Here is a 56,994-nt window from a genome sequence, read left to right as displayed (position 1 = left end):
CGGTGGCGCTGATCTGCTGGCCCTTGGCGACCGGCAGGTCACCGATGGTGCCGGAAGCGACCTGGGCATTCTGCTGCGAGATCGCGGCGGTGACGTCGGCCGGCGACAGGTTCAGGCCAACCAGCTTGGTCGGGTCGATCCAGACGCGCATCGCCTTCTCGGTGCCGAACAGCTGGGCCTGGCCAACGCCGGTGATGCGCTGGATTTCAGGCAGCACGTTGCGCGAGGCATAGTCGCCCAGCTCGATGTTGCCGATGTTCGGGTCGTCCGACGACAGGATGGTAAACAGCAGGAAGTTCGAGCGCGCCTGGTCGACGCGCACACCCTGCTGGGTCACCGCCGGCGGCAGGCGCGGGGTGGCGCGCGACAGGCGGTTCTGGACGTCGACCTGGGCCAGGTTCGGGTCGGTGCCGGTCTCGAACGAGACGGTGATCGAACCGGTGCCGTTGGCCTGGCTGGTCGATTCCATGTAAATCATGCCTTGGGCGCCGTTCATCTCGCGTTCGATGATCGAGATGACGGAGTCTTCAAGCGTCTGCGCCGATGCGCCCGGATAGGCGACGTTGATGACGATCGAGGGTGGCGCCACGGTCGGGTATTGCGCGATCGGCAGCTGCTTGATGGCGACGCCACCGAGCACCATGATGAACAGCGCGATCACCCATGCAAAAATCGGGCGGTCAATAAAAAAACGTGCCATTGGAAAGTCCTATTCCTTTGTTCTTAGCGGCTGCTGTCGGCCGGCGTGGTCGCGCCCGCGACCGGCGAACCGGCATCCGGGGTGCGGGTATCGCCGGCACCGGCGGTGGCAGCCGCCTTGGCGCCGGCCGCGTTCGGCTGGGCCGCCGTTGCGCCTGCCTGGGCCGGCGCCTGCTGGGCGCCTGCCGGCGTCCACTGCACGGGCTTGACCGGGGTACCCGGCGGCAGCATCTGCAGCTTCTGGAAGCCGTCGACCATCACTTTTTCGCCTTCCTTCAGGCCGCCGGTGACGACCCAGTTCTCATCCTGCTGCGAAGCGATCTGGATCTGGCGCGGGACCGGCTTGTTGTCGGCGCCGATGACGGTCACGGTGTCGCCGTTCTGGCCGCCGCGGGTGACCGCCTGCTGGGGAATCAGGATGCCGTTCGGCAGCGAAGCCTGGGCAATGCGCACTCGCACGTACTGGCCCGGGAGCAGGGCGTTGTTCGGGTTCGCCACGGTGGCGCGCAGCGTGACCTGGCCGGTGCCCTGGTCGACGGTCACGTCCGAGAACAGCAGCTTGCCGCGCTGCGGCAGGACCGAGCCGTCTTCCAGCAGCACGGTGACCGGCACGTCGTTGGCGCCGCCGCCCTGCTTGCGCAGGCGCTGCAGCTCGGTGGCCGACTGGGTGATGTTGAGGTACATGGTGTCGGTCTGCTGGATCAGGGCCAGCTCGGTCGACTGGGTGCTTGACACCAGCGCGCCTTCGGTCACCAGCGCGCGGCCGATGCGGCCCGTGATGGGAGCGTTCACATTGGTGTAACCAACATTGATCTGGGCAACGCGCAGCTGGGCCTTGGCTGCGGCGACTTCGGCCTCACCTTGCTTCTGGGCGGCGACGGCGTTGTCGAATTCCTGTTTGCTGACGGCATTGGCTTCGACCAGCGGCTTGTAGCGCTCGGCGATGGCGCGCGAGGCTACCAGGTTGGCTTCGGCGCGCGCGACGTCGGCGCGCGCTGCGGCGAGCTGGGCCTGGTAAGGCGCCGGGTCGATGGTGAACAGCGACTGGCCCTGCTTGACGATGCTGCCCTCGGTGAAGGAACGCTTGAGCACCACGCCGTCGACGCGGGCGCGAACCTGGGCGGTGCGGATCGGTTCCACGCGCGCCGGCAGTTCGTTCTGCAGCGCGACGGTCTGGAAGGCGGCGGTGACGACGCCGACTTCGGGCGCCGGCATCTGCTGGCCGGCGGGGGCGCCGGCCTTGGCCGGATCGTCTTTCTTGCCGCAGGCAGACAGCAGGACCACCGCAGCCATGGTGGCCGCCGCGACCCGGGTGAGGGACATGGATGAGGAGTTGGCAGAGCGCATTACGTGTGCATCCTTCTAGTTAGAAATACTTGCCGATGTCACACCCCAGTCACTAACATATGCACGGGATGTGAGATCAACGCTGGCTTTTGCAAATAGTTTTATATACTATCACGACTGTATGTAAAATGTTTAAGCACCTTTAATTCGAGGGTTACTCAAAAGAAATGGTTCGCAGGACGAAGGAAGAAGCAGCGGCGACCCGCGACAGCATTCTTGATGCAGCAGAGATCTTGTTCGCTAAACAAGGCGTTTCGCGAACGACATTACAGCACATCGCGACTGCGGCGGGTGTAACGCGCGGGGCGATTTATTGGCATTTTGTCGACAAGGGCGCGCTGTTCAGCGCGATGATGGATCGCGCCACGATGCCGATGGACACCGCCATCCAGCAGCTGGGCGAGCGCGAGGTCGCCGACCCGCTGCAGCGCTTGCGCGACGAGCTGATGGCGGTGCTGCACATCGTCGTCAGCGACGAGAAGGCGCGCCGGGTGTTCGAGATCGCCACCCTCAAGACCGAGTTCACCGACGAGGTCGATTCGGCCCGCGTGCGCAAGCGCGAAGCGGTGGCCGAGTGGCGCGCGCGCATGGAAGCGCAGCTGACCGAGGCGCGCGCGAATGGCCAGTTGCCGGCCAGCGTCGACCCGCACAATGCGGCGACCTGCATGTGGATCATGCTCGACGGCCTGCTGCGCAACTGGCTGTTCGACCTGGAATCGTTCGACCTGATGGCGCTGGGCGGGGAGGTGATCGATACCTTCCTGGCGGGGTTGAAGGCGCGCTGAACGCGCATTCCCAATAAAAAACCCGGCCGCGGCCGGGTTCGTCGTTAACGCCGCAGCGTTTAACGCATGCCTTCGATCATCTGCTTGAGCTTGAGCGAATCGGCGACGAAGGCGCGGATGCCTTCGGCCAGCTTCTCGGTGCCCATTGCGTCTTCGTTCAGCATGAAGCGGAAGGTCTTTTCGTCCATCGCGATCTTCTCGATATCGGCGCTGTCGTCTTTGACCAGCTTGCGCTCGACCGGCGCGTCGCTGTCGGCCAGCTTTTGCAGCAGGTCCGGGGAGATCGTCAGCAGGTCGCAACCGGCCAGTTCCAGGATCTGTGAGGTATTGCGGAAGCTCGCGCCCATCACTTCGGTGTCGTAGCCGAACTTGCGGTAGTACTGGTAGATGCGCTTGACCGACTGCACGCCCGGATCGTCGGCGCCCTGGTACTCAAGGCCGGTCGATTTCTTGTACCAGTCGTAGATGCGGCCGACGAACGGCGAGATCAGCTTGACGCCGGCTTCGGCGCAAGCCACCGCCTGGCACAGCGAGAACAGCAGGGTCAGGTTGCAGTGGATGCCGTCTTTCTCCAGGATCTCGGCGGCGCGGATGCCTTCCCAGGTCGACGCGATCTTGATCAGGACGCGTTCGCGCGACACGCCGTTCTTTTCATACAGGGCGATCAGCTCGCGGCCCTTGGCCACCGTCGCTTCGGTATCGAACGACAGCGCGGCATCGATCTCGGTCGAGACGCGGCCCGGCACGTACTTCAGGATCTCGACGCCGAAAGCGATCAGGAGGCTGTCGACGATCGCTTCGGTCGACGCGTCCGGCGCATCGGCGATCGCCTTTTCCAGCAGCGGACGGTATTCCGGCTTTTGCACGGCCTTCAGGATCAGGGAAGGATTGGTGGTCGCGTCCTGTGGGGCATAGGCCTTGATCGACTGGAAGTCGCCGGTGTCGGCGACCACGGTGGTGTACTGCTTGAGCTGTTCGAGTTGGTTCATGTGGGTCTCTGGATGGTGTGGCGCAATTAGAAATCGGTGGCGGCAATGAATGCCGCGAGCATGGCTTCGAGGCCGGCGCGATCTTCTTCCGAGAAACGGTCCGGCTTCGGGCTGTCGATATCGAACACCCCAATGAGCTTGTCATCCTTGATCACCGGAATGACGATTTCCGAGGCGGACGCCGAATCGCAGGCGATGTGGCCCGGGAAGGCATGCACGTCCGGCACCACGATGGTCTCGCGCTTGACGGCGGTCGTGCCGCAGACGCCGCGCCCGAACGGGATGCGGGCGCAGGCGGGTTTACCCTGGAACGGGCCGACCAGCAGGTCCTGGCCTTCGCCTTTTTTCGAGGGAACCGTGAAGTAGAAGCCGGCCCAGTTCAGGCTTGATAACGTGTCGTAGACCAGGGCCGAGAACTGGGAAGCATTGGCGGTCAGGTCGCGCTCGCCCTCGAGGACGCTGGTCACTTGACGCACCAGCAGGTCATAGTCGGGACGGTCGCTGCGTTCGGGATTGATATGCATGTCAGGCGAAAATGCTGGTCGAAAACCGCTATTTTACAGCCACCGCTGCCGCAGGCGCTCCGGGCTCCGGCGGTGTCATCGAAATAACCATCCTGAACCGCTGGCGCAGCCTCGGCTTGCCGTCGGGGAGCTTGCCAGGGTGATAATGCACGTCGGTCTGCAGGCGCTCGCCGTTCACCCGCAGGCGTTGCACCGTCGCGCCGGCGCGCGCGTCGAGCGGCATCGCGACCTCGGTCTGGAACAGGTGTTTGCCGGTCGGGTCCAGCAGGTCGAGCAGCAGGCGCGCGCCGTCGCCCGACGCCACCAGGATGAAGTTGCCGGTGCAGGCAAAGCTGTCGACGTCGGACCAGGGCCGGAACGACCACGCGCCGGCATCGAACTGCCGGTGCGACGCCACCGTCGCGATCCGGTAGGAAGGCGGACAGCCATCGCCTCCTTGAATGGGAGGATCTTCGCGGCCGGCCCGGAGCGGCGTGTGCGTGACGGGCGCTGCGCCATACGGCGGCTGGTCGGGTCGGCCGCCGGCCGGGGCCGCCGTGCCCAGCACCCTGCGCACGAACGCCATGGCCTCTTCGCCGACCGGGACGCGTCCGGCATCGATCTGCCGGGCGCGCAGGTATTTTCGGCCGAGCAGTTCGTCACTGTCGCGGTCGTGGATGGACAGGCTGGTGATGCGGTCAATTCTTTCTTCGGACCGGTCCGCGTGTTCCTCGACCACGTAGCGCGCGCGGACGTCGCCGCGAGGATGCACGACGAAGCTGCCCGGACCGGCACGGCGATAGACCTTGTCGAGATATAGCACGGACGGATAGTTGGCCCACAATGCGTCGTCAAGGCCGAACAGCGGCTGGAATGGGCCCGCGCCGGGCTGGTCGAAGCCGATGTGGCGCAATTCGACGTTCTCGACGCCGCTCACGGCGCGCATCACGATCGGAGCGGGCAGCTGCAGCTCGGACTTGGCCATGCACATCGTCAGGGCGCCGGCCGCAACGAGGGTCGACAGGAGTAGCTTGTAGAACGTCGGCATTTAACTAGTCAGGACCGATCGGCCATTGAAAGATCGAGATCCATGGGTTGATCGGCAAGGGTCAGGAACCGCCCATTCTAGACCAAATGCGTTTCTTGCCGTCAGCGCAGGCCCCTGAGATGGGCCAGTGCCCGCTCCAGCACCGGGTCCACGCCCTTGCGGATCGACTGTACGGTCGGCCCGGCTTCGATGTCCGGCTTCAGGCCGCGGCCGACGAACGTTCCGCCGTCGGGCAGCAGGTCGCGTTTGATGCAGATGCGTCCCCAGCCGCCGCCCGGCAAGCGGATGCTCATCGGCTGGCCGGTGCTGCCGCCGGTCGTGGCGCCGATCGTGGCGCCCCGCCCCAGGGCATTGAAGGCAAGGACGAAATCTTCGGCGGCGGAGAAGGTGGCGGCGCTGGTCAGCACCGCCACCGGTCCTTCGTAGACATCGCCGTCGCGGCTGTGCGCAGGCGCGGAGCGCGCCACCGGTTCCCAGGTCACCAGGCGCGATTGCGCGCCCGCCACGATGCTGGTGCCGCGCATGAAGCTCATGGCGCGCGGGATTGCCTGCCGGGTCAGGTGTTCGAGTATGCGCTCGCCATGGACACCCGAGCCGCCGCCGTTCCTGCGCACGTCGATGATCAGGCCCTTGGCGCGCATGATCTGCGGCAGGGCTTTCGTGAATGCCTTGACGCCCTCGTCGCTCTCGAAATGGTCGAGCGAAATATAGGCGACGTCGCCCGCAAGCATGCGGAATCCGAATTTTTCATGGCTGTTCAGGTCTTGCTGGCCGCGCGCAACGCTTTCTTCACGCTGGCGTCCGGCACTGTCGCGCAGGGTCAGGCGCACCGGCCGGGCCGCGTCGCCCGCCAGCAGCTGGTAGGAATAAGTGCGCAGCGCGTGATCCTGCGGCGTCGAGCTGCTCACGAACGGCGCCACCTTCTCTTCGGCATGACGCTTGACCGGCACGCCGTCGACGGCGACCAGCTCGTCGCCGACCTTCAGCCGTCCCGCCAGCGCCGTGCTGTTCACGGCGACCACCAGCACGGTGTCGCCCACCAGCTCCGTCACGATCGGCGGGCGCGCGTAAAAGCGTTCTTCCAGTTCTTGCGGCGCAAAGATATTGGTGTGGCCGTCGCGCAAAAGCGGCGCCAGCTGCATCAGCACCTGGTAATAGTCGGCGGTGGTTTCCGCCGCCATCACCCTGGGCAGGAATTCGAGATAGGTCTTGTTCCAGTCCAGTTCCGGCGCATTGTCGAAGTGGACGAAGTACTGCCGCGCATCAGACCAGAATTGCGTCAGGCCGGCGATGCGTTCCTCCACCGGAAGTCGTTCGCGATAAGGGGAGTCGGCGCCAAGATCCTTCAGCATGCGCTGCGGGGTGGTGGAAGTGCGCAGGATGGCCTGGAAACGAGGCTCGCCGCGGATCGCCGCGAACGCTTCGTCGCCCAGCACGGCCACCATCGCGTCGCCCAGCCAGCCGTAATCGAGCATGCTCTCCAGCGCATCGAGCGCCTTGTCGGTATTGCCCAGCCGGAGATGGATGATGGCCAGCTCGCGTTGCACGTCCAGGCCGCGGAAGTAGAGGGCGCGGGAACCGGTGCCAAGGTCGCGGGTCAGGGGCGTGTCCAGCCAGGCGAGCAGCTGCTCGAGGCGCGACGCCGCCTGTTCGAGGCTGGCCCGGTCCGGGTGCTCCTTGAGCGCGGCACTTACCTCGTTGCGCACCGTTTGCGCGTAGTCGTAACTGGCCTGGGCCGGAGAATAGCCGAGCTGCTCGCCGGCCCCGGCGGGCAGGGACAGGATGGCGCAAAGGAGAAATGCAAGGGGATGACGGGGCATCGAGGTACTCGGCAGTTGGTATGCCGAAAAGTGTACAAGGATGCAAGGGTGAAAAATTCACCCTTTTCCACGGCAGTGGATCAGCCGATGAACGAATCGAACTGCATGTCGAACTCCTGCAGCGCCTTCTGCGCGTTCTGCATCTTCTTGCGGAACTCCGGCCCGCGGCGCAGCGCCAGGCCCACCGCCAGTACGTCGATCACCACCAGGTAGGCCAGGCGCGCCGAGATCGGCGTGTAGGGGTCGGTGGCGAACACCAGGTCGATCGGGATGAGCAGGGTGGCCATCTCGGCCAGCGGCGTGCCGGACGGCGCCAGCACGATCACGTCGGCGCCGCCGGCCTTGGCCAGCTTGGCCGAACGGGTCAGCGCCGGGTTGTTGCCGCGCTGCGAGATCGCCACCAGTGCATCGCCTTCGCGCAGCAGGGCCGCCGCGATCGAATGGATCGACGGGTCGGTGTAGGCCACCGTCGGCACGCCCGAGCGGAAGAACTTGTGCTGGGCGTCGGCGGCCACGAAGCCGGACGTGCCCTGGCCGTAGAACTCGATCTTGTTGGCGCGCGCCAGGATCTCGAGCGCCTGCTGGACGAGTTCCGGCTTGAGGTTGTTGCGCAGGTCGAGCAGGGTGTTGATCGAGCGGCTGCAGATCTTGTTGATCAGGTCCGACGCCAGGTCGTCCTGGTGCGGCGCCTCGCTGGCGCCGGGCAGCGCCAGCGCCAGGCCCTGCGCCAGCTTGAGCTTGAACTCGTGCCAGCCGTCGTAGCCGAGCGTGCGGCAAAAGCGCACCACGGTCGGTTCCGACACCTGGGCATTGCGCGCCAGGGCGGTGATGTTCTGGCTCACGGTCGCGGAAGGGGCGGCCAGCACCGCGAGCGCGACCTTGCGCTCCGATTTGGAGAGCGTGTCGAGCTGGGTGCGGATCGAGTCGAGCAGCATAAGTAAGTATCCAGCAGGTCTCGAGCGTCAGTCTTCCGGCAGCGATTCTTCGCGCCACTGCAGGCCGTCGCGGCCGATCAGGGCGCTGGCCGCCGCCGGGCCCCAGGTGCCCGAGGTGTACGGCGCCGGCGCGCTGTCGTCCTGCTCCCAGTGCTCCAGGATCGGCTCGACCCATTCCCAGGCCGCTTCCAGCTCGTCGCCGCGCATGAACAGGGTCAGCTGGCCGCGCAGCACGTCGAGCAGCAGGCGTTCGTACGCCTCCATGCGGGGCGCCTTGAACTGTTCGCGGAAATCGAGTTCGAGTTCGGCCTGCTTCAGGCGCATCGAATCGCCCGGCGTCTTGGCCATCAGGTTCATCGACAGGCCTTCGTCCGGCTGCAGGCGGATCACCAGGCTGTTGGGCTGGAAGCTCGACGTCGGCTGGTTGAAGATCGAGTGCGGGATCGGCTTGAAGCGCACCACGATCTCGGCCAGGCGGTCGGCCATGCGCTTGCCGGTGCGCAGGTAGAACGGCACGCCGGCCCAGCGCCAGGTGTCGATCTCGGCCTTCATCGCCACGAAGGTCTCGGTGCGCGAGCTCTTGGGCGCATCGGGTTCCTCGCGGTAGCCCGGCACCTGCTGGCCGTCGATGTAGCCGGCGCGGTACTGGCCGCGGATGATGTTCTGCGACAGCGTGGTCGGGGTAAAACGTTTTAAAGACCTCAATACCTGCAGCTTGGCGTCGCGCACGGCGTCCGGCGCGATCGAGGTCGGCGGTTCCATCGCCACGATGCACAGCAGCTGCAGCAGGTGGTTCTGCAGCATGTCGCGCAGCGCGCCGGAATTGTCGTAGTAGCCCAGGCGGTTGCCGACGCCGATCTTTTCGGCGATCGTGATCTGCACGTCCGAGATCCATTCGCGCCGCCACAGCGGCTCGAACAGGATGTTCCCGAAGCGCAGCGCCAGCAGGTTCTGCACGGTCTCCTTGCCCAGGTAGTGGTCGATGCGGTAGATCTGCGATTCGGCGAACACCTTGCCGACGTCGAGGTTGATCTGCTTGGCCGAGGCCAGGTCGCGGCCCAGCGGCTTTTCGAGCACCACGCGCGAATTCGGCGTGGCCAGGCCGGTGGCGGCCAGGTTGTCGCAGATCTTGGCGAACAGCTGCGGCGGCGTGGCCAGGTAATACACGCGGGTGAGCGATGCGTCATGGCGCAGGGCCTCGACCAGCGCCTGGTAGGTCGAGACGTCGGTCGCGTTCAGCGCCACGTAGGTGATGCGCTTCAGGAAGCGCGCCCAGCTGGCTTCATCCGGGCCGTCCTTGATGTGCGGTTTCGAATTCGTTTCGACCATGCGCAGGAATTCTTCCTGGGTCGCGTCGTCGCGGCCGACGCAGATGATGCGGCTGGCGTCGGGCAGGTCGTTGCAGACGTCGCGCGAGTACATCGCGGGCAACAGCTTGCGCATCGCAAGGTCGCCGCTGCCGCCAAAGAAAACGAGATCGAAATCGGAAAGGGCCATGGTCGGTCGTCGGTGCATAAAGGGGTTGGAACCGGAAAGCATATCGATGTAAATTTACTACATAAATACCTTGATAGCAAGTAAATTTACTACGTGGCGTCAGGTATCGCACCATGGTGCCATATCCGATTCATGCCGGTCGCATCCGAGGTGGCGTGGATGCGACGTGGGTAGTGGATGTGCATGACAGTTGCAGGAAATGCGACTATAGTTTCCTTACGAAAACATCGCTGCCAATCGAGCAGCGAACGGAGGGGACATGGTGTGGTTGCATAAAATCGGTCGTGCGCTGCGGCAGGTCGCTGCGCCATTCAATGGACGCTCCTTGTCCGGCAACGTCCGCACGCTGGTGGTCAAGGCGCGCGACGGCAGCATCCGCACGGCGATCAACGCCGCGCGCCTGCGCAAGGAAGTCGACCAGGCCCAGGCCCAGGCGGCGCGCCAGCACGCGGCGGCCGATGCGCTGGCGGCCAGCGCGCGCGAAGTGGCCGCGCTGTCGGCCGACGTCAATGCCGGCACGGTGCGCATCGCCGACACCGCCCAGCGCAACCTGGGGCAAGCGCGCGAATCGATGGAAGAACTGGCCAGCCTCGAGCGGCGCATGAAGCTGATCGAGGAACAGGTGCAGGGCTTTTCCGGCACCGTGACCCAGCTGGTCGGCCACCTGCGCGAGATCGGCGAGTTCGGCACCGTGATCGAGAACGTGGCCAACCAGACCAATCTGCTGGCCATCAATGCCGCGATCGAGGCCGCGCGCGCCGGCCCGGCCGGGCGCGGCTTCGCGGTGGTCGCCTCCGAAGTGCGGCGCCTGTCGCAGGTGGTCAATGCCGAGGCGGTCAAGATCGCCACCGCCAGCAATGCCATGCGCGCGCTGGTGACGTCGACCTCCGGCGCCACCGCCGGCATTCTCGACGGCGTGAACGTGTCGGCGCGCGAAGCCGGCAGCGCGGCCAGCCACCTCACCGCTTTCGTTGCCGACTTCGAGCGCATGACCGCCACCGTCGACCAGATGGCGGCGGCGATGCAGTCGCTCGACGGCGTCAACCAGCAGATCAATGCGAAAGTGGAAGAGGTGGCGCACAACGCCTCCAGCGCCAAGACCACGATGCAGGACGCTTCGCGCCGCGTGGACGAAGTGCGGGTGGCCACCGAGGAGCTGCAGGGCGTGCTGGCGGGCTTTCGCACCGGCGGCACGGCCTTCGATGCGCTGGTGGACGGCACCACCGCGCTGCGCGACGAGGTGCTGGCCTGCCTGAGCAGCCACGCGGCCGGCGGCGCCAACATCTTCGACCAGCAGTACCGGCCAATCGCGCAATCCGATCCGCCGCGTTTCACGACCTCGTACGACCGCGCGGTGGAGCGCGACCTGCAGCAGATGTTCGACCGCGTGCTGACCGAACTGCCGGGCGCCGCCTATGCGCTGGCGGTCGACAACCGGGGCTATGCGCCTACCCACAACACCAAGTTCTCGCGGCCGTCGACCGGGCAGCGCGAGCATGATCTCGTGTATTGCCGCAACAAGCGCATCTTCGACGATCCGGTGGGCATCCGGCTGGCGAAGAACCGCGAACCCTTCCTGCTGCAGACCTATCTGCGCGATACGGGAGAAGTGATCAACGACCTGTCGATGCCGATCGTGTTCCAGGGGAAGCACTGGGGTGCGGTCAGGATCGGGTACGACTCGGCGCGGATGATGGGGCGCTGAGGACGGTCGCATTCATCGCCGGTGCCTGCCGAAGAACTCGAGCGCCAGGCGGCTGGCGTTCGGCGTCGCTTTCGCATTGAACCTGAGCGTCGGGTCGCCGCCGCTCCATTCGTGGCGCAGGCCCGCGATGCGCACCACGCGCAGGACGAGCTTGCGGCGCGCCGTGAAGTCCTGGATTTCATGCGCGTTGCGGCTGCCGCCGCGTCCCGCCGGCATCGCGACGACGCGGCTGGCCGGCCCCGGAGGCAGACCGTTCAACTGGAGCCATTGGCGTGTCAGGTGTTGCTGGTTGACCTGGCTGACCACCGGATCGTCTTCGCCATGGATCAGCAGCGCCGGCATCAGGGGCATCGCCTCGGCAGTCAAGTGCGTGGCGCGGCGTTTCAGCACGCCGTGGATCGCCGCATCGGCCTGCGCCGCCGCGCCATGGCGCATCACGTGCAGGGCGCCCAGCGATGTATGGCCGGCGCCGAACACCGGGCCGGAATGCAGGGCGATTGCGGCGATCAGCTCGGGATGGTTCAGGGCCAGCATGGCGGCCATGCCGGCGCCGGCCGACAGGCCGCACGCATAGATGCGGCGGCGGTCGATGCGGTGCCCCGCGCACACATGATCGATGAGCGCCGCCAGCACGCCGGTCTCGCCGCCGCCCTCCTGGGCGGCGCGGTCGAACCAGCGCCAGCAGCGCTGCGCCTGCGCGCTCGCCGGTTGCTGCGGGTACAGCACCGCATAGCCCTTGGCCTGCGCCAGCCGGTTCATGCGCGTGCCTTGCGCGAATTCGAGCGCGGTCTGATGGCAGCCGTGCAGCATGACGACCAGCGGCCAGCCGGTCAGTGCGGCGTGCTCGGGTGTGCGTTGCGGAAGATACAGCCAGTAGGGAAGCAGATGATGGCCCTCGATCCACCGTCCCGAGGCGACTGGCAGGCGCGCTTGGGCCGGAGGCGCCGGTTTCGGCCGCGCCGGCTTGGGTGGCCTGGCCACGGAACGCGCGCTCGGCTTCGCGCTATAGATGTCGAATAGCTTGGCAACCAGCTTGCGTTGCGATCTGGCGGCGCGCGCCAGGTCGCGCAGCAAGCGGGTCGTTGGGGTAGATTTTGACACGGCTACCTCCGCAGTTATGTTGCAGTGCAATATAACTGCGAAGGCAGACTTCTTCGGTGCGCTGGCTCACGCCGCTCGCGCCGGCATCACATGCGGTATTCCGGCTCTTCGCGCCCCGCCACGTCCATTTTGAGGCACAGCACCTTGCCGCTGAGCGGATACTGTTCCAGCTCTTCTTTCGACCTGCCATGGCTGGCGCTGGTGATGTACAGGGTGCGCAGGTCCGGCCCGCCGAAGGCGACCGAGGTCGGGCACTTCACCGGCAGCTTGATCTCGCGCACGATCTCGCCGTTCGGCGCGATGCGCAGGATGCGCGCGCCTTCGAACATCGCCACCCAGTACATGCCCTCGGCATCGATCGTGGCGCCGTCCGGACGGCCGCCGTAGTCGGGCGCCGACTTGTCGCTCGGGAAGGTCACGATGGTGCGGCGGTTGCTCTGCTCACCAAGGGCCGGGTCGAAGTCGTAGCAGTCGATGCGGTGCGTGGTGGTGTCGGCGTGGTACATCGTGCGGCCGTCCAGGCTCCAGGCCAGGCCGTTCGAGTTGGTCATGCCGCCGCTCCAGGCGCGGCGCAATTGATCCTTGTCCAGCACGTACATCTCGGCGGCCGGCTGGTCGCGCGGTTCGTACATGGTGCCGATCCAGAACCGGCCCTGTGGATCGACCCGGCCGTCGTTGAAGCGCACCTTCGATGGATCGTAGGGCGCGTTCGTGATCGGCGACTCCGACCCGTCGGTGGTGTTCAGGCGCAGCAGGCCGTGGCGGGTGGCCACGACCAGGAAGTTGTTGTCGTCGATCGCCAGCGCCGACGGGTTCGACCCCATCTTCCACGAGGTGAACTTGCCGCTTGCCGCGTGCAGGCGGTTGACGGTGTAGCCCTCGATGTCGACCCAGTACAGCGCCGATTCGACTTCGTGCCAGATCGCGGATTCGCCGACCAGCATCGGCGCATCGTGTACTACTTCAAATTTTTCCGTTGCCATAGTGTGATGGAGAAGGTTTCAGAAAGCAGCCTTGGCGCGGGCGATCAGGCCGTTGGTGGAACTGTCGTGCTGGCCGGGCGCGGGTTCGCCGGCCAGCTCGGCTTCGATCTTCTTCGCCAGCACTTTACCTAACTCAACGCCCCACTGGTCGAAACTGTTGACATCCCAGATCACGCCCTGCACGAAGGTCTTGTGTTCGTACAGCGCGATCAGGGCGCCCAGGGTCGATGGCGTCAGGCGTTCCATCAGGATGGTGTTGCTCGGACGGTTGCCGGGGAAGGTCTTGTGCGGCGTGAGGCGCTCGATCTCTTCCGCCGCCAGGCCCTGGGCCTGCAGGTCGGCGCGCACCTCAATCGCCGTCTTGCCCTTCATGAACGCTTCGGATTGGGCGAAGCAGTTGGCCAGCAGGGCGGTGTGGTGGTTGTCCATCTCGTGGGCCGGGCGCAGGGCGGCGATGAAGTCCATCGGCGTCACGTCGGTGCCCTGGTGCAACAGCTGGAAATAGGCGTGCTGGCCATTGGTGCCGCACTCGCCCCAGATCGCCGGGCAGGTCGGCGTGTCGACCGGTTGGCCGTCGCGGGTCACGCGCTTGCCGTTGCTTTCCATGTCGAGCTGTTGCAGGTAGGCCGGGAAGCGGTTCAGGTCTTGATGATAGGGCGCGATCGACACCGAGGCGCAATCCAGGAACTGGCGGTTCCAGAAGCCGATCAGGGCCAGCAGCGTCGGCAGGTTCTGCTCGAGCGGGGCAGTGCGGAAGTGTTCATCCAGCTCGTGCGCGCCCGCCAGGAAGTCCTTGAAGTAACCGAAGCCCACGGCCAGCGCGACCGGCAGGCCGATCGCCGACCACACCGAATAACGGCCGCCGACCCAGTCCCAGAACGGGAACATGTTCGCCGGGTCGATGCCGAAGGTCTTGATTGCCTCGGTATTCGTGGACACGGCGACAAAGTGCCTGGCCAGCGCCTGTTCTGCCAACTGAGCAGGCGCATGCTGCAGGAACCAGGCGCGCGCGGTCTGCGCGTTCATCATGGTCTCGGCCGTGGTGAAGGTCTTGGAGGCCACGATGAACAGCGTGGTCTCGGGGTCGACCTGGGCCAGCGCCGCGTCCATGTCGTGGCCGTCGACGTTCGACACGAAGTGCATGCGAAGGCGCGGGTGGGCGTAGTGGCGCAGGGCCAGCACCACCATCTTGGGGCCGAGGTCCGAGCCGCCGATGCCGATGTTCACGATATCCGTGATCGGCTTGCCGGTATGGCCCAGCCACTCGCCGCTGCGCACGGCGTCGGTGAAGGTTTTCACGCGGTCGAGCACGGCGTGGATGTCGGCATTGACCTCCTGGCCGTCGACCACCAGCGTGGCGCCGCGCGGGGCGCGCAGGGCGGTGTGCAGCACCGCGCGGTTCTCGGTGTTGTTGATCTTTTCGCCGGTGAACATCGCATCGCGGCGCGCCTCGAGGCCGCGCTCGCGCGCCAGCTGGACCAGCAGTTCAAGCGTGCGCCCGTCGAGGCGATTTTTTGAATAGTCTAGGAACAGGCCTGCGGCCTCGTCCGAGTAGCGCTCGAAGCGGTCGGGATCGGCGGCGAACAGGTCGCGCATCTGCCACGTCTTGGCAGTATCGGCGTGTTGGGCGAGGGCTTGGAAGCTGGCGGTGCTGGTCAAAGGAGGCTGGCGCATGGGGTCGGGGTGCGTGGCACAATGTTGGCAATAATAGATTATCGAATAATACAAGCATCTGCGCGTAAATTCACTACAAAAAACAGCGCGAATCCAATTTGCCAGATGCCTTTCCCCTCTGTAGAGCGCCGCGCGACCGTTCCACCGTCATAGAGAAACGGTCTGGAGATGAGCGCAGCGTACTAATCTGTAGTAAAATTTCAGATACTAAATTCAGGAAGGAACGAACATGGCGCTCCACCCCGTAGTAGAACAGGTCACCAACCGCATCATCCAGCGCAGCAAGCGCTCGCGCGCAGCCTATCTCGAACATCTCGAAGCAGCCCGCATCAAGGGCGTCCAGCGCGGCGCCCTGTCGTGCACCAACCTGGCCCACGGCTTCGCCGCCTTCCCGGCCAACGACAAGCTGAAGCTGCGCGAGCACAAGGACCCGTCGGTCGCCATCGTTTCTTCCTATAACGATATGCTGTCGGCGCACCAGCCGTTCGAGTATTTCCCGAAAGTGATCAAACAAGCCGTGCGCGAAGTCGGCGCCGTGGCCCAGTTCGCCAGCGGCGTGCCGGCCATGTGCGATGGCGTGACGCAAGGCCAGCCAGGCATGGAGCTGTCGCTGTTCTCGCGCGACACCATCGCCATGGCGACCGCGGTCGGCCTGTCGCACAATATGTTCGACGCCGCCCTGTACCTGGGCATCTGCGACAAGATCGTGCCGGGCCTGCTCATCGGCGCGCTGCACTTCGGCCACATTCCGGGCATCTTCGTGCCGGGCGGCCCGATGACCACCGGCATCTCGAACAAAGAGAAGGCCGCGATCCGCCAGCGCTACGCCAAGGGCGAGGCCACCCGCGAAGAACTGCTCGAAGGCGAGTCGGCCTCGTACCACGGCGCGGGCACCTGTACCTTCTACGGCACCGCCAACAGCAACCAGATGCTGATGGAAGTCATGGGCCTGCACTTGCCGGGTTCGGCCTTCATCACGCCGGGCACGCCGCTGCGCGACGCGCTCACCGCCGCCGCGGCCCAGCGCGCGGTCGCGATCTCGCAGCAGGGCGGCGACTACATGCCGATCGGCCATATCGTCGACGAGAAAAGCATCGTCAACGCCATCGCCGCGCTGCACGCCACCGGCGGCTCGACCAACCACACGCTGCACCTGGTGGCGATCGCGCGCGCGGCCGGCATCGTGATCGACTGGAACGATTTCGACGAGATGTCGAAAGTAGTGCCGCTGCTGACCCGCATCTATCCGAATGGCGACGCCGACGTGAACCACTTCCAGGCCGCCGGCGGCCCGGGCTTCGTGATCCGCGAACTGCTCGACGCCGGTCTGGCGCACGAGGACGTCAACACCATCCTCGGTCGCGGCTTGCGCAACCACTGCAAGGAGCCGTTCCTGGGCGAAGACGGCAAGGTCGTGTTCCGCGACGCCGCGCCAGTGAGCGGCGACGAGAACGTGCTGCGTCCGGCCACCAACCCGTTCAACAACAATGGCGGCATGGTGCTGGTGAAGGGCAACCTGGGCCGCGCGGTGATGAAAGTCTCGGCGGTCAAGAAAGAACACTACACGGTCGAAGCGCCGGCGCTGACCTTCGACTCGCAAGAAGACTTCATGCACGCCTATAAAGACGGCAAGCTGAACCGCGACTTCGTGGCCGTGGTCCGCTTCCAGGGCCCGCGCGCCAACGGCATGCCGGAACTGCACGCGCTGACCCCGGCGCTAGCCAATCTGCAGGATGCCGGCTACAAGGTCGCGATGGTCACCGACGGCCGCATGTCGGGCGCGTCCGGCAAGGTGCCGGCGGCGATCCACGTGTCGCCCGAGATCCTGGCCGGCGGTCCGCTGGGCCTGGTGCGCGACGGCGACATGATCCGTGTCGACGCGAATACCGGCACCATGGAAGCGCTGGTGCCGGCGGACGTCTGGGCCCAGCGCAAGCAGGCCACGGCAGACCTGACCTCGAGCCACATTGGCATGGGCCGCGAACTGTTTTCCATGTTCCGCAATTCGATCAGCGCGGCGGAGGAGGGTGCAGCCACCTTCCCGCTGCCGTCGCCGAAACAGACCGTCGTGCCGCTGCACGATGGCATTGACGCCGGCGAGATCATCCCCGGCTCCGACGAAGACCATCTTTTCAGGACCACTAAGTGAGCCATCAATGAGTCAACCAATGAGCCAACCAATGACCCTACTTGAAATCATGCGCTCGGCGAGCGTCATCCCCGTCATCGCCATCGACGACCCCGACCACGCCGTGCCATTGGCCAAGGCCCTGGTGGCGGGCGGCATCCGCGTGCTGGAAGTGACCCTGCGCACCGAGCACGGCCTGGGCGCGATCCGCGCCATGAGCCAGGTCGAAGGCGCCATCGTCGGCGTCGGCACGCTGACCCAGCCGGAAGAATTCGCCGCCTCGCGCGACGCCGGCGCCGTGTTCGGCGTCTCGCCGGGCCTGACCCAGTCGCTGATCGACGCGGCCAAGTCGAGCGGCCTGCCGCTGCTGCCGGGCGTGATGACGCCGTCCGAAGTGATGGCGGCGCGCGAGCAGGGATTCCGGCAACTGAAGCTGTTCCCGGCGGTGCCGGCCGGCGGCGTCGGCATGCTCAACGCGATCGGCGGCCCGCTGCCTGACGTGACCTTCTGCCCGACCGGCGGCATCTCGATCGAGAGCGCGCCGAAATTCCTGGCCTGCAAGAACGTGGCCTGCGTGGGCGGCTCGTGGCTGACCCCGAAGGATGCGATCGCGGCCGGCGACTGGGCCCACATCACCGAGCTGGCCAAGGCCGCGGCGGCGCTGCGCGCGGCTTGATGGCAGAAGGATCGCATGCTGCGATCGCGCTATCCGTTCCTTCAAACTTACGCAAAGCTATCCATAGTTAGCTTTGCTGTTGAATTCCTGCTTCACAGGGGCCGGTTTCACCTCGCACTTGACGCGCGAGGCCAGCGCCTGCCCCTCCACAGGCCGATGCGGTGAAACTCACCGCCATGTTTCTCAGGTTGATTGCCGCGTTGACGTCCCGGTCGTGCAGTGCGCCACAGCCGGGACAACGCCAATGGCGCACCGTGAGTGGAAGCACACCCATCCGGTAGCCACAGCACGAGCATGTCTTGCTGCTCGGGTACCAGCGATCCACCACGACCACCTGACCGCCGCGCCGCGCCGCCTTGTATTCCAGCTGGCGACGCAATTCACCAAATCCCATGTCGGCGATCGCTCGGGCCAGACAACGATTTCCAAGCATGCCCTTCACGTTCAGGTCTTCGATACCGATGGTGTGGAAACGGCGGGTGATATACGTGCTCAACTGATGCAGGCCGTTGCGCCTCAGATCTGCGATCCGGGCGTATAGCCGGGCAAGCCTGGCTTTTGCCTTGGCACGATTGCGCGATCCTTTGACTTTGCGTGAGACCTCGCGCGACAGGCATTGTAGACGGGCAAGCAGTGTGCCCAACGCTTTCGGGCCGATAAACACGTCACCGGTCGACAGCGTGGCCAGCGCCGAGACACCGAGGTCGACTCCCACCGCGCCTTGGGTTTCGGCTGGCGGTTGAGGTCGATCCTTGATGTCAACAGTGATGCTCGCGTACCAGTGGCCCGCAATGCGGCTTATCGAGGCAGAGACGATCCGCCCGGAGAAGCGCAGGAATTCGTGCATACGGACCCATCCCAGTATTGGAATGTGGATGCGCTTTTCCTCGATACGGAACTGCTCATTGCTTAGTGTAAATCGATCGTCACGGCCCTTGCGGCGAAAGGCAGGATAGCGGGCACGACCTTTGAAGAAATTCGCGAAGGCTCGCCCCAACTGAATGATCGCCATCTGCGGTGCGTTCTTGGTTACCTCGAGCATCCAGGGGAATTGCTCGCGCTTGATCGCGTTGAGCTGGCGCCGCAATGCCGCCTCATGTGGCTTGTCCACCTCCGGGTCGACCTTACTTGCCTCGTACTGTCGCTTCCATTCGACCAAAGCCCAGTTGTAGGCGAAACGTGCAGTGCCGGCGGCACGCGCCAGGTACGTCGCCTGGACATTGTTCGGATCGAGTCGGATGCGATGGGCTAGGTACATTGCGACTCCTTGACTGCTGCACGCACGCCATCGATCAACTTCTGGTTGCGGTGACTGCGGCTTCCATAGAGACGGGCCGAGAAGACAGTGACGATCTCGAGCACATCGCTGGCCAGCTCTTCTTCGAAATTGGTGTCTTCGCCCTGGTTGATGATGACCACTTCGACCTGCCTTGCCTGGCACAGGGACAAAATCAGCTCCGCGCCGAAACGCAGCAGCCGGTCCTTGTGCGTCAAGACCAGGCGTCCAACCTCATCTTCGACAATCCCGTCGAGCAAACGTTTCAAGCCCTTTTTGCGATGGTTCATGCCCGACCCAAGGTCGGCAATCAAATCGAACGCCCATCCATGACTCGCGCAGTACAATTCGAGTACCCGCTTTTGCCGCTCCAGGTCAGCCTTTTGATCATGACTGGACACCCGTGCATAGGCGACAGTCTTGCGCACCGCCTGGGAACCGCCCTGCGTTCAGGTCGCAAGGCAGCCAAGTCATACCTGCCCTGACCTCCATTTGTTGGCTCTGGAGTGAGCCGACCGCTGGCCTCCCAGCGACGCAAGGTACTGGTCGAGACGCCCAGGGCTTGCGCGGCCAAGCTGATGGAAACGAACTTTTTCATAGTGCATAAGACTGCATAATCAAACAAGTTCTCATCTAACTGTTAATAACCCTTAATCAAATTTTAATTTTTCAAAAATTCAAGATTCCGAAATTTGACTTGCCATTACGTCAGCGCCTTATTGATCGCGGTCGGCTGAACTGCTGACAAACGACAACTCTTTCCGATCAGGTTCGGTCAAGAATCATCGTCACTTCCCGAGCAAAGAACGGAGACGACTATGACAGGCCGCAAGCACTCCAAGATCGTAGGAAGGGTGTCGTGATGGACAGGGCTACGAACAGCGCGATTCAAGCAAAAGCGAACAAGCCCTCGGCCTACATTGGCGAAGTGATGCACAACTGCTTCGTCCAGCCGTCAAACTTCAATCACGCCTGTGTTGTCGTCGTATCCGGCGATAGCATCAACTTCTGCGGGCATGCCCTGCTGCACATCGGCGGGACAGGCTGATACTTCCACGTGGCAGGATTCAATGAAGTACCGCGATACATGGCCGAGGCCGGATACAAGCGCTACCTGAAGGAAGGGGGCAAGGTAGAAATCCGTCGCTGGACAGTACCCATCCGTAACCCACTCGGAGCGCATCGAAAGCTCGAAGAACTGCTGTCCAAGCGATGGCAATGGCTTCTCTTACCCAACAACTGCGTGTCGTTCGTGGAGAGATTGTGTTTGCTGGTGGCTCCAATGCTCACTTGCATTACAACTGCCCAACGTTGGAAGCCTTCAAATGAAAACCACCCTCATCTCCCTTGCCGCCGCGTTTCTGACGGCTGTGCTTGTGTACATCGCCATGCTTATGTTCGCAACGGGCGTATACGTCGAGACTGTCGGGAACATCATCGTACTTTCATCCATCGGTGCGGGGGCCGCTACGGCATTAGTCCTGCGACTTCGGAACCGTCGCCAGTAAGCAGCGCCCCCAATCACGAGGCAGATTCGCCACGCTGCTGGGATCGGCTAGAAAGCCCGCAAGCACCTCTTCATACAGCACTAGACTGCCTGCGTAACGCCGCTGGCGCATCGCTGCCGAAGAGCGTAAGTGCTTGAGGGAAAAGTAATCTGCCAACAAGTCGCCTTGAGCCTCCATGTTGTAGTCTGCAAGCGTTTTACCCGGCGCCAGTTCGTAGTGGTATGGCAGTCCAACACGCACCGCACCGCGTAGACGCACCGCGTATCCAAGCTGATGCTGCCAAACATGCACCATCTCATGGAGATACCAGTGCACCGCTGGCGGGTCGCCCCGGGTGTAATCGGGCAGGAAACAGGAACGGTGAAAGTACAAGCTGCCGTTGGGCGTCATGCAGCAGTTCTTCGGCTGGAAAGGCATGTAGCGGCGAGCATGGACGCGCACCCGCCGATAGTCGACGGAGTCCTTGAACAGCAGTCGAGCCATCGCTGTCTCCCCGGCGGTCAAGCTCCGGGAACGCTGTTCGCTGTGAAGGCCGCGATGGGTTTTTCGCAAGCGGCCATTGATTTCGTAGTCCATGGACGAATCGTACAACAACGGCGATGGCACGACTCGTGACGCTCGAAACGAGCGCGTGCTGGCGCCGTTCCTGCGTGACTTCGGCGACTGCACCAACCTGCACCGCGAGGCCGGCGCGCTGGCTGGCGCTGCGTTTCAGGCCGGCCTAGCTCAGAAGCTGTGCCGCAAGCCGATATTGAAAGCCCGGTCGCCTGAACCCGCCTCGGCGTTGTTACCCACCGTGTAGCCGGCGCCATTCTTGTTGTCGATCATCCCGTACGAGGTATAGGCGCTGGTGCGCCTGGACAGGGCGTGGAGGTAACCCACCGCGTACTGCACGGCGTCCTGGTTCAGCGCCGTCTTGTCGTTCTTGCGGATGACCGAGGTCACGAAGGTGCCGGCGGCGCCCACCGGGATGGTGGCCCCGACCAGCGTGTCGTCGCCCTCGAGCGTGGGATTGAACTCCCGGCCATAGGGCAGCGGCGTGGCATTGTTCAGCGGCGCGCTGTTCGGTCCCTGGTCCCGGCTGTAGGCGAAGAACACCTTGATCGCCTTGAAGTCGACATTGGCCACGAACAGCGTGTTGCGTCCGCTGGCCGTGCCGGCGAGCGTGGCGTTGTCGTTGTTGCGGTGGTTGTGCGCCAGCCGGGCGTTGACCGCTCCCTTCGAATAATTGAGGCCGACGTTGTACTGGCGTCCGGCCCCGCTGCTCGCGCCGCTGACTTCGCCCAGCGAATACAAAACTTCCGCGCTGAAGCCGTTCTTCACCGGCGTCGCGTAGATGATCGAATTGTTCGCGCGCAGGTTGGCGCCCGCGACCGGGAACAGGTTCTTGGCGCTCCCCGACATGCCGCTGCCGAAAGGATCGCCCACCTGGCCCAGGGCGTTGTAGGTCAGCGTGTACTGGCGGCCGATGGTGAGGCTGCCGGACTCGCGGCTTTTGAGGCCGACGAAGGACTGGCGGTTGAAGGCCTGGCTCGAAGAAGCCAGGGCGCCGGTGTCGATCGAGATGCCCGCCTCGAGCACGAACAGCGCCGAGACGCCGCCGCCCAGGTCTTCCGAGCCCCGAAAGCCCAGGCGCGAGGCGGACGCCACCCCGCTGCTGACCTTCGTGATATTGCCGGCCGCGCCGCCGCGTTCCGACACGATGCCGGCGTCGGCGACGCCATAGATCGTGAGGTTCGATTGCGCCGTCGCCGCTTTGCTGGCGGCGCCATAGGCGAGTGCGAGCATGGCGATGCGAATCGCCGCCGATGTGTTCATGCCTGTCTCCTTCGATTTTTTTATGGGTGAAGCGTGCTGCTGGACGACGGTGGCTAGATATCCATGTCGAGCAGCACCGAGCTGAGCGACTTGCCATGGGCGTCCAGGGCCAGCGAACGGGTCACGCCGCCGCCGAGGGCGCGCTGCATGACGAAGTTCATCGCGCCTAGTTGCGGCAGCAGGTAGCGCGTGACCTCGCCGTGCACGATGCCGGCGAAATGCCGGCGCACCCGCTCCGCCGTAACGAAGTGTTCGAGCAGGGCGTAGTCTTCCTGGCGGTAAGCGATCAGGGACAGGTTCGAGATGTCCCCCTTGTCGCCGGCGCGCGAATGCGCGATATCGCGTAGTTTCATGTCAGGTCTCCTCGAAGTGGATGGCCGGGGCGACCCGCGCGGCAGGCAGCAGGGTGGAACGGATGGCGACCACTTCGCGCGCTGACTTCGTGGCCCCGCCGCCACCGGCCGGTCCGCAGGTGTACAGGGTCTCGACTTCGTTGCCGACGCGGACCGCCTCACGCATGCTGTCGGCGCGCCCCACCACGCGCAGGCGCACCTCGAGCGGCTCGGCGCCCGGCGCCAGGCTCTCGCCCTGCAGCGGGTTGACGCTGTTCACGCCGATCAGGTCGTAGCGCACTTCGGTCAGCGCCACCCCGGTCAGCGCGAGCCGGCTGGCCACGATCTCCTGCGCCAGGCGCCCGCGCGCCAGGGCGCCCGGCCCGGCGTAGGAGATCTGGCCCTCGCCGACATAGCTGTCGACATAGCCGATCGAGACCTTCAGCATGCCGCTCTTCGGATGGCCGCCGGCGCCGTCGATCGCCACGCGATCCGGCCCGCTCTGGCGCATGGTCACAGCGGAAAAATCGGCCACGACGTCGGGCGTCAGGTAGGCGGCCGGATCGTGGATTTCATACAGCAGCTGTTCGGTGCAGGTGGCGGTGGTCACGCTGCCGCCGGAACCGGCCACCTTGGTGATCTCGAGGCTGCCGTCGTCGCCGATGACGGCGATCGGGAAGCCCAGCCGCGCCAGGTCGGGGACGTCCTTGCGGCCCGGATCGGCGAAGTAGCCGCCGCAGACCTGGCCGGCGCATTCGAGCAGGTGGCCGGCGAGCGTGCCCTGTCCCAGCCGCTCCCAGTCGTCCATCGCCCATCCGAAGGCGTGGATCGCCGGCGCCAGCACCAGGGCGGGGTCCGCCACGCGACCGGTGACGACGATGTCGGCGCCCTGCGCCAGCGCCTCGACCAGCGGCGCCGCGCCGAGATAGGCATTGGCCGACAGCAGACGCTCGCCCAGGGCCTTGACCGGTTCTCCGGTATCGTCCAGGTAGTCGCCCTGGCGCAGCTGATCGAGGACGTCGTCGCCCGTGACGGCGGCGATCTTCAGGCCCTCGATGCCCAGCGAGAGGGCGATTTCCTTGATTTTGGCGGCGGCCGCGAGCGGGTTGGCGGCGCCCATATTGGTGATGATCCTGATGCCCTTGGCGGCGCAGGTCTCGAGCACCGCCAGCATGCGCGCTTCGAGCAGCGGATCGTAGCCGAGCGCCGGATCCTTCATCCTGGCCTGCTGGGCCAGGGCGATGGTGCGTTCGGCCAGGCACTCGAAGATGAGGACATCGAGCTCGCCGCGTTCGGCCAGTTCGAGGGCCGGTTCGATGCGGTCGCCCGAATAGCCGGCGCCGCCACCGATGCGTAGGGTTTTCATGATGGTTTCCTGGATGTGGTCAATGGGGTCTTCAGAAGGGGAACAGGCCGACGAGCACCGCGACGCAGGTCATGAAGACCGTGGTGGCGAACAGGTACGGGATCGTGAAGCGCTGGTGCTCCCCGAGGTCGATGCCGACCAGTCCGACCAGCAGGAAGGTGGCCGGGGTCAGGGGGCTGACCGGGAAACCGGTGGTCATCTGGCCCATCAGCGAGGCCTGGGCCAGCTGCACCGGCGGCACGCCGAGGGCCGCGCCGGCTTCGGCCAGCACCGGCAGCACGCCGAAGTAGAACGAGTCGGGGTCGAAAATCAGGCTCAGCGGCATGGACGCCAGGCCGGTGACGAAGGGCAGGTGGCTGGCCAGGCTGGCCGGGATGCTGGCCGCGAGCAGCTGGGCCATCGCGGTCAGCATCCCGGTGCCTTTCATGATGCCGGTGAAGACGCCGGCCGCGAACAGCAGGCTCGCCATCATCAGGGCGGCCTTGGCGTGTGCATCGACGCGCTTGCGCTGTTCGGCGACGTCCGGATAGTTGATCAACAGGGCCACCACGGTGCCGAGCATGAAGCAGGCGACCGGATCGAGCGTGTTGGTGATCATCGTCGCCAGCACCACGATCACGAGCAGCACGTTGACGATGAAGCGCCGCGGCCGGCGCAGCTTCAGCTGTTCTTCGTCGATCTCGTGCACATGATGGCTTGCCGCGCCGGCGCTGGCGCCGGCCAGCATGGCGCCGTCCAGGCCGAGGCGGCGCTGTTCGCGCATGCCCATCAGCCAGGCGCAGGCGAAGACGAACAGCATGCCGGCGATCTGCACCGGCACCATGGGCAGGTAGAGCTCGGACATCGGGATGTGCAGCGCCGCCGAGGCGCGCAGCGTCGGTCCGCCCCAGGGCAGGGCGTTGGCGACGCCGGCGGCCATGGCGACGATGCAGGCCAGGATGCGCTTGTCCATCTGCAGCTTGATATACAAGGGCAGCATCGCCGGCACCACCACCAGGAAGGTGACCGCGCCGGAGCCGTCGAGGTGGACGATCGCCGCCAGCACGGCGGTGCCGAGCGTGATGCGGGCGGGATGGGTGCCGACGATTTTCAGGACCCCATTGACGATCGGGTCGAGCATGCCGGCATCGGTCAGCACCCCGAAGAACAGGATGGCGAACACCAGCATGCCGGCGATCGGCGCGATCGCCCGGATGCCGTCGGTGATGAAGGTGCCGACCTGGGGGCCGAAGCCGCCTGCCAGCGCGGTGAGCACGGGGATCGCGATCAATGCGACCAGTGCGGACATCTTCCTGCCGAGGATGACGAACAGCAGCGCGAAAATAGTGACGAAGCCGAGGAAGGCCAGCATGGGAAGTCTCCAATCTTTTTTGATGTGCTTGTCGATGCAGCACTTGAGTCCATTCTGGGGTCGCTTGGTTTTTCTTGTAAAATGGATTTTTCCGATTGATTATGCGGTTTTTTCGATAAGTGGCCGGGACGATGCTTCCGAATATCTCCACCAGGCAGCTGCAGGCTTTTCTCGCGCTGGACCAGCACCGTCATTTCACGCAGGCGGCCGAACGCTGCCACCTGTCGCAATCGGCCTTCAGCGCCGTGATCCAGAAGCTGGAAGCGACCGTCGGCGCCAGGCTGGTCCAGCGCGACACGCGCAACGTCACGCTGACCACTGAAGGCGAACTGTTCGTGGAAGTGGCGCGCACGCTGCTGTCCGACCTGGACGCCGCCTTCACCGACATGAGCGATTTCATCGCCCGGCGCAAGGGCAGGGTGGCGCTGGCCGTCCTGCCTTCACTGGCGGCGAACGGCCTGCCGGAGGTGATCGCGCAATACAAGGCGCGCTATCCGGGCATCACGGTGCAGCTGTTCGACGCGCTGTCGGACCAGTGCCTGCACCTGCTGCGGCAGGGAAAGGTCGATCTGGCGCTCACCGCCCCGGGAGCCAACCTGTCGGAATTCGATACCCGCACCTTGTGCAGCGATCCGTTTTTCTTCGTGTGCCGGCGCGACCATCCGCTGGCGCGCAAGCGCAAGATCAGGGTGGCCGACCTGGCGGGCTGTGAATTGATCCACCTGGCGCCGTCGACCAGCGTGCGCCAGCACGTCGACCAGCTCACGCGCGATCTGGCGGTGCGCCATTCCGGGCTCGAGGTCGAACATCTGGCCACCGTGGCCGGCCTGATCGGCCACGGCCTGGGCGTCAGCCTGGTGCCCGAGCTGACGCTGTTCCAGTTCCGCAGCCTGGACCTGGTCGCCATCCCGCTTGAGACGGCCGCCGTGGTGCGGCCGATCCTGATCGTGCAGCGCAAGGACCGGGCCTTGTCGAGTGCCGCCCAGGGGATGCTCGAACTGATCGAGACACGGCTTTCCACGCACGGCCGGCCACGCGGCGCGGCGCCGGTGGACGTCTAGTCGTCCGGCCGGCGCGGCGTGACGTCGCCCGTCCGTGGGGACGGCCTTGCACGAACAGGTCTATTTACGAAGTAATTTGATGGTTTCGTGGACGTCCGTTTGGTGGCTTTTTGGCCGAGCGATGAGGCGAATGCGCCCGAGGTCGTTAGTGTACGCGGCGACGCGCAGGTGGTAGGTCGCCGCGACAGGGGTGACAGGCAAGGCGGATCAGGCGATCGCGTCTTCTTCGACTTCTTCCTGCAAGGTGCGCTCGACACGGCGGGAGGCCGGCTTGCGCACGACCAGTGCGTGGCCGCCCGGTGCGCGCCGGGCGCTGCGCACGGCAGTCTCGTCGCCGACCTTGAACACGCTCACGATCTGCGCCAGCGCGCTCGCCTGTTCCTGCAGCGAGCCGGCCGCGGCGGCGGCTTCTTCGACCAGCGCGGCATTCTGCTGGGTCACGCTGTCCATCTGGGTGATGGCTTCGTTGACCTGCTCGATGCCCATGGTCTGCTCGGCGCTGGCCGAGGCGATCTCGGACATGATGTCGGTCACGCGGGTGATGCCCTCCACGATCTCCTGCATGGTCGTACCGGCTTCGTCGACCAGGCGCCCGCCGGCGTCGACCTTGGCCACCGAGTCGGTGATCAGGCCGCGGATTTCCTTGGCCGCGCCGGCCGAGCGCTGCGCCAGGTTGCGCACTTCGCTGGCCACCACCGCGAAGCCGCGGCCCTGTTCGCCTGCGCGCGCAGCTTCCACCGCGGCGTTGAGCGCCAGAATATTGGTCTGGAAGGCGATGCCGTCGATGACGGCGATGATGTCGCCGATCTTCTTCGACGACTCATTGATCGACGCCATGGTCGCCACCACCTGCGACACCACTTCGCCGCCGTGCGAGGCGATCTGGGACGCGTTCTTGGCCAGGACGTTGGCCTGGCGCGCGTTGTCGGCGTTCTGGCGCACGGTGCCGGTCAGCTCTTCCATCGACGAGGCGGTTTCTTCCAGCGAGCTGGCTTGCTGCTCGGTGCGCGACGACAGGTCGAGGTTGCCCGAGGCGATTTCCTGCGATGCGGTGACGATGGTTTCGGTGCCGGCGCGCACTGCGGTAACGGTCTTGAGCAGGCTTTCGTTCATGGTCTTGAGCGCCCCCGTCAGGGCGCCGAGTTCGTCGCGCGAATCGACGTGGATGTCGGCGGTCAGGTCGCCCGACGCCACTTGCTGGGCCAGGCCGACGGCGCGCGCCAGCGGGTGGGTGATGCTGCGGGTGAGCAGCCAGCCGAACACGGCGCCAATGGCGACCGCGGCGACGCCGATCAGGATCAAGGTGCGCTGCACCGAGGCGCTGATGGCGTCGATGCTGGCATTGGCATCGGCGGCCATCTTTTCCTGGAAGTCGGCCAGCTTGCCGGCGGCCTCGGTATAGGCGCGCATCTCGGGCATGACCTTGGTGTCGAGGAAGGCCAGCAGTTCCGGATTGCCGGCCCCGAGTTCGGTCTTCATCTTGTAGGCCTGGTTGCGCGCCGCGCTGTACTTGGCGCGCTGTTCGATCAGCGCCGTCAGCAGCACCTTGCCGCCGGGGGCGACGATCACTTGTTCGAAGATTTTTTGCAGCTCGCCGGCGCGCTTGCTGATCGCCTTCATGCCCTCTTCGTACGACTGCTCGTCGGCCGGGTCGATGGCCCGGATCTTCGCCACCGTGCTGACGGCGTTGGTGATGATGCCGGCGCGCATTTCCTGGGCCAGCTTGGCTTTCTCGGTGGCCGTCGCCATCTCTTCCTTGGCGTCGGTGATATGTTTCAGCTGCCAGAGCGCGGTGCCCAGCATGATGACCATCATGGCGAGGATGACGGCAAAGGCGGCGCCGAGGCGAACGCCGATGTTGAGATCTTTGATTTTCATGGTTTCCAGTTCCGAGAACAAAAGGCCGGCCAGTGACTTGTTAAATCCAGGCATGTGACGCCAGAGCAACGTCACTGAGTTCGGTCAAAAGTACACGTTGTAGCTGGCCGTGGGAAACCCAAAAGTGTGGTTTTTGCCTCCGATGTTGCGAACAGGAAACGAAATAATGTATGGATGTTACTGGCCAATAACACTTACATATTAGAGTTATCTACTATTCAATATAATTCGGGTATGGATTTATAGTGCCATCATATATATGGCCGGGGCCTATTTTTAACAAATCTTCGACAATCGCCTACAAGGACGCGTGTTTTTCCGCCGCTTCCAGCACGCGCAGCAGGTTGCCGCTCCAGAGCTTTTCCAGGTCGGCGTCCGACATGCCGTCCGCCTTCAGGCGCTGGGTGATGCGCGGCAGGTGCGCCACGTTGTCCAGTCCCGTAAGGCCGCCACCGCCGTCGAAATCGGCGCCCATGCACACGTGATCGATGCCGGCCACCGCGATCAGGTGCTTGAGCGAGGCGATGTACTGTTCGAAGCTGGTCTGCCACAACGGTTCGACCGTATCGAGCGCCAGCCACTCCTTGCCCAGCGCGGCTTGCTCGGGCGGCGCCAGCTTGCCGATGTGTTCGAGCCGGTCGAACAGCGCCGCGCGTTGCGGTCCCATCTTCAGTTCGCTCTTCCAAGGTGAATTTTCTGAATGCAATCGGTCCAATAGGAATATTATTTTCTTCAGATCGTAACGTGGGCCCATGTGAGTTCCTAATTACTGCGAGGTGACTATCGAGAAGGCAATACTTCTGGTTATTCGTATCTGAGACAGTCTACGGGCAAGAGTCGCGACGCCCGCCGCGCCGGATAAAACCCGAAGAACATCCCGACCGCCGTCGCGAACCCGCACGCGATCAGCATGCCCGACAAGGTCAGGTACACCTCGAAATCCGCGAACGTGGTGATGAGCGCCGCCCCGCCGGCCGCGATCGCGATCCCGACCAATCCACCGGCCAGGCAGATCACCACCGCCTCGGCCAGGAATTGCAGCAGCACGGCGTTCGGGCGCGCCCCGATCGCCATCCGGATGCCGATCTCGCGCGTCCTTTCGGTCACCGACACCAGCATGATGTTCATGATCCCGATCCCGCCCACCAGCAGCGAGATCGCGCCGATCAGGCCGAGCAGCAGGGCGACGCCGGCGCTGATCTTGTTGGCCGTGTCGGCGATCTCGCTCAGGTTCTGGATGCGGAAGTCGTCCGGATCGTCGACCCGGATCCGGTGCCGGTCGCGCAGCACTTCCTTCATGTCCTCGATCGCATCGGTCATCGCCACGTTCGGGCGGCCCTGGGCATTGATGTAGTGGACGTTCTGCGGGAACGGCGACTTGACCAGGTGGGCGCTGGCCGCCGTGATCGGCACCACGATCTGTTCCGACAGGTCGGTGCCGTCGGGCTGGCGGCCTTCGCCGGCCAGCACGCCGATCACCTGGAACGACACGTTCTCGATGCGTAGGTAGCGCCCGAGCGGGTCGGCGCGGTAGAAGAACTGGTCGGCCACTTTCTGGCCGATCACCGCCAGCCGCGCGCCGGCGCGCACGTCGGCCTCGCCGAACAAGGTGCCCTGGTCGACTTTCCAGTTACGGATCGTGAACATGGCCGGGGTCACGCCGAGCACGGTGCTGCTCAGGTTTTCGTTGCCGGCGCTGACCTTGAAACTGCCCTGCAACGCAGGCGCCGCGCCGGTCAGGCTGGGCAGGGCGTTCAGGGCCTCGGCATCGCCCCGGGTCAGCACCGCGACCTTGCCTTCGCGGGCGCGCTGGGCCGCGGTGCGGTCGCCGCCGGGCATGATGTAGACCATATTGGTGCCCAGCATCTGCAGCTGCTTGCCGATGAAGCGCTGCATGCTGTCGCCGAGCGCCAGCAGCAGCACGACGGAGGCGATGCCGATCACGATGCCGAGCATGGTCAGCGCGGTGCGCAGGCGGTTGGCCGCCATCGAGCGGAACGATTCGATCAATACCTGGATCGGGTTCATGGCGCGACTCCGATCTGCACGCTCGCGAACTGGCGCAGGCCTTCGGCGGCCGGCCCGTCGTACAGCACCCGGCCATCCTTCAGGCGCACCAGGCGGCGGCTGTAGGCGGCGACGTCGGCTTCATGGGTCACCAGCACGATGGTGATGCCGCGCTCGCGGTTCAGTTGCTGGAAGCTGTGCATGATGTCGTCGCTGGTTTGCGTGTCGAGGTTGCCGGTCGGTTCGTCGGCCAGCAGCAGCGGCGGATCGGTGGCCAGCGCGCGCGCGATGGCGACGCGCTGCTGCTGGCCGCCCGAGAGCTGGCTCGGCGTGCGCTGTCCCAGCGCGCCCAATCCCACCCGTTCGAGTTCGGCCATGGCGCGCGCATGGGCCTTGCCGCGTCCCACGCCGCCGTAGATCAGGGGCAGGGCGACGTTCTCCGCCACCGACATGCGCTTGATCAGGTTGAAGCTCTGGAACACGAAGCCGATGGTGCGGTTGCGGATGTCGGCCAGTTGCGGACGTCCCAGGCTGCGGGTGTCGACGCCGTCCAGCAGGTAAGTGCCGCCGCTGGCCTGGTCGAGGCAGCCGAGGATGTTCATCAGGGTCGACTTGCCGGAACCCGATGCGCCCATGATGGACACGAAGTCGCCGCGCTCGACCGTCATGTCGACGCCGTGCAACACCGGCGTCTCGACGCTGCCGCTGAGGTAAGTCTTGGTGACGCCGCGGATGTCGATCAGTGGCCCGGTCATTGGTTCTCCGGCTGGGACAGCGCACGGGTCACCACGCGGTCGCCCGGTTTCAGGTCGCCCGAGAGCACTTCGGTGTAGCGGAAGTTGGAGAGTCCGGTACGGATGTCGACCGGCTGCGGCTGGTTCATCGCATCGAGCTTGTAAATCTTGAACATGCGCGCGGTCTCGCTGGCGCTGCGGAAGGCGACGTCGTCGTCCTGGGCGGCGGCCGGCGCCGGCTTGGCGGCCACCTGCTTCACGTCCTTGTCCGTTTCCTTCACTTTTTTGCGCTCGGCCGCCTGCTCTTCTTCGGACAGGCGGAAGCGCAGCGCCGTGGTCGGGATGCGCAGCACGTCGGGGCGGTTCGCCACCACCAGGCGCACCTGGGCCGTCATGCCGGGCTTGAGCAGTTCGTCGGCGTTGTCGACGTCGAGCACGACGTTATAGGTCACGACGTTCTGCACCACGTTCGGCGCCAGGCGGAACTGGCGCATGGTGGCGTTGAATTCGCGGTCGGGATAGGCGTCGACCACGAAGCGCGCCGGCAAGCCGTCCTTGAGCAGGCCGACGTCGGCTTCCGACACGCTGGTGTCGATCTGCATCTTGGTCAGGTCGTTGGCGATCTGGAACAGGTTCGGCGTGTTGAACGAGGCCGCCACGGTCTGGCCCAGGTCGATGGTGCGCTTGATCACCACGCCGTCGATCGGCGAGCGGATCACGCTGTTGTTCAGGTCCGCCCGCGCGCGCTCGAACTGGGCCTGGGCCAGCTTGAGGTTGGCGGCGGCGACGTCCATTTCGCGCCGCGACTGGTCGAGCGCCAGGCTGGAGACGAAGTTCTGCGCCACCAGCTGCTCGTTGCGCTTGTAGGTGGCCTGGGCCAGCTGCAGGTTGGCGCGCGCCGAGGCGATGCTGGCTTCGGCCTGTCCCACCTGGGCGTTGAAGATGGTCGGCTCCAGCTTGAGCAGCACCTGGCCCTTCTTGACGCGGTCGTTGAAGTCGGCGTGCAGCTCGGCCACGGTGCCCGAGACCTGCGAACCGACGTTGATCAGGGCCACCGGGTTGATGGTGCCGGTGGCGGTCACGGTCTGGTTGATGGCGCCGCGGTCGACCGCGGTGCTGCGGTATTTCGACGGCGGGACGACGTTGTCCTTGGGCTTGAGCAGCACCGCGGCGGTCGCGACGGCGACGAGGACGGCGGTGGCGATGACGATGCGTTTCTTGGTAAAGATTTTCATTGGTTCCAGGCAAACGAACGGCAAGTAAAGTATCGAGTGTGATGCCTTGGTAAAAGATTGGCAAATGCGAGCTGCATGATCGAGGCATGCATATACCAGGAAGAACCGCGGTTTTTCGGCAGGAAGATCGTGCCAATCCGCTAGAATGGCGTATTCTTTTCTACCTACCAACCCGCATCATGACTCAAGACGAACTGAAACAAGCAGTGGCGCGCGCCGCCATCGATTACGTGGTCGACGGTGAAATCATCGGCGTCGGCACCGGCTCGACCGCCAACTTCTTCATCGACGAACTGGCGAAGATCAAGGACCGCATCAAGGGCACCGTGGCCTCATCCGAAGCCACCGCCGCCCGCCTGCGCGGCCACGGCATCCCGGTGTTCGACCTGAACGACGTCGAATCGATGGCCGTCTACATCGACGGCGCCGACGAGATCAACGCGCAAGGCGCGATGATCAAGGGCGGCGGCGCGGCGCTCACGCGCGAGAAGATCGTGGCGTCGGTGTCGAAGAAGTTCGTCTGCATCGCCGACGGTTCGAAGCTGGTCGACACGCTGGGTAAATTCCCGCTGCCGGTCGAGGTGATCCCGATGGCGCGTGCGGTCGTGATGCGCAAGCTGGCGGCGCTTGGCGGCCAGCCGAAGCTGCGCCTGAAACCCGGCACCGACCAGCCTTTCATCACCGACAACGGCGGTGAACTGATCGACGTGGCCGGCCTGTCGATCACCGATCCGGTGGCGCTGGAAGAAGAGATCAACCAGATCACCGGCGTGATCGCCGTGGGCCTGTTCGCCAAGGCCGGCGCCAACGTCTGCCTGCTGGGCACGGCGGAAGGCGTCAAGACCCTGTCGCTCTGACCGGAGAGTTGCCATGAAGCGCGCGTGGATTGCGGCGGCCGTCCTGCTGGGCGGTTGTGCCGTCGCTGGCAGCGGGGTGGATCTGTCGGAGCCGGCCGTGACGCCGTCACCCGACGTCGTCGAGATCCAGCGCGTGCCGTTCAAGGTCGGCGTGTCGTCGACCACGGTCGAGCAGCTGGCCAGGGCGCAGGCCTGCGCCAGCGAGCAGGGCGCAGGCCTGATCACGGAGCCGGGGCCGATCGAGATCTACCGGATGCAGTGCCAGGATGGCAAGGTGTTCATGGCGCGCTGCGAATTGCGCCAGTGCCGCAAGATGTAAAAAAATCCCGCTGACGGCAGGCGCCGCTCGCGGGATTTTTCATGGGGGATGCGCTTCGATCAGGCGGTCGGCGGCACGTAACCCATCGCCTGGTCGGCGCCTTCGCCGAAGAAATGCTTCTCCATCTGCGTCGCCAGGTATTTGCGCGCGCGGTCGTCGGCCAGGTTCAGGCGGTTTTCGTTGATCAGCATCGTTTGATGCTTCAGCCATTGCTGCCATGCCTCTTTCGAGACCGACATATACAGCTTCTTGCCCATCTCGCCTGGGACCGGCGGGAAATCCAGGCCTTCGGCTTCCTTGTTCAGTTTGATGCAGTGGACGGTGCGGGCCATCGTGTACTCCTGTTATCCGTGACAGTCTAAAACCGGTATTATAAAGTCTTGATCAGCACCTGTGACCGGCGCTGCCAGTTGTACATGTGTTGCCGATCCTTTGGCAGATCGTCCACGGTGGCCGGCACGAAGCCGCGCTTCTTGAACCAGTGCGAGGTGCGCGTGGTCAGCACGAACAGTTTCGTGAGGCCGGCGGCGCGCGCGCGGTTTTCCATGTGCTTGAGTATGCGCTCGCCGTCGCCCTGGGTTTGCGCATCGGGACTCACCGTCAGGCAGGCCATCTCGCCCATCTTCGATTCCGGGAACGGATACAGCGCCGCGCAGCCGAAGATCACGCCGTCGTGGTCGATCACCGAGAACTGGTCGATCTCGCGCTCGATCAGCTCGCGCCCGCGATACACCAGCGTGCCATCGGCTTCCAGCGGTTCGATGAGCTTGATAATTCCGCCGACGTCCTCAATTGTGGCCTGGCGCAGGCTTTCCAGGTTCTCGTGGCTGATCATGGTGCCCACGCCGTCGTGGGTGAACACCTCGAGCAGGGCCGAACCGTCCATCTCGTAAGGGATGATGTGGGCGCGGTCGACGCCGGCGTTGCAGGCCTTGATCGCGTGCTGCAGGTAGAACGCGGCGGAATCGGACAGGAAGCCCGCCTGCAGCACGGCTTCGGCCATGTGCGACGACAATTCGCGCAGCTCGGCGCCGCCGGCATCCTTCATCATCGGCGATTCGGTGATGAAGATCAGCTTGTCGGCGTGCAGGGCAATCGCGGCCGACGCGGCCACGTCTTCCATGGTCAGGTTGAAGATCTCGCCGGTCGGCGAGAAGCCCAGCGGCGACAGCAGCACCAGGTTGTCCTCGGTCTGCAGGATCGGGTGGATCTTCTCGGCGGCGATCTTGCGGGTGACGCCGGTGAGCTCGAAGTCGACGCCGTCGATCACGCCCAGCGGACGGGCCACCACGAAGTTGCCCGAGACGATGCTGATCTGGGCGTTCGACATCGGCGTGTTGGGCAGGCCCTGGCTGAAGGCGGCCTCGATGTCGAGGCGCAGCTCGCCGGCGGCTTCCTTGGCGCATTCCAGCGCGGCGGTGTCGGTGATGCGCACGCCGTCGTGGAAGCGGCCTTCGACGTTGCGCAGCGCCAGCTGCTCGGCCACCTGCGGCCGCGAACCGTGCACCAGCACGATGCGGATGCCGAGGCCGACCAGCAGCGACAAGTCTTGCGCCAGCACCGGCAGGGCGCCGGAGGCGACCAGTTCGCCCGGGAAGGCGACCACGAAGGTCTTGCCACCGAACGCATGAATATACGGCGCGACCGAGCGCAGCCACTGGACGAATTGGGTAGGAGTTTCCATTTGCCGCATTATAATTCGCTGCGCGTTGTGCGCACCAAATCCTTGTAAAAATCAATGTCTGAACAGAGTAACAAGCCTTCGCAACAGCCGGCGCGCGAAGCGAGCGCCACCGCCAACGCAGCCTCCGCCGAACGCCGTCCCCGTCGTGCACCGGGTGCACAGGGCGAGCGCGGCGAGTCGCGTCCACGCCAGGAACGCGCGCCGCGCGAAGAAGCGCCGGTGGTGCGCAATCCGCTGCCCCCGATTACCTTCCCCGAAGACCTGCCCGTATCGGGCCGCCGCGCCGAGATCGCGAAAGCCATTCTCGAGCACCAGGTGGTCATCGTCTCGGGCGAGACCGGTTCGGGCAAGACCACCCAGCTGCCGAAGATCTGCCTCGAACTGGGCCGCGGCGGCAAGGGGCTGATCGGCCACACCCAGCCGCGCCGGATCGCCGCGTCGTCGACCGCCAAGCGCATCGCGCAGGAACTCGGCTCGCCGCTGGGCGAGCACGTCGGCTTCAAGGTGCGCTTCAACGACACCTTGCAAAAAGGGGCGTCGGTCAAGCTGATGACCGACGGTATCCTGCTGGCAGAGACGCAAACCGATCCGCTGCTGCGCAACTACGACACGATCATCATCGACGAGGCGCACGAGCGCAGCCTGAACATCGACTTCCTGCTCGGCTACCTCAAGCAGCTGCTGCCGCGCCGGCCGGACCTGAAAGTGATCATCACCTCGGCGACCATCGACGCCGAGCGCTTCGCGCGCCACTTCGCCGCCAACGACAAGCCGGCGCCGGTGATCGAGGTCTCGGGCCGCCTGTACCAGGTCGAGGTGCGTTATCGTCCGATCGACCGCGACCCGGTGCCGGGCGCCCCTGCCGTCGACCCGACCAAGCCGCTGCCGAAGGCGCAGGCCGCGCGCGAGAAGCGCGACCTGATGGATGGCGTGGTCGACGCGGTCGATGAGCTGTGCCGCATCGGCTCGGGCGACGTGCTGGTGTTCCTGCCGGGCGAGCGCGAGATCCGCGACTGCGCCGAGGCGCTGCGCAAGCACCATCCGCCGCACGTCGACATCCTGCCGCTGTTCGCCCGCCTGTCGGTGGAAGAGCAGGACCGCGTGTTCCGCCCGAGCGGCAACGCGCGCCGCATCGTCCTGGCCACCAACGTGGCCGAGACCTCGCTGACCGTGCCGGGCATCCGCTACGTGGTCGATACCGGCCTGGCGCGCGTAAAACGTTATAGCTTCCGGAACAAGGTCGAGCAGCTGCAGGTCGAGCCGATCGCGCAATCGGCGGCCAACCAGCGCGCCGGCCGTTGCGGCCGCGTGGCCGACGGCGTCTGCATCCGCCTGTTCGAGGAAGACGATTTTCAGAAGCGCCCCAAGTTCACCGAACCGGAGATCCTGCGTTCGTCGCTGGCGGCCGTCATCCTGCGCATGAAATCCCTGCGCCTGACCGACGTCGAGACCTTCCCCTTCATCGAGGCGCCGCAGGGCCGCGCGATCGCCGACGGCTACCAGCTGCTGCAGGAAGTCGGCGCGGTCGACGACAACAACGAGCTGACGCCGCTGGGCCGCAAGCTGGCCAAGCTGCCGCTCGACCCGCGCGTGGGCCGCATGATCCTGGCCGCGCTCGACAATCACTGCCTGACCGAGATGCTGATCGTGGCCTCGGCCCTGTCGACGCAGGATCCGCGCGACCGGCCGATCGAATACCAGCAGCAGGCCGACGAGAAGCACAAGAAGTTCGCGGACGAGAAATCCGAATTCCTGAGCTACCTGAAGATCTGGGCCTGGTTCGAGGACGCGATCGCGCACAAGAAGACCAATCGCCAGTTGCAGGACAACTGCCGCGCCAACTTCCTGTCGCAGCTGCGCCTGCGCGAGTGGCGCGACGTGCATTCGCAGCTGCTCACCATCGTGCGCGAGCAGGGCTGGCGCCTGAACGAAAGCCCGGCCACCTATGAGCAGCTGCACCTGGCGCTGCTCACTGGCCTGCTTGGCAATATCGGTTTCAAGTCCGAGGACGAGCAGGGCGGCGTGTATCTTGGCGCGCGCGGCATCAAGTTCCACATCTGGCCCGGCTCGACGCTCGGCAAGAAGGCGGGACGCTGGGTCATGGCGGCCGAACTGGTCGAGACCACGCGCCTGTATGCGCGCACCATCGCCCAGATCCAGCCCGAGTGGGTCGAAAAGATCGGCGGCCACCTGCTCAAGAAATCCTGGGGCGAGCCACGCTGGGAAAAGAAGCAGGCGCAAGTCACGGCGCTCGAGCGCGCGACCCTGTACGGCATCGTCATCTATGGCGGCCGGCGCATCAACTACGGCCAGCGCAATCCGCGTGAGGCGCGCGAGATCTTCATCCGCGACGCGCTGGTGGCGGGCGACTTCGAGACGCGCCTGCCGTTCTACATCCACAACCACAAGCTGGTGAAGGACATCGAGAACCTCGAGCACAAGTCGCGTCGCCAGGACGTGCTGGTCGACGACCAGCTGATCGCGGCCTTCTACGACAAGGAGATTCCGCTCGACGTCGTCAACGGCGCCGGTTTCGAGAAGTGGTACAAGGACCATGCGCGCGACAACCCGAAACTGCTGTACCTGAACCGCGAAGAACTGATGCGGCACGAGGCGGCCGGCGTCACCACCGAGCTGTTCCCGAAGACGATGGTCGTCACCGGCATCGAGATGGGCCTGACGTACCACTTCGAGCCGGGCAGCGTGCGCGATGGCGTCACGCTCGCCGTGCCGCTGTTCGCGCTGAACCAGATTCCGCAAGAGCGGCCGGCCTGGCTGGTGCCGGGGATGATCAAGGAAAAGGTGCACCTGCTGCTCAAATCGCTGCCGCAGAAGCTGCGCCGCCACTGCGTGCCGCTGCCGGAATACGCGGCCAAGTTCGTCGATCGCATCCATGCGGCGAACGCCTTCGGGCGCGGCGACCTGGTCGACGTCTTGATCATGGACGTGCGCGCGCAGACGGGCGTGGCGGTGAAGACCGCCGACTTCAAGCTCGAGACCCTGCCGGCGCACATGTTCATGAACTTCAAGGTCATCGACGAGCATGGCCGCCAGCTGGAGATGGGGCGCAATCTCGCGACGCTCCAGGCCGAGCTGGGCGGACAGGCGCGCCAGAGCTTCCAGAAGATGGCGGAAGCGACGCCATCTGCGGCCAATGGGCGTGCGCAGGCGGCGCGGCCGGTGGCGGCTGCGCCGAGCGCTCCGCCGGCACCCGCAGGCAAGGGGAAGGGCAATGCGCCGCAGATCGCCCCTGCGCAAGAAGCGGCATCGGGCCGCCAGCACACCGGTCTCACCAGCTGGACCTTCGGCGAGCTGCCGGAACTGCTGGAGATCAACCAGGGCAAGCTGACCCTGATTGGCTTCCCCGCGCTGGTCGACAAGGGCACCCATTGCGACCTGGAGGTGTTCGACGATCCGAACGTGGCCGCGCGCACCCACCGCGTGGGCCTGCGCCGGCTGTTCGCGCTGCAGTTCAAGGAGCAGCTGAAGTTCGCCGAGAAGAACATCCCCGGCCTGCAGGGCATGGGCATGCAGTTCATGAACATCGGCTCGCAGGAAGACCTGCGCGACCAGATCGTGGCCAAGGCGATCGACATCGCCTGCCTGCAGGATCCGCTGCCGGTCGATGCGGCGTCGTTCAACAAACGCAAGGACGAGGGCAAGGGCCGCATCGGCCTGCTCATCAACGAGGTGGCGCGCCTGGCGGGCCAGATCCTGGGCGAGTACCACGGCCTGCCCAAGCGCGTGCAGGCCCTGCCTTCGGCAGTGGCGTCGGATATCCAGGCGCAGCTGCAGGCGCTGGTGCACAAGCGCTTCATCGCCGACAACGAATATAGTCAGCTGGCGCATTTCCCGCGCTATCTGAAGGCGATCAACGTCCGTCTCGAGAAGTTGCGCGGCAATCCGTCGCGCGACGCGCAGCTGATGGCCGAGTGGCAGAACGCGGCCAGCCAGTTCCAGCGCACGCTCAAGAATATGGCGGGCAAGAACAACGATCCGCGCATGGTCGAGTTCAGGTGGATGCTGGAAGAGCTGCGGGTGTCGCTGTTCGCGCAGGAGCTGAGGACGCCGATGCCGGTGTCGGCCAAGCGGCTGCAGAAGGTGTGGGAGTCGATGTTGCGGTAATTGCTTGTGACTTGGACGGGGCACAACTGACGTTGTCCGTCATTTTTGGACGTTGTTTCACGCCCATGGCAGATGTCTGTGCGTATTAAACGGAACTTCAGTCAGTATCTGGTGTCTGCATCATATAAGCTCGGAGGACATCATCGAAAATGCTTACTTGTGCCGCGAAACCCAAGCGGCAATAAAGTAACGCATACCGTCCGTCAGTACCGGTTTAATGAAAGAAGTGATAGAAGAGGGTTCGCCACCAATGCCTGTACGGTGAAACGGCGCTACCCGTGGCGAGTTTGACGGCGACGTCAGACACTGCTGCTGGCGTCTGCTAGTGGCAGGCGGGAAAGTCACGCCTGTCAGGTACGAATACGGTCAATAGGACGATTCGGGGCAGGAAGGAATACGCTGAGCATGTTTGCTCACGTCTTCAAAAGCAGTCGATCATGTCTGGATCATGATCACGGTGGCGTGCCTTGCGAAATCGGCGAGGTATCTGCTCGCCAAGTAGAGTGCAGACTCTGCCGTCAACATGGTACTCATGGACTATGACGGCTTGGCGCCGCGGGCCTATGGTCTCGACACGAGGGGACGCTGATGCTCTCCTCGTGCCGACACCTCCTCATTCAGCCCGGCCTTATCCGATATTGCTGCCGCGGATACGGCTCAGGTCGTCGTCATCGCCCAGGTTGCCCGAGCGTGGATCGATGCTGGACCCCGGGCCCTGGTTCGCCCGCGAATCGCCCATGCCGGCGCCTGCGCCGCCCAGGCTGCTGGAACCGGCGTGCCCGGCGCCAACGCTCGAACCCATCGCGCCGCCCGCATAGGTGCTGCTTCCGGTGCCGGCGCCGCCGACCATGCCGCCCATCGGCACGCCCGGCCCCATGGTCGGTGCGCCTGAACGGTTCGGGTCGGTGCCATAGAAGCTGTGGATGCCGCTGGCCCAGCTCAGGTCGCTCATGTCCGGCCAGGCATCCTTGTCGAAGCCGGGCGCCGATTTCAGGCGGTCTTTCTCGACGTTGAGCACGAAGCGCTTGTTGACCGTGTCGAGGTGCAGCGCCTGCCAGGGCACGGCGAACAGCTTTTCGCCCACGCCCAGGAAGCCGCCGAAAGCCAGCACGGCATAGGCCACCTGGCCGGTCTGCATGTCGAGCATGATTTCCTTGATGTCGCCCAGGTCTTCCTCGGCGGCATTGACGACGCTGTCGCCGATCAAGGTGTCGGCGCCCATCAGGGACGGTCCCGGACCTGCGCTGGTGCTGTCCTTGTAGATACCGTATTTATCGCGGTCTGCGTAGCCCATATGTTCCTCCTTGTCTATTGACGTTGCGAACAATGCGACGGTCACTCCGATTGAGCAGACCCTCGCCCTACGAAGGGTTCATGATAGGACGCTACCGGATCGGGGCGCGCGCGCTAGCGTCGAGCAGGCTGGAGCCTTATGCGATCCAGCGCACAGATGAGTACGCGTGGCATGGCTAATCTGCCAAGCTATGTCTAGGAGGAAATGAGATGACCGTCATTGCACGCTGCACCAATGCCGGCCCGCTGGGCCAGCAGATCCGCACCCGTTCCTTCGTTTCGCTGCTGACGCGCCTGCTGCGTCGCGGCTGAAGCCCGCCCGGCAGCACCGGGCAGGCCGAAGCAAGTGCTTACGGCTGCCCGCCTCCGCCCGCCGCGCCATACACGTGGCCGGTGGTGTAGCTCGCATCGTCCGAGGCCAGCGTGACGTAGATCGTCGCCAGCTCGGCCGGCTGGCCCGGACGCTTCATCGGCGTGTCCTCGCCGAACTTCTCGCGCCCCTCCGGCGAATTGCCGCCCGCCAGCTGCAGCGGCGTCCACACCGGACCCGGCGCCACCGCATTCACGCGGATTCCCTTCGATGCCATCTGCTTGGCCAGCGACTTCGTAAACGCCACCTCGAAGGCCTTGGTGCCCGAATAGTCGAGCAGTTTTTCCGGCGGATCGTAGGCCGTCTGCGACGAGGTATTGATGATGACGCTGCCGGCCGACATATGCGGAATCGCCGCCTTGGTGATCCAGAACACGGCGTAGATATTGGTCTTGATGGTCCAGTCGAACTGCTCGCTGGTGATGTCGAGGATCGAGGCGTTGTTCTGCTGGCGCGCGGCATTGTTGACCAGGATGTCCAGGCCGCCCAGTTCGCGCACCGCCGTTTCCACTAGTTTCTTGCAGAAGGCCTCGTCGCGGATGTCGCCGGGAATGGCCACCGCCTTGCGGCCCGCGTCGCGGATCAGCTGCATGACTTCGCGCGCATCGGGTTCCTCGGCCGGCAGGTAGCCGATGGCGACGTCGGCGCCTTCGCGCGCATAGGCGATCGCGGCGGCGCGGCCGATGCCCGAGTCGCCGCCGGTGATCAGGGCCTTGCGTCCCGCCAGGCGGCCGCTGCCGCGATACGTCGTTTCACCGTGGTCGGGACGCGGCGTCATCTTGCTGGCCAGGGCCGGCCATGGCTGGTCCTGCTTGGGGAAGGGCGGACGCGGATAGCGCTTGGCCGCTTCGCGCATCGCGCCCGGCGCCGGCTGGTTGCCGCCGCCCGCCTGCTGGGCCAGGGCCGGGACGGCGGCGGCCGAGGCGGCCACGCCCGCGGCAACGGTGCTCACGAAACGGCGGCGCGACGGCGTCACGCCTTCTGGCTTCTGGTCTTCCGAACTCATGCTTGCTCCTTGATGGGGTGGGGCTGCCAACGCAGCCAGGTAGTGGCGAAGATGTTAGTCGTTATCGAAAAGACACGGAACACGGTAGCTTGTTGGCAAGATCTGGTGCTGGGCTGTTGTAAGTGGGTACTTTGCCTGCTGAGTAGAAGTGATCTGGGGCAACATTTCGTTTTTACCGATTTGTGTTTTCCCATGGCAATCATCCGCGCATTCCTTGTCCTTGCCTTGCTGGGGCTGTATTCCTTCGCCCAGGCCGCCCAGGCCGACACTGTGTCGGCCGCCGCGGCTGCGGCCGCGCCGGCCCAGCCGACCGCGCGCGCCGACTTCACCGTCGCCACCCGCAAGGTCTTCGTGTTTCGCGCCACCCTGGCCGGCCACTCGCCGCAAGACCGCCTCGAAGCGGCCCAGCGGCGCCTCGACAAGGCCCTGTCGGGCAAGGGCCCGCAGCGCGTCACCGTCAACGGCTTGGCGGAGGGCAGCCAGGTGCTGCTCGACGGCGCGCCGCTGTTCCTGGTGACGCCGGCCGACGTCAACGTGCTGGCCGGCGACACGCCCCAGGACGTCGCGCACGACAGCGCGGGCAAGCTGGAGCGCGCGCTGGCCGCGCGGCGCGAGGCGAGCGACCCGCGCGTGCTGGTCGAAGCCGCCGCGCTGTGCGTCGCCGCCACCCTGGCCTACGTCGTCGTGCTGCGCGCGCTGGTGCTGCTGCGCAGCGCGGTCAAGAGCCGCTTCGAGCGCCTGCTCGGCGTGCGCCTGGCGCGGGTGAGCTTTCGCAACGTGCGCCTGCTCGACGCCCAGCTGTATGTGAGCTTCCTGCGCCAGGTGACGATGGCGGTGGTATGGGGCCTGCGCCTGCTGGCCACCTATATCTGGATCAGCTTCCTGCTCGGCGAATTCGCCTACACCCGCAGCTGGGGCGAGTGGCTCAAGAGTTACCTGGTCGAGCTGGCGGTGGGGATCGGCCAGTCGATGGCGGCCGCCATTCCCGGCCTGCTGGTGGTGCTGGTCATCGCCGCGCTGGCGCGCCTGGTGATGCTGACCGCGGCCTCGGTGTTCAAGCGGGTCGAGAGCGGCGAATTGCAGGTGGGCTGGCTCGACCAGGACACGGCCGCGCCGACCCGGCGCCTGGTCAACCTGGTGATCGGGCTGTTCGCGCTGGCGATGTCCTATCCCTACCTGCCCGGTTCGCACACGGCCGCCTTCCAGGGCGTCACGGTGCTGGCCGGCCTGATGGTGTCGATCGGCGCCTCGAGCATCGTGGCGCAGGGCGCCGCTGGCCTGATCCTGATGTACACCCGCTCGCTGCGCAAGGGAGAATACGTGCGCGTGGGCGACAAGGAGGGCACGGTGGTCGACATGGGCATGTTCGAGACGCGCCTGCGCACCGGCAGCGGCGAAGAAGTCCTGATGCCCAACGCCTGGGTGCTGTCCAACACCACCAGCAACTTCTCGCGCGACGGCGTGATCGAGGACGGTTTCGTCACCGAGGTCAAGGTGACGGTCGGCTACGACACGCCCTGGCGCACGGTGCACGCGCTGCTGGAACAGGCGGCCGGCGCGACGCAGGGCATCGCGGCCGAACCGAAGCCCTTCATCGTGCAGGCCGCGCTGTCGGATTTCTACATCGAATACCGCCTGTGCGCGCACGCGGCGGCCGCCAGTCCGCGCGACCGGGCCGAGGTGCGCAACCATCTGCACCAGAACGTGCTGGACGTGTTCGACGCGGCGGGCGTCGGGCTGACGTCGTCGCACTTCCACCGCGTGACGCTGACGGAAAAGCGGGCTTGATGAAAAAACGGGTGACCGGCCATGCCGCGTCACCCGTTTTAGTGGGGTACTACAGGATCGAGTGGATCAGTCGACGGTCGCGCCGCTGTCCTTCACGATCTTCGACCATTTCGCGCTTTCGGCCTGCACGAACTTGGCGAAGTTCTCAGGCGTATCGCCCACGTACTCGGTGCCGGTGTCGGCCAGCACGCGCTGGAAGTCCGGCTGCTTCATGACTTTCTGCGATTCGGCGTTGATCTTGTCGACGATGGCTTTCGGGGTCTTGGCCGGCACGAACAGGCCGTACCAGGCGTAGGACTCGATGTTCAGGCCGGCTTCGGCGAAGGTCGGCACGTCCGGCAGCAGCGGCGAGCGCTTGCTGCCCGAGATGGCGATCGGCTTGACCTTGCCGCTCTTGATGTGCGGCATGATCGCGATGGTCGAGTCGAACATGATCGGGATGTGACCGCCCAGCAGGTCGGAAATCGCCGGCGCCGAGCCCTTGTACGGCACGTGCACCATGTCGAGCTTGGTCACGCCGCGGAACAGTTCACCGGTCAGGTGCTGCGGGGTGCCGTTGCCGGCCGACGCGTACGAGAACTGGCCTTTCTTCGACTGGATGTGGGCCAGCAGTTCCTTGACGTTCTTGGCCGGCACCGATGGGTGGGCGACCAGCACCAGCGGCGCGCGCAGCAGGTTGGTGACCGGGATCAGGTCCTTGGCCGGGTCGAAGGCCATCTTCTTGTACAGGCTCGGGTTGATCACGATCGGCGCGCTCGAGGTGATCAGGAGGGTCTGGCCGTCCGGCTTGGCGCGGGTCACGGCCAGGGTGCCGATGTTGCCGCCGCCACCGCCGCGGTTATCGATCACGAACGACTGCTTCAGGTCGGTGGTCAGGCCTTTCGCCAGCGGACGCGCCGCGATGTCGGACGGGCCGCCGGCCGGCCATGGCACGACCACGGTCACGGTGCCGGTTGGCCAGTTCTGGGCGAAGGCGCTGGCGGAGAGGACGGTTGCTGCGAGAGCGAACACGAGGGATTTTCCTTTGGACGGGAAGACTCGCATGGTTTTGTCACCTATATAGTTGATTATTTCGCGAATGATTCGATAACCTGCTGAAACGATTTTACACGAATGCTCATGCGGATTGCGTACGTAGTAGTACGTGGGCCTTTCGTTGTCCTGTAAAGTGTTGTGTGTACTTACGATTCGAGGCTGGAAATGAAATATACAGGCTTTTTCCTGGCCGGCATCATCCTTGCCGGCGCCGCCATTGCCGCTACGCCGGCCTCGCCGGCAGTGCAGGCGATGAAGCGCATTGCTGGCGTGTACAAGCACCGTTTCATGAGTGGAGTCATCGTGCCGGGCAAGGACGAAACAGAGTCCTACCAGGCCGAGGACATCGTCGAGATCGTCCCGTACGACCGCGATCATGTGTACCTGCGCGTGCACCTCGATTTCTTCAATGGCCATAGCTGCGGCATTTACGGCATGGCGCGCTTCGAGGACGGCATGTTCGTCTATCGCGATCCAGCGCCGCCGATCGTGGGTGATTTTCCGTGCGTGCTCAAAGTTGGAGAGAAGGACGGCATGCTGACGCTGACCGATCGGTCTCCTCCCAATGCCGGGCGTACTTGCGAGGCCTATTGCGGTGCGCGCGGCAGCCTCAATTACGAGATCGGCATGGACAAGCGGCGGCCAATCCGTTACCTGGAGCGCCTGAAGGGATCCAGGCAGTACAAGGACGCGCGCGATGCGTTGCTTCAGTCGATCCCCGCGTCCTGATGGCTGACCGGCGCGCCCGGCTGGCGCAGGCAGGCTGGCTTCAGGGCGCCACGTCGCCGGCCTTCTCGGCGATCGGCCGCACATGGCGCAGCAGCGAATCGAGCATCTTGCCCGGTTCTTCGTTGAACATCTCGTGGCCCGAGTGCTCGAACCACACCAGCTTCTTGTGCGGCGCCTTCACGGTCTCAAACCACTCGGCGGTCACGGTCGACGAGACGTTGTAGTCGTAGCGGCCATTGAAGATGATGATCGGGCAGTCGAAGCGCTTGTAGCCGCTGAAGTCGGTCGAGATGACTTCGGCCAGCAGGTGTTCCTGCGAGAAATCGTTGGCTTTCCAGATCGTGCGCAGGTCGGCGTCCGTGTATTCGGGCGACAGGCGCGCCGCCGCGCCTTCGTGGGCGAAGTCCTTGCGGCCGTGAATGGCGCCGCCGTAATAGCCCAGCCACTTGCGCTGCAGGTACATGTCCTTGAGCACGATCGGGCGGCCCGGCGTTGCGTAGGGGCCGAGCGATTCGAGCTCCTGCACCGCCTTGGCGTTGTTGTCGCGCCGCGCGGCGTCGAGCGCGAAGCGCAGGCCGCGCCGTTCGCCCTCCGGCCCGTTGGTGGCCTGGCCCATGCCGATGTAGGCGTGCAGCCATTCCGGGTGCTTGCTGGCCAGCTCGATGCCGAGCGAGCTGCCCCAGGAGTGGCCGAGCACGAAGATGCGCTCCTTGCCGAACTCGCGCCGCAGCCATTGCACCATTTCCTCGGCGTCGGCGAGCATGCGGGCGCGCTTCATGGTCGGCGCCACGATGGCCGGATCGTTGGCGGCGTAGGTCTTGCCGGCGCCGCGCTGGTCCCATTGCACCACGGTGAAGAAGTCTTCCCAGCCGCGCTGGAAATACCAGCTGGTGGGCATCGACACATAGCCCGGGCCGCCGTGGATCATCAGCAGCACCGGATTGCGGCGGTCGACGCCGCGCACCGAGATCCACTGGTCGATGCCGCCGATGCGCACCGCTTCAAGACGCTCGATGGCGCCCGGCATGACCAGGCGCCGCATGTCGGCGACAATCTTGACCGCCTCGGCGCGGCTTTCGGGTTTCTGGGCGAAGGCCGGCGCCAGGATGGCGCTGGCGAGGATCGTCGACAAGGTCAGACGATGGAGCAAGCGTGCAAGCATGTGAAATCCGGTCAAAAAAAGGGAGCGAGTATTGTCTATCAATAGTGATAGATAGTAACGAAATTTATCGACTGCCTTTATCGATAGCCGATCGCATCGGCCGGCTTGCCTGCGTCGACGACCTCGACCATGTAGCGCCAGGCATCGGGCCGCGAGCCATCCAGGTCGGTGAAGCCGTAGACCTTGGCCAGCTCGCCGCTCGACAGCGATTGCCCGTTCCAGCGCGCGCCTTCCGGGTCGGCTGCGATGGCGGCGACGGCGCGGCCGACGAAGCGCGGCGTTTCCGAGATCACGAAGTGCGGCTCCTGCGCCGCGCGCCAGTTGTCCTCGCCAACCCCGAAGGTTTCGAGCATGATTTCAGAGCGCATCCAGCCCGGCGTGAGGCAGACCGCGGTGGCGCCGCGCGGGCCGAGGTCGCGTCCATGGGCCCAGGCCATGCGGTTGACCGCCGTCTTGGCCAGGTCATAGAAGGGATTCAGGCGGTAGTGGTCGGCGTTGTAGGCGGCGGTGCCGTCGGTGATCTCCACCAGCAGGCCGCCCGCATGCTCGAGCATCAGGGGCAGGGCGTGGTGAGCCGTGATCAGGTGGGTGTCGATGGCCAGGCGCAGCATGCGCAAGCCCTTGTCGAGGTCGTGTTCCCAGACCGGCTTTTCCCACTCGTTGAGGTTCTCTCCGCCCCAGATGTCGTTGACCAGGATGTCCAGCCGGCCAGCCTCGCGGCGGATGCGTTCCACCAGCGCCTGCACCTGGCGCGGATCGAGATGGTCGACCTGCAGCGCGATCCCGCGGCCGCCGGCCGCCGTCACCAGCTCGGCTGTCTCTTCGATCGTCTCCGGCCGCGCGTATTCGGATTGCTGCGCGCGCGTGGTGCGGCCGGTGACGTAGACGGTGGCGCCGGCCGCGCCGAGTTCGATGGCAATGCCGCGGCCGGCGCCGCGTGTGCCGCCCGCCACCAGGGCGATCCTGTCGTTCAGATCCATATGCATCTCCTTGGGTAGATTTATAAACAAACGTTCATTTATAAATCAATTATAAATGATTGTTCGCTTATGGGATAATGCCGGCATGGCACGCACCAAGACCCTTCCCGACCTGGCGGTCCTCGACCAGGCGGTCGCGCTGATGCACGGCAGCGGCCCGGACCACCTGACCTTCGCCAGCCTGTCAGCGGCGACCGGCCTGTCCGGCGCGACCCTGGTGCAGCGCTTCAGCAGCAAGGCCGGGCTGCGTCAGCGCGCCTTGCTGCATGCATGGGACGTGCTGGAACAGCGCACCGCCGATCTGATCGGCTCGATGGAGCGCACGCCACTTGGCGCGCGCCGGCTGCTGGTCGGCCTGTCGCGCGACTATGGCGGCATCGAAGCCTACGCCCAGGGCTTGCTGCTGCTACGCGAAGACCTGCGCGACCCGCTGCTGCGCGAGCGCGGCGCCGCCTGGGGCAATACCCTGAATGTCGCGCTGGATGCCTGTTTCGCCGCGACGCCCGGCGCGCCCGCCGGCGTCGGCAGGTTCATGGCGAGCCAGTGGCAGGGCGCTTTGCTGTGGTGGGCCTTCAACCCGGTCAAGCCGGTGGAAGCCTTCGTGGACGAGGAACTCGCGCGCTTCGTCGCGCTGGTGGGCGGATAGGCGCGGCCGCTCAGGGCCTGGCGCCCGACAGCGGTTCCCAGATGACGGTCGGCATCCAGCCGGTGGCGGCCAGGGTGGCCTGCATGACGGTGGCCGCGTTTTCCTTGGCCGTGTTCAGCACGGCCGGCTGGCTGCAGGCCGCCTGCACCGCCTTCTGCGCCGTGCCCAGCGCATTGTTCATCGCCGTGGTGCGTGTCTGGGCGGAAGGAATGAAGGCTTGCAGCCCCTGTTCGGTGACCGCATAGAAATAGGAGCCGCCCCGGTTGCGCGCCTCGTGGCTGATGCGCGCCTGCAGCGGAGTCGGCGGCGGCAGCACGATGGTGAGGGTGCGCGCTCGCTCGTCGATGTCTTCGTAGCGCGCTTGGCGCAGGTCGGTTGCGATGGTGCAATCGCCGCGCGCGACCAGCAGCACGCGGGTGCTGCCCAGCCGTACTTCCCATTGCGACCAGGGGATATCGACCGCGTTCGGTTGCGTGAACTCGATGACGTCCGCGTAGTTCATCTTGAGCGAGACGAGGTGCCCCATTTTTTCCAGCGAAATCAGCGGCGGCGGTGGCGCCACCTGCTCGGCCGGCTTCTTGATGAAGGCGAAGATGATGGCGGCGGCGGTGACGGCGACGAGCAGGATCGGCAGGCGTTGCGGAGATGTCATGGGACGGCGATGGCAGGTGCGTGGAAGCGACGGCGGCCAGTCTACCCGATCCAGCCGATGGCCGACGCCCCCCAGCGCCGGGATAGGCGCCTAGTCGACCTCGATCGTGGTGATCGTGATGGCCTTGCCCGGCATTGCCGGTCGCCATGGTCCGTCGATCACCTCGATGCGATCGACGCCGAAGCGGGCGAAGTCTTCCCTGGTGAAGGTCCATCCGTCCATATCGGGCAGGTCGAAGCGGCTCGCCTGTCCATACGTCGTGATGTACTGCCTGACGCCGATCTTCTTGAAGAAATCGGTCTCGCGCTGGAGCAGCGGCTGGATTTCCTTCCGATGGCCGGCCCAGAATGCGTCCTGCTGTTCCTTCGTCATGGCATCGTAGGCGGCTTTCCGTTCACCTCCAAGGTTGAACGTCGCGCTGCTGATGCCTCCGTGGAAGCCGATGACGGCCACGTTGCTGACGGTCTTGCGCGGCGCGGCGGTGAACACGTAGTTGGCGCAGGAAGACAGGCAGTACGCGCTCACCTTGACGTCCAGGCCCTTCCGGTACACCCAGTCGCCCAGGTCGAGGCCGAAGTCGACGATGCCGCCCTTGCTCTCGATGGCGAGCACCGTCGGTTTGATGGCCAGGCTGTCGTATAGCGCGAACAGGCGCTGGTTGGCGTCGTCGTCCAGGTAGCCGGAATAATGCAGCTCGCCGTTCTCGACGAACACCCGAGTGGCCTCGTCGGCGGCGCTGGCCGCGGTGGCGAAGAAGGTGAGGGCAATCAGGCAGGCGTATCTTGATCGGGGCATGGGCAGGCATCATCCGGAATCGACCCTGCATTATCTCGTGCCGGCGATGAAAAAGGTTCACTGAAAACCACGACCGCCATGCCGGGACGACGCGTTCGGTTGGTGCATAATCGGCGTCAAGGAGGGAATATGAGCAGCCATACCGACGCAGCAATCCTCGAATCCTGGTCGCGCAATGCGACTCCCTGGACCAGCGCCGTGCGCAGCGGAGAAATCGAAAGCCGCACCCTGGTGACCAATGCCGCCATCGTCGAGGCGGTGCGCGCGCGCGCGCCGCGCACAGGCGTCGATCTCGGCTGCGGCGAAGGCTGGCTGGTGCGCGCGCTGCCCGAGGTGGAGATGGTCGGCGTGGATGCGATCGACGGCCTTATCCGGCAGGCGCGGGCGGTCGGCGGCGGCGACTTCCGCGTGCTGTCGTATGAACGGATCGCGGCCGGCGAGCTGGCATTGTCGGTTGACGTCGCCGTCGCCAACTTCTCGCTGATCGGACATGAACCGGTCGACGGCCTGTTCGCCGCCGCGCCGACTTATCTGCGGGCCGGTGGAACGCTGATCGTGCAGACCGTCCACCCCTTGATGGCCTGCGGCGATGCCCCCTATGTCGACGGCTGGCGTGCGGGCAGCTGGGCCGGCTTCAGCACTGACTTCCAGGACGCGCCGCCCTGGTACTTCCGCACGATCTCGAGCTGGATCGCGCTGTTCGAACGGCACGGCCTGCGCGTGGTGGAGATGCGCGAGCCGCTGCATCCGCATACCGGCAAGCCGGTGTCGCTCATTCTGGCCGGCGTCATGCCGGATTCGCCGGATCGCCCCGGCTGACGGCGGCTGCCCTCGATGGCAGGCGACCTTCAGGACACGCTGTCTTTAGCCTGCTCGTCGATGACGAGCACGATGCCGCGCTCTCCGTCGACCTCGACCAGCTGGCCATCGCGCAGTCGCTGGAAGACGTCACCGATGCCTACCACGCAGGGCTTGTTGAACTCCCGCGCGACCAATGCGCCATGCTGCAGCGCGCCGCCGATTTCGAGGACGATGGCGGCGGCGTTGACGAACAGCGGCGTCCATCCCGGATCTGTGGTGAAAGCGACCAGGATTTCGCCCGGCGCAAGCGACTTTTCGTGCGCGTTGCGCAGGCACTTGACGCGGCCCCTTGCTACCCCGGGCGATATCCCTACGCCAAGCAATCCGCCGGTCCGGTCGTCCCGCCGCGGCGCGCGCAGGATGCGACCACGCGAGTCGATCAATGAGGGAAAGACGTGCACTTGTCGCGCCAGCACTTGCAGAAAGCCGGTCCGCATGCGCCGTCGCTCGCGCAAGTCAGGCCGGTCAGCGTGTGCCGGCTCCAGGTCGGCATAGTAGAGGCCGAAGATATCGTGCGGATCGTCCAGGCGCCCCTCTGCCACCAGCTTTGCGCCAAGCGCCAGCGCCTGGGTTCGCATGCTTTGGCGGAACATCAGGTTGATATGCTTCGGTGTGTCGCGGCTGCCGGCAAACGCGGTCGACACCGCGTACAGGCGTTTGAGCAGCAGGCGGCGCACGGGCCCGAACCTGCGCAGCAGTGCCGTGTAGGCTCGTTCCCGTTCCTGCGCCAGCCGGCGATGGGCGGCTGCCGGATCGCGCTCATCGGACACGCCGGCGAGGAAGGACATCTGGCGCAGCAGGATGGCGGGATCGTCCCGGTAGCTGGCATTGGCGAGGTCCATTTCTCCCGGGCCGCGGCAGCCATAGACAGCGAGGAACCGGTCCCACTCGGCCAGGAAGGCTGCCGGCATCTCGCGGCGCGCGATGCGGGCAGCCAGCGAATCCGTATCGGCGTAGTCGGCGGGCGCCAGCATGCGCGCCAGGCGGACCATGGCGATGCCCATTTCCACCACCAGGTTGCCGCCAGCGCCGCGCGTCAGGCTGGCGAGCAGACGCCGCTCGTCGTCGCAATGCCTGCGCGCCAGGCGCGCCAGCGTCGCGGTGGCGCCGACGCCGGCGAGCATCGCCGGCAGGGCGACGTCGACGATGGCCTCGATCGCCACCGCGCCGAGCCGTTGCTGCAGCTGCGGCAGTGTCGAGTCCTTGCCGCCCGGCGCCGACAGGCGCGCCATGGCGTCGCGTTCGCGCAGACGATGCAGGCGCCGCGCATGGTCCGGCGCGATGAATGCATGCAGGCTGCGCCACAATGCGCGCCGCAGCCTCCAAAGCGCGCCGGGCACGACGCGCAGGAGCGGCAACAGCGATGGCCGTGTCGCAGAGCGGTAGCGGGTGGCATCGATGGTGGCCAGGGTTTCCGCGAGAAGCTGGTCGGTCGGCGCATTGCTGTGCGCGAGTTGCAGGGGCGTCGCCAGCCACAGGACGCGGGAAAGATTCAGGTACATGCGCCCACCCTGGATGCACAGCCATCCGTCGGCCCGGTCCAGCGGCAGGTCGACCGGACCGGCGCAGTGGCGGATCAGGTGCGCGATGGTGTGTTTCAGCCAGTCCTGGCCCATGGGCGACACCGGCGCATTGATCGTCATGCCCTTGGCGAGAGAGATGTCCATGTACAGGGTCCGTGGCGTGCCGGGGCGGGAAGTCATGTCCGGCGTAAGCGGCGTGTATGCCGTGACCGGGCGCGCCTGCAGCAGATGCAGCGTTCCCGCGGCGTAGGCGAACTCCATGTCGACAGGAGCGCCGAACAATGCTTCGACGCTGGCCAGCGTCGCCGTCACCTCGGCCAGTTGCGCTGGATCGAGACAGAAGCCCGCGCCATGCGGCGCGGGGCATGCCTTGCTGCCCGGCGTGCCTTCGAGCAGGCGTCCGCTCGCCTTGTCGAGCACGAACTGGTCCGGCACGACCTGCCCATCGACCAGCGCATCTCCCAGCCCCCAGCTTGCATTGACGAGCGCTTCGTCCAGGTCGTTCGTCAGGGGATTGATGGAAAAGCCCACGCCGGAGACTTCGCTCTCGACCTGCCGCTGGACGATGACGGCCATCGCCGGCTCGAACACCGGCATCGCACGCGCGCTCTTGTAGGCGAATGCCGGGACGGCCAGGCAAGAGGCGAAGCAGTCGCGGATCGCTTCCTCGAGCCGGGAAGCGGGCACGCCCAGGCAGGTGCGGTACACGCCGGCGAACGAGGCGGCGGCGAGGTCTTCGTCGGGCGACGAAGAGCGCACCGCGAACCGCACGCCGGGTTCATGCGCCTGGCATTGGCTCGCCAGGAGGTCGATGGCGCGCCGCTGGTCGGCGTCCCATTCGAGGCCGTCCACGTGGATGCGTAGTGCGGCGCAGGCCGTAGGCCAGTCCGGTTGCTCCGCCTGAGTCAATGTCTGCCAGGCCGGCGTGGCGCGCAGCCTTGCGATCCAGGGCGCGAAGAAGGCGGTTGTCAGCACATGGGCCGGCGGCACATTGAATCCCGACGCTGCAAGCCGATGCAGCGACCACGCCTTTCCGCCCAGCGTTTCGCGGGATGCGGGGCCGGCATCCGGGATTGCCACCAGAAATGGCGCAGCCTGTCCCTCGGCGGTCACGCCGGTCGCCAAACATTGCCTTGCCTGCGTATCGATCGTATCCATCGCCGCCACATTGACTTTGTAATCCGAGCAATATAAATGACCTTGCCTGCGGTGTCAGCCCGGCAGTCGTGGTCCCGGCTGCCAGGCCTTGCCACGCATGCGCATGCCGAGGCCTGGACGGAACCACCCTGGCGCATTGTCTAGCTGATGTCCGCGAACACGCCCCAGCGCCGCAGCAGCAGCTTCTCGAATTCGAGCACCACCATGAACGCCAGCCCGATGCCGAGGATCGCCACGCCGTCGATGAGCGCTACGGCGCGGGTATCGAACAGCGCCTGCATCCACGGCAGGTAGGTGAACGCCAGCTGCGCGACCACCACGACAAGGATCGCCCACAGCACCGCCGGCGTGCCGCGCGCGCCGCGCCAGGTGAACGAGCGCATGTGCAGGTAGCGCACGTTGAACAGGTAAAAGATCTCCAGCACGCACAGCGTGTCGACCACCATCGTGCGCGCCGTCTCGGTGTCCAGGCCGCGGCGTTCGGCCCAGGCCATCACGGCGAACACGCCGGCGGTGAACAGCACCGACACGAACGCCACCCGCCACAGCATGAAGGGCGACAGCAGCGGCGCTAGCGGATCGCGCGGCCGGCGCGCCATCACGCCCGGCTCGGCCGGCTCGAAGGCCAGCACCAGGCCGAGCGTGATGGTCAGGATCATGTTGATCCACAGGATCTGCGGCGGCGTCATCGGCAGGGTCAACCCCAGCACCAGCGCCGCGACGATCGCCAGCACCTCACCGCCATTGGTCGGCAGGGTCCAGGCGATGACCTTGCGGATGTTGTCGTAGACGGTGCGTCCCTCGCTCACGGCCGCCACGATGGAAGCGAAGTTGTCGTCGGCCAGCACGATCTGGGCCGCTTCCTTGGCCGCCTCGGTGCCCTTGTTGCCCATGGCGATGCCGACGTTGGCCTGCTTCAGCGACGGGGCATCGTTGACGCCGTCGCCGGTCATCGCGACCACCTCGCCCTCGGCCTGCAGCGCGCGCACCACGCGCAGCTTGTGGGCGGGATTGGTGCGGGCGAAGACGTGGGTGCGGCGCGCCAGGGTCCGCAGCTCGGCGTCGGAGACGGCGTCGACGTCCTGGCCGGTCGCCACCACCGGCTGCTCGGCCAGGCCGAGTTGCGCGGCGATGGCGGCGGCGGTCGCGCCATGGTCGCCGGTGATCATCTTGACCGCGATGCCGGCGCTGCGGCAATCGGCGATCGCGGCCAGCGCCTCGGGCCGCGGCGGATCGATGAAGCCGACCAGGCCCAGGAACACCAGCTCGTCCACGGCTTCGAAGTCCAGCTGCGGCGGCGCATGCGCGAAGCGCCGCAGGGCGAAGCCCAGCACGCGCTCGCCGCTGGAGGCCGCCGCCGCGACGTGGCCTTCCCAGCAAGCGGTATCCAGCGGCATGCTTGCCCCGGACACGTCGAGTTGCGCGCCGCTCATGGCCAGCACGCGTTCCGGCGCGCCCTTGACGAACAGCTCGGCGCCGCCGTCGGCCAGGCCGTGCAGCGTGGCCATGAAACGGTGCTGGGCGTCGAACGGGATCTCGTCGGCGCGCGGATGGCCGGCGCGCAGGGCGTCCGGCTCGAGCCCGGCCTTCATTGCCAGCGCCACCAGCGCGCCTTCCATCGGATCGCCGTCCACATGCCAGCCGCCCGCAGCCAGGCGCAGGTGGGCGTCGTTGCACAGCAGGCCGGCTTCGACCAGGCGGCGCGCATTGGCCGGCAGGCCGGCGCCGTCCTCGGGCAGCGCGAACGCGCCCAGCGGCGCATAGCCGGCGCCGCTCACGCCGATGCTGCCCGCACCGGTCACCACGCGGCAGGCCGTCATCTCGTTGCGGGTCAGGGTGCCGGTCTTGTCGGAACAGATCACGGTGGTCGCGCCCAGCGTCTCCACCGCCGGCAGGCGGCGCACGATGGCGTGGCGCGCGGCCATGCGCTGCACGCCGATGGCGAGGGTGATGGTGATCACCGCCGGCAAGCCTTCGGGCACCAGCGCCACCGCGATCGCCACCACCATCATCAGCGCCTCGACCCAGTCCATCCCCTTCAAGCCGACCGCATAGGCGAACAGCAGCGCGGCGACGGCGATCGACAGCACCGTGAAGCGCCGCCCGAAGCCGTTGATCTGGCGCAGCAGGGGCGTGGTGAGCGGCTCGACCTTGCCGAGCATGCTGCTGATGCGGCCGATCTCGGTATGGCTGCCGGTGGCGACCACCAGGCCGAGGCCCTGGCCGGCGGCGACCAGCGTGCCTGAATACGCCATGCCTTCGCGGTCGCCCAGCGCCGCACCGGCGTCGACGGCGTGACCGGTCTTGACGCTGGCCACCGATTCGCCGGTGAGGATCGCTTCGTCGACCAGCAGGGCGCGGGCGCGCAGCAGGCGCAGGTCGGCGGGGACGCGGTCGCCGGCTTCGAGCAGCACCACGTCGCCCGGCGCCAGCGTGGCCACCGGGACGGTCGCGTGCTGGCCGGCGCGCACGACGCGCGCAGTGGGCGCCAGCATGGCTTGCAGGGCGCCGAGGGCTTGCTCCGCCTTGCCTTCCTGGACGAAGCCGACGATGGCGTTCACGGTGACCACGCCGACGATCACGGCCGCGTCGACCCAGTGTTCGAGCACGGCGGCCAGTGCCGCGGCGGCGAGCAGGAACAGGATCAGCGCGTTATTGAATTGCAGCAGAAAGCGCAGGAGGGCGGGCGTGCGCGGTGGCGATGGCAGCGTGTTGGGGCCGTGCAGCGCCAGGCGCCGCGCCGCTTCATCCGGTGCGAGTCCGTCGGGGATCGAAGCCAGCTGGCGCAGGACGGCGTCGGCCGGCATCGCATGCCAGTCTGCGACCGGCGTGGAAGGGATGGAGGACGTGGTCATGGACATGCAAGGAAACAGCTCCCTGATTACCTGATGAGCAAAACTTAGCATAGTAAGTTTTGGTCATCAACGAATCCCGACCCCGATGCTTGGGTATGGCGGCGTCAGCGCAGCAGTTTCAATCCCGGCGGCAGTGCATCGCCCAGCAGGCGCGTCTCGACCGCCTGGTCCAACACATAGGTAGCGGCCATAACGCGCGCTGGCACGCGCATTGAGCTTGCTGGCCGACGGAATGCGTTCGAAGTTCTCGCTGATCGGACATGAAGCGGTCGACGGCCTGTTCGCCGCCGCGCCGACTTATGTGCGCGCCGGCGGAACGCTGATCGTGCGGACCGTCACCCCTTGATGGGCCTGCGGCGACGCGCCCCTATGTCGACGGCTGGCGCTCAGAGAGCCAGGCCGGCTGCAGCGACGATTTCCAAGACGCGCCGCCTTGGTACTTCCGCACGATTTTGAGTTGGATTGCGCCGTTCGAGCGGCATGGCCTGCGCGTGGTCGAGATAAGCGAACCGCTGCATCTGCGCAAGGGCAAGCCGGCGTCGTTGATCCTGTGCGGCTTTTTAATTACATAAGTTGACTTTGCGAGAGCGGCACTTGCTAGCTGTTTAGTTCCGTGCGATCATTTTCCTCGTCGTAGCTGGCCTTTGTTCCGTGCAAAGGCTATGCTCGACGACTTGATTGCTGGATTCAGCAGTCCCGG

General features: G+C 65.5%; 46 protein-coding genes and 2 pseudogenes (1 of these 48 only partly in view). 14 read left to right on the top strand and 34 right to left on the bottom strand.

What is annotated here, in order from left to right:
• Both ABIB42_RS03105 and ABIB42_RS03100 read right to left on the bottom strand, forming a co-directional pair.
• Window positions 1-700, bottom strand: partial view of an efflux RND transporter permease subunit gene (locus ABIB42_RS03105; protein WP_005665948.1) — the beginning only. It extends 2,459 nt beyond the left edge of the window; 700 of the gene's 3,159 nt are visible here — the first part of the coding sequence; its start codon is at window positions 698-700; the stop codon falls past the left edge of the window.
• 23 nt (window positions 701-723) lie between these two features.
• Entirely contained in the window at window positions 724-2,046 is a 1,323-nt protein-coding gene (locus ABIB42_RS03100) for an efflux RND transporter periplasmic adaptor subunit (RefSeq protein WP_005665950.1), read from the bottom strand.
• 167 nt (window positions 2,047-2,213) lie between these two features.
• On the opposite strand from ABIB42_RS03100, the pseudogene ABIB42_RS03095 reads away from it, so the two are divergent.
• Window positions 2,214-2,387, top strand: a pseudogene (locus tag ABIB42_RS03095) (TetR family transcriptional regulator); the annotation flags it as partial.
• Window positions 2,388-2,414: 27 nt separating this feature from the next.
• Window positions 2,415-2,831: a TetR family transcriptional regulator C-terminal domain-containing protein gene (locus ABIB42_RS03090; protein ID WP_273027754.1), complete on the top strand. Its 417-nt coding sequence runs from the start codon at window positions 2,415-2,417 to the stop codon at window positions 2,829-2,831.
• A gap of 59 nt (window positions 2,832-2,890) precedes the next feature.
• On the opposite strand, the gene tal is transcribed toward ABIB42_RS03090, so the two are convergent.
• From tal to zwf, 6 genes are all read right to left on the bottom strand, one after another.
• Window positions 2,891-3,820, bottom strand: a complete 930-nt coding sequence (gene tal / locus ABIB42_RS03085; RefSeq protein WP_429247888.1) for a transaldolase — start codon at window positions 3,818-3,820, stop codon at window positions 2,891-2,893.
• Window positions 3,821-3,846: 26 nt separating this feature from the next.
• The gene (locus ABIB42_RS03080; protein WP_005665956.1) at window positions 3,847-4,344 is read right to left on the bottom strand and encodes a GAF domain-containing protein; all 498 of its coding nucleotides are present in this window, start codon (window positions 4,342-4,344) and stop codon (window positions 3,847-3,849) included.
• 28 nt (window positions 4,345-4,372) lie between these two features.
• Window positions 4,373-5,371: a hypothetical protein gene (locus tag ABIB42_RS03075; RefSeq protein WP_429247887.1), complete on the bottom strand. Its 999-nt coding sequence runs from the start codon at window positions 5,369-5,371 to the stop codon at window positions 4,373-4,375.
• Window positions 5,372-5,472: 101 nt separating this feature from the next.
• A complete protein-coding gene (locus ABIB42_RS03070) occupies window positions 5,473-7,191 on the bottom strand; it encodes a S41 family peptidase (RefSeq protein ID WP_219864956.1) in 1,719 nt (572 codons plus the stop codon).
• An 80-nt stretch (window positions 7,192-7,271) separates the two neighbouring features.
• Entirely contained in the window at window positions 7,272-8,126 is an 855-nt protein-coding gene (locus ABIB42_RS03065) for an SIS domain-containing protein (RefSeq protein WP_005665962.1), read from the bottom strand.
• 27 nt (window positions 8,127-8,153) lie between these two features.
• Window positions 8,154-9,623 carry a glucose-6-phosphate dehydrogenase gene (zwf, locus tag ABIB42_RS03060; protein WP_005665964.1) on the bottom strand — a complete coding sequence of 490 codons (1,470 nt, stop codon included), beginning with the start codon at window positions 9,621-9,623 and terminating at the stop codon, window positions 8,154-8,156.
• 325 nt (window positions 9,624-9,948) lie between these two features.
• Between zwf and ABIB42_RS03055 the strand changes: the two genes are divergently transcribed.
• Complete coding sequence (locus tag ABIB42_RS03055; protein ID WP_229409761.1) at window positions 9,949-11,328, top strand: methyl-accepting chemotaxis protein; 1,380 nt, start codon at window positions 9,949-9,951, stop codon at window positions 11,326-11,328.
• Between the two features lie 12 nt (window positions 11,329-11,340).
• Here the strand turns inward: ABIB42_RS03055 and ABIB42_RS03050 are convergent, their stop codons facing one another.
• The 3 genes from ABIB42_RS03050 to pgi form a co-directional block, all read right to left on the bottom strand.
• Window positions 11,341-12,429, bottom strand: a complete 1,089-nt coding sequence (locus ABIB42_RS03050) for an extracellular catalytic domain type 1 short-chain-length polyhydroxyalkanoate depolymerase (RefSeq protein ID WP_005665967.1) — start codon at window positions 12,427-12,429, stop codon at window positions 11,341-11,343.
• 86 nt (window positions 12,430-12,515) lie between these two features.
• The gene (locus tag ABIB42_RS03045) at window positions 12,516-13,412 is read right to left on the bottom strand and encodes an SMP-30/gluconolactonase/LRE family protein (protein ID WP_040775295.1); all 897 of its coding nucleotides are present in this window, start codon (window positions 13,410-13,412) and stop codon (window positions 12,516-12,518) included.
• A gap of 18 nt (window positions 13,413-13,430) precedes the next feature.
• Entirely contained in the window at window positions 13,431-15,086 is a 1,656-nt protein-coding gene (pgi, locus tag ABIB42_RS03040) for a glucose-6-phosphate isomerase (RefSeq protein ID WP_429247886.1), read from the bottom strand.
• 229 nt (window positions 15,087-15,315) lie between these two features.
• Between pgi and edd the strand changes: the two genes are divergently transcribed.
• Together edd and eda are read left to right on the top strand one after the other, a co-directional pair.
• The gene (gene edd / locus ABIB42_RS03035) at window positions 15,316-17,235 is read left to right on the top strand and encodes a phosphogluconate dehydratase (protein ID WP_429247885.1); all 1,920 of its coding nucleotides are present in this window, start codon (window positions 15,316-15,318) and stop codon (window positions 17,233-17,235) included.
• A gap of 31 nt (window positions 17,236-17,266) precedes the next feature.
• Window positions 17,267-17,890 carry a bifunctional 4-hydroxy-2-oxoglutarate aldolase/2-dehydro-3-deoxy-phosphogluconate aldolase gene (gene eda / locus ABIB42_RS03030; protein ID WP_184240489.1) on the top strand — a complete coding sequence of 208 codons (624 nt, stop codon included), beginning with the start codon at window positions 17,267-17,269 and terminating at the stop codon, window positions 17,888-17,890.
• Window positions 17,891-17,957: 67 nt separating this feature from the next.
• Here eda and ABIB42_RS03025 read toward each other — a convergent pair whose 3' ends face one another.
• Window positions 17,958-19,148 carry an RNA-guided endonuclease InsQ/TnpB family protein gene (locus tag ABIB42_RS03025; protein ID WP_071361708.1) on the bottom strand — a complete coding sequence of 397 codons (1,191 nt, stop codon included), beginning with the start codon at window positions 19,146-19,148 and terminating at the stop codon, window positions 17,958-17,960.
• Window positions 19,139-19,764: pseudogene (locus ABIB42_RS03020) on the bottom strand (IS607 family transposase). Before ABIB42_RS03020 ends, ABIB42_RS03025 begins: the two are co-directional and overlap by 10 nt.
• A 264-nt stretch (window positions 19,765-20,028) precedes the next feature.
• Between ABIB42_RS03020 and ABIB42_RS03015 the strand changes: the two are divergent.
• Complete coding sequence (locus ABIB42_RS03015; RefSeq protein ID WP_071361709.1) at window positions 20,029-20,214, top strand: hypothetical protein; 186 nt, start codon at window positions 20,029-20,031, stop codon at window positions 20,212-20,214.
• A gap of 427 nt (window positions 20,215-20,641) precedes the next feature.
• Here ABIB42_RS03015 and ABIB42_RS03010 read toward each other — a convergent pair whose 3' ends face one another.
• From ABIB42_RS03010 to ABIB42_RS02990, 5 genes are all read right to left on the bottom strand, one after another.
• Complete coding sequence (locus ABIB42_RS03010) at window positions 20,642-21,250, bottom strand: Rhs element Vgr protein (protein ID WP_229409763.1); 609 nt, start codon at window positions 21,248-21,250, stop codon at window positions 20,642-20,644.
• Between the two features lie 150 nt (window positions 21,251-21,400).
• Window positions 21,401-22,492 (bottom strand): porin, encoded by a 1,092-nt coding sequence (locus ABIB42_RS03005; RefSeq protein WP_005665988.1) that lies wholly within the window; start codon window positions 22,490-22,492, stop codon window positions 21,401-21,403.
• Window positions 22,493-22,545: 53 nt separating this feature from the next.
• On the bottom strand, window positions 22,546-22,845 hold the full coding sequence (locus ABIB42_RS03000; protein ID WP_184239153.1) for an AtuA-related protein: 300 nt from the start codon (window positions 22,843-22,845) through the stop codon (window positions 22,546-22,548).
• Window position 22,846: 1 nt separating this feature from the next.
• Window positions 22,847-24,190, bottom strand: coding sequence for an acyclic terpene utilization AtuA family protein (locus ABIB42_RS02995; protein WP_429247884.1), 1,344 nt, complete (start codon window positions 24,188-24,190; stop codon window positions 22,847-22,849).
• A 31-nt stretch (window positions 24,191-24,221) separates the two neighbouring features.
• On the bottom strand, window positions 24,222-25,565 hold the full coding sequence (locus ABIB42_RS02990; RefSeq protein ID WP_267871916.1) for a CitMHS family transporter: 1,344 nt from the start codon (window positions 25,563-25,565) through the stop codon (window positions 24,222-24,224).
• 107 nt (window positions 25,566-25,672) lie between these two features.
• Between ABIB42_RS02990 and ABIB42_RS02985 the strand changes: the two genes are divergently transcribed.
• Window positions 25,673-26,602 carry a LysR family transcriptional regulator gene (locus tag ABIB42_RS02985; protein WP_184239154.1) on the top strand — a complete coding sequence of 310 codons (930 nt, stop codon included), beginning with the start codon at window positions 25,673-25,675 and terminating at the stop codon, window positions 26,600-26,602.
• A gap of 207 nt (window positions 26,603-26,809) precedes the next feature.
• Here ABIB42_RS02985 and ABIB42_RS02980 read toward each other — a convergent pair whose 3' ends face one another.
• From ABIB42_RS02980 to ABIB42_RS02960, 5 genes are all read right to left on the bottom strand, one after another.
• Window positions 26,810-28,480: a methyl-accepting chemotaxis protein gene (locus ABIB42_RS02980; protein ID WP_429247883.1), complete on the bottom strand. Its 1,671-nt coding sequence runs from the start codon at window positions 28,478-28,480 to the stop codon at window positions 26,810-26,812.
• A 298-nt stretch (window positions 28,481-28,778) separates the two neighbouring features.
• A complete protein-coding gene (locus ABIB42_RS02975; protein ID WP_429247882.1) occupies window positions 28,779-29,147 on the bottom strand; it encodes a membrane dipeptidase in 369 nt (122 codons plus the stop codon).
• A gap of 137 nt (window positions 29,148-29,284) precedes the next feature.
• Window positions 29,285-30,508, bottom strand: a complete 1,224-nt coding sequence (locus tag ABIB42_RS02970) for an ABC transporter permease (protein WP_229520507.1) — start codon at window positions 30,506-30,508, stop codon at window positions 29,285-29,287.
• Window positions 30,505-31,242 (bottom strand): ABC transporter ATP-binding protein, encoded by a 738-nt coding sequence (locus ABIB42_RS02965; protein WP_429247881.1) that lies wholly within the window; start codon window positions 31,240-31,242, stop codon window positions 30,505-30,507. Before ABIB42_RS02965 ends, ABIB42_RS02970 begins: the two co-directional genes overlap by 4 nt.
• A complete protein-coding gene (locus ABIB42_RS02960; RefSeq protein WP_429247880.1) occupies window positions 31,239-32,456 on the bottom strand; it encodes an efflux RND transporter periplasmic adaptor subunit in 1,218 nt (405 codons plus the stop codon). The genes ABIB42_RS02965 and ABIB42_RS02960 overlap by 4 nt, the downstream gene beginning before the upstream one ends.
• A 179-nt stretch (window positions 32,457-32,635) precedes the next feature.
• Between ABIB42_RS02960 and rpiA the strand changes: the two genes are divergently transcribed.
• A complete protein-coding gene (rpiA, locus tag ABIB42_RS02955) occupies window positions 32,636-33,313 on the top strand; it encodes a ribose-5-phosphate isomerase RpiA (RefSeq protein ID WP_005662933.1) in 678 nt (225 codons plus the stop codon).
• A 13-nt stretch (window positions 33,314-33,326) separates the two neighbouring features.
• Window positions 33,327-33,632, top strand: coding sequence for a hypothetical protein (locus ABIB42_RS02950; RefSeq protein WP_429247879.1), 306 nt, complete (start codon window positions 33,327-33,329; stop codon window positions 33,630-33,632).
• Window positions 33,633-33,691: 59 nt separating this feature from the next.
• Here the strand turns inward: ABIB42_RS02950 and ABIB42_RS02945 are convergent, their stop codons facing one another.
• The gene (locus ABIB42_RS02945) at window positions 33,692-33,964 is read right to left on the bottom strand and encodes an oxidative damage protection protein (RefSeq protein ID WP_005662929.1); all 273 of its coding nucleotides are present in this window, start codon (window positions 33,962-33,964) and stop codon (window positions 33,692-33,694) included.
• A gap of 38 nt (window positions 33,965-34,002) precedes the next feature.
• The gene (gene argA / locus ABIB42_RS02940; RefSeq protein ID WP_040774841.1) at window positions 34,003-35,316 is read right to left on the bottom strand and encodes an amino-acid N-acetyltransferase; all 1,314 of its coding nucleotides are present in this window, start codon (window positions 35,314-35,316) and stop codon (window positions 34,003-34,005) included.
• A gap of 54 nt (window positions 35,317-35,370) precedes the next feature.
• Between argA and hrpA the strand changes: the two genes are divergently transcribed.
• Window positions 35,371-39,441: an ATP-dependent RNA helicase HrpA gene (hrpA, locus tag ABIB42_RS02935; RefSeq protein ID WP_429247878.1), complete on the top strand. Its 4,071-nt coding sequence runs from the start codon at window positions 35,371-35,373 to the stop codon at window positions 39,439-39,441.
• A 628-nt stretch (window positions 39,442-40,069) separates the two neighbouring features.
• Here hrpA and ABIB42_RS02930 read toward each other — a convergent pair.
• Both ABIB42_RS02930 and ABIB42_RS02925 read right to left on the bottom strand, forming a co-directional pair.
• Window positions 40,070-40,735: a PRC-barrel domain-containing protein gene (locus ABIB42_RS02930; RefSeq protein WP_005662923.1), complete on the bottom strand. Its 666-nt coding sequence runs from the start codon at window positions 40,733-40,735 to the stop codon at window positions 40,070-40,072.
• Between the two features lie 349 nt (window positions 40,736-41,084).
• Window positions 41,085-42,110: an SDR family oxidoreductase gene (locus ABIB42_RS02925; RefSeq protein ID WP_005662919.1), complete on the bottom strand. Its 1,026-nt coding sequence runs from the start codon at window positions 42,108-42,110 to the stop codon at window positions 41,085-41,087.
• A 192-nt stretch (window positions 42,111-42,302) separates the two neighbouring features.
• Here ABIB42_RS02925 and ABIB42_RS02920 point away from each other — a divergent pair, with 192 nt between their 5' ends.
• Complete coding sequence (locus ABIB42_RS02920; protein ID WP_429247877.1) at window positions 42,303-43,898, top strand: mechanosensitive ion channel family protein; 1,596 nt, start codon at window positions 42,303-42,305, stop codon at window positions 43,896-43,898.
• Between the two features lie 66 nt (window positions 43,899-43,964).
• Here ABIB42_RS02920 and ABIB42_RS02915 read toward each other — a convergent pair whose 3' ends face one another.
• Window positions 43,965-44,909: a Bug family tripartite tricarboxylate transporter substrate binding protein gene (locus tag ABIB42_RS02915; RefSeq protein WP_229410137.1), complete on the bottom strand. Its 945-nt coding sequence runs from the start codon at window positions 44,907-44,909 to the stop codon at window positions 43,965-43,967.
• 189 nt (window positions 44,910-45,098) lie between these two features.
• On the opposite strand from ABIB42_RS02915, the gene ABIB42_RS02910 reads away from it, so the two are divergent.
• On the top strand, window positions 45,099-45,662 hold the full coding sequence (locus tag ABIB42_RS02910; protein ID WP_005662913.1) for a hypothetical protein: 564 nt from the start codon (window positions 45,099-45,101) through the stop codon (window positions 45,660-45,662).
• A gap of 40 nt (window positions 45,663-45,702) precedes the next feature.
• Here ABIB42_RS02910 and ABIB42_RS02905 read toward each other — a convergent pair whose 3' ends face one another.
• Both ABIB42_RS02905 and ABIB42_RS02900 read right to left on the bottom strand, forming a co-directional pair.
• Window positions 45,703-46,824 carry an alpha/beta fold hydrolase gene (locus ABIB42_RS02905; protein ID WP_005662911.1) on the bottom strand — a complete coding sequence of 374 codons (1,122 nt, stop codon included), beginning with the start codon at window positions 46,822-46,824 and terminating at the stop codon, window positions 45,703-45,705.
• 77 nt (window positions 46,825-46,901) lie between these two features.
• Window positions 46,902-47,804: an SDR family oxidoreductase gene (locus ABIB42_RS02900; RefSeq protein WP_429247876.1), complete on the bottom strand. Its 903-nt coding sequence runs from the start codon at window positions 47,802-47,804 to the stop codon at window positions 46,902-46,904.
• 85 nt (window positions 47,805-47,889) lie between these two features.
• Between ABIB42_RS02900 and ABIB42_RS02895 the strand changes: the two genes are divergently transcribed.
• Window positions 47,890-48,450, top strand: a complete 561-nt coding sequence (locus ABIB42_RS02895) for a TetR family transcriptional regulator (protein ID WP_005662907.1) — start codon at window positions 47,890-47,892, stop codon at window positions 48,448-48,450.
• Between the two features lie 10 nt (window positions 48,451-48,460).
• On the opposite strand, the gene ABIB42_RS02890 is transcribed toward ABIB42_RS02895, so the two are convergent.
• Both ABIB42_RS02890 and ABIB42_RS02885 read right to left on the bottom strand, forming a co-directional pair.
• Window positions 48,461-49,102 (bottom strand): DUF4230 domain-containing protein, encoded by a 642-nt coding sequence (locus tag ABIB42_RS02890; RefSeq protein WP_005662905.1) that lies wholly within the window; start codon window positions 49,100-49,102, stop codon window positions 48,461-48,463.
• A 90-nt stretch (window positions 49,103-49,192) separates the two neighbouring features.
• A complete protein-coding gene (locus ABIB42_RS02885) occupies window positions 49,193-49,897 on the bottom strand; it encodes a hypothetical protein (protein WP_005662903.1) in 705 nt (234 codons plus the stop codon).
• 129 nt (window positions 49,898-50,026) lie between these two features.
• Here ABIB42_RS02885 and ABIB42_RS02880 point away from each other — a divergent pair, with 129 nt between their 5' ends.
• Entirely contained in the window at window positions 50,027-50,716 is a 690-nt protein-coding gene (locus ABIB42_RS02880; protein WP_005662901.1) for a class I SAM-dependent methyltransferase, read from the top strand.
• Between the two features lie 29 nt (window positions 50,717-50,745).
• Here the strand turns inward: ABIB42_RS02880 and ABIB42_RS02875 are convergent, their stop codons facing one another.
• Window positions 50,746-53,439: a PEP/pyruvate-binding domain-containing protein gene (locus tag ABIB42_RS02875; protein WP_005662899.1), complete on the bottom strand. Its 2,694-nt coding sequence runs from the start codon at window positions 53,437-53,439 to the stop codon at window positions 50,746-50,748.
• A gap of 140 nt (window positions 53,440-53,579) precedes the next feature.
• Complete coding sequence (locus ABIB42_RS02870; protein ID WP_429247875.1) at window positions 53,580-56,300, bottom strand: HAD-IC family P-type ATPase; 2,721 nt, start codon at window positions 56,298-56,300, stop codon at window positions 53,580-53,582.
• Window positions 56,301-56,994 lie beyond the last annotated feature (694 nt).

The sequence above is a fragment of the Massilia sp. UYP32 genome (genome assembly GCF_050434365.1).
GTDB lineage: Bacteria > Pseudomonadota > Gammaproteobacteria > Burkholderiales > Burkholderiaceae_D > Telluria > Telluria timonae.
Note: the sequence above shows the minus strand (reverse complement) of the source record. Positions and strands in the feature narration are given on the sequence as shown.

Bases quoted from the DNA above. Each gene is read 5' to 3' on its own strand.
- ABIB42_RS03100 (WP_005665950.1), bottom strand. From the start codon at position 2,046: ATGCGCTCTGCCAACTCCTCATCCATGTCCCTCACCCGGGTCGCGGCG.
- ABIB42_RS03090 (WP_273027754.1), top strand. From the start codon at position 2,415: ATGCCGATGGACACCGCCATCCAGCAGCTGGGCGAGCGCGAGGTCGCC.
- tal (WP_429247888.1), bottom strand. From the start codon at position 3,820: ATGAACCAACTCGAACAGCTCAAGCAGTACACCACCGTGGTCGCCGAC.
- ABIB42_RS03080 (WP_005665956.1), bottom strand. From the start codon at position 4,344: ATGCATATCAATCCCGAACGCAGCGACCGTCCCGACTATGACCTGCTG.
- ABIB42_RS03075 (WP_429247887.1), bottom strand. From the start codon at position 5,371: ATGCCGACGTTCTACAAGCTACTCCTGTCGACCCTCGTTGCGGCCGGC.
- ABIB42_RS03070 (WP_219864956.1), bottom strand. From the start codon at position 7,191: ATGCCCCGTCATCCCCTTGCATTTCTCCTTTGCGCCATCCTGTCCCTG.
- ABIB42_RS03065 (WP_005665962.1), bottom strand. From the start codon at position 8,126: ATGCTGCTCGACTCGATCCGCACCCAGCTCGACACGCTCTCCAAATCG.
- zwf (WP_005665964.1), bottom strand. From the start codon at position 9,623: ATGGCCCTTTCCGATTTCGATCTCGTTTTCTTTGGCGGCAGCGGCGAC.
- ABIB42_RS03045 (WP_040775295.1), bottom strand. From the start codon at position 13,412: ATGGCAACGGAAAAATTTGAAGTAGTACACGATGCGCCGATGCTGGTC.
- pgi (WP_429247886.1), bottom strand. From the start codon at position 15,086: ATGCGCCAGCCTCCTTTGACCAGCACCGCCAGCTTCCAAGCCCTCGCC.
- edd (WP_429247885.1), top strand. From the start codon at position 15,316: ATGGCGCTCCACCCCGTAGTAGAACAGGTCACCAACCGCATCATCCAG.
- eda (WP_184240489.1), top strand. From the start codon at position 17,267: ATGACCCTACTTGAAATCATGCGCTCGGCGAGCGTCATCCCCGTCATC.
- ABIB42_RS03025 (WP_071361708.1), bottom strand. From the start codon at position 19,148: ATGTACCTAGCCCATCGCATCCGACTCGATCCGAACAATGTCCAGGCG.
- ABIB42_RS03015 (WP_071361709.1), top strand. From the start codon at position 20,029: ATGGACAGGGCTACGAACAGCGCGATTCAAGCAAAAGCGAACAAGCCC.
- ABIB42_RS03010 (WP_229409763.1), bottom strand. From the start codon at position 21,250: ATGGACTACGAAATCAATGGCCGCTTGCGAAAAACCCATCGCGGCCTT.
- ABIB42_RS03005 (WP_005665988.1), bottom strand. From the start codon at position 22,492: ATGAACACATCGGCGGCGATTCGCATCGCCATGCTCGCACTCGCCTAT.
- ABIB42_RS03000 (WP_184239153.1), bottom strand. From the start codon at position 22,845: ATGAAACTACGCGATATCGCGCATTCGCGCGCCGGCGACAAGGGGGAC.
- ABIB42_RS02995 (WP_429247884.1), bottom strand. From the start codon at position 24,190: ATGAAAACCCTACGCATCGGTGGCGGCGCCGGCTATTCGGGCGACCGC.
- ABIB42_RS02985 (WP_184239154.1), top strand. From the start codon at position 25,673: ATGCTTCCGAATATCTCCACCAGGCAGCTGCAGGCTTTTCTCGCGCTG.
- ABIB42_RS02980 (WP_429247883.1), bottom strand. From the start codon at position 28,480: ATGAAAATCAAAGATCTCAACATCGGCGTTCGCCTCGGCGCCGCCTTT.
- ABIB42_RS02975 (WP_429247882.1), bottom strand. From the start codon at position 29,147: ATGGGACCGCAACGCGCGGCGCTGTTCGACCGGCTCGAACACATCGGC.
- ABIB42_RS02970 (WP_229520507.1), bottom strand. From the start codon at position 30,508: ATGAACCCGATCCAGGTATTGATCGAATCGTTCCGCTCGATGGCGGCC.
- ABIB42_RS02965 (WP_429247881.1), bottom strand. From the start codon at position 31,242: ATGACCGGGCCACTGATCGACATCCGCGGCGTCACCAAGACTTACCTC.
- ABIB42_RS02960 (WP_429247880.1), bottom strand. From the start codon at position 32,456: ATGAAAATCTTTACCAAGAAACGCATCGTCATCGCCACCGCCGTCCTC.
- rpiA (WP_005662933.1), top strand. From the start codon at position 32,636: ATGACTCAAGACGAACTGAAACAAGCAGTGGCGCGCGCCGCCATCGAT.
- ABIB42_RS02950 (WP_429247879.1), top strand. From the start codon at position 33,327: ATGAAGCGCGCGTGGATTGCGGCGGCCGTCCTGCTGGGCGGTTGTGCC.
- ABIB42_RS02945 (WP_005662929.1), bottom strand. From the start codon at position 33,964: ATGGCCCGCACCGTCCACTGCATCAAACTGAACAAGGAAGCCGAAGGC.
- argA (WP_040774841.1), bottom strand. From the start codon at position 35,316: ATGGAAACTCCTACCCAATTCGTCCAGTGGCTGCGCTCGGTCGCGCCG.
- hrpA (WP_429247878.1), top strand. From the start codon at position 35,371: ATGTCTGAACAGAGTAACAAGCCTTCGCAACAGCCGGCGCGCGAAGCG.
- ABIB42_RS02930 (WP_005662923.1), bottom strand. From the start codon at position 40,735: ATGGGCTACGCAGACCGCGATAAATACGGTATCTACAAGGACAGCACC.
- ABIB42_RS02925 (WP_005662919.1), bottom strand. From the start codon at position 42,110: ATGAGTTCGGAAGACCAGAAGCCAGAAGGCGTGACGCCGTCGCGCCGC.
- ABIB42_RS02920 (WP_429247877.1), top strand. From the start codon at position 42,303: ATGGCAATCATCCGCGCATTCCTTGTCCTTGCCTTGCTGGGGCTGTAT.
- ABIB42_RS02910 (WP_005662913.1), top strand. From the start codon at position 45,099: ATGAAATATACAGGCTTTTTCCTGGCCGGCATCATCCTTGCCGGCGCC.
- ABIB42_RS02905 (WP_005662911.1), bottom strand. From the start codon at position 46,824: ATGCTTGCACGCTTGCTCCATCGTCTGACCTTGTCGACGATCCTCGCC.
- ABIB42_RS02900 (WP_429247876.1), bottom strand. From the start codon at position 47,804: ATGGATCTGAACGACAGGATCGCCCTGGTGGCGGGCGGCACACGCGGC.
- ABIB42_RS02895 (WP_005662907.1), top strand. From the start codon at position 47,890: ATGGCACGCACCAAGACCCTTCCCGACCTGGCGGTCCTCGACCAGGCG.
- ABIB42_RS02890 (WP_005662905.1), bottom strand. From the start codon at position 49,102: ATGACATCTCCGCAACGCCTGCCGATCCTGCTCGTCGCCGTCACCGCC.
- ABIB42_RS02885 (WP_005662903.1), bottom strand. From the start codon at position 49,897: ATGCCCCGATCAAGATACGCCTGCCTGATTGCCCTCACCTTCTTCGCC.
- ABIB42_RS02880 (WP_005662901.1), top strand. From the start codon at position 50,027: ATGAGCAGCCATACCGACGCAGCAATCCTCGAATCCTGGTCGCGCAAT.
- ABIB42_RS02875 (WP_005662899.1), bottom strand. From the start codon at position 53,439: ATGGATACGATCGATACGCAGGCAAGGCAATGTTTGGCGACCGGCGTG.
- ABIB42_RS02870 (WP_429247875.1), bottom strand. From the start codon at position 56,300: ATGTCCATGACCACGTCCTCCATCCCTTCCACGCCGGTCGCAGACTGG.